43 protein-coding genes and 9 pseudogenes are annotated in these 49,338 nt (G+C 68.4%); 20 read left to right on the top strand and 32 right to left on the bottom strand.

The genetic code is table 11. The features are described 5' to 3' along the window. Nucleotides 1-173: 173 nt before the first annotated feature. Entirely contained in the window at nucleotides 174-806 is a 633-nt protein-coding gene (locus ACFY9S_RS38825) for a hypothetical protein (protein ID WP_391138575.1), read from the bottom strand. Nucleotides 807-1,073: 267 nt separating this feature from the next. On the opposite strand from ACFY9S_RS38825, the gene ACFY9S_RS38820 reads away from it, so the two are divergent. Continuing rightward, complete coding sequence (locus tag ACFY9S_RS38820; RefSeq protein ID WP_391138573.1) at nucleotides 1,074-2,939, top strand: AAA family ATPase; 1,866 nt, start codon at nucleotides 1,074-1,076, stop codon at nucleotides 2,937-2,939. A gap of 176 nt (nucleotides 2,940-3,115) precedes the next feature. Here ACFY9S_RS38820 and ACFY9S_RS38815 read toward each other — a convergent pair whose 3' ends face one another. The 6 genes and pseudogenes from ACFY9S_RS38815 to ACFY9S_RS38790 form a co-directional block, all read right to left on the bottom strand. Beyond that, nucleotides 3,116-3,340 (bottom strand): sulfurtransferase TusA family protein, encoded by a 225-nt coding sequence (locus ACFY9S_RS38815; RefSeq protein ID WP_391138572.1) that lies wholly within the window; start codon nucleotides 3,338-3,340, stop codon nucleotides 3,116-3,118. Between the two features lie 81 nt (nucleotides 3,341-3,421). Further along, a pseudogene (locus ACFY9S_RS38810) lies at nucleotides 3,422-4,006 on the bottom strand (MFS transporter); the annotation flags it as partial. Nucleotides 4,007-4,034: 28 nt separating this feature from the next. Further along, the gene (locus ACFY9S_RS38805; RefSeq protein ID WP_391138570.1) at nucleotides 4,035-4,601 is read right to left on the bottom strand and encodes a carboxymuconolactone decarboxylase family protein; all 567 of its coding nucleotides are present in this window, start codon (nucleotides 4,599-4,601) and stop codon (nucleotides 4,035-4,037) included. An 85-nt stretch (nucleotides 4,602-4,686) separates the two neighbouring features. Next, nucleotides 4,687-5,871: an aminotransferase class V-fold PLP-dependent enzyme gene (locus tag ACFY9S_RS38800; RefSeq protein WP_391138568.1), complete on the bottom strand. Its 1,185-nt coding sequence runs from the start codon at nucleotides 5,869-5,871 to the stop codon at nucleotides 4,687-4,689. Nucleotides 5,872-5,921: 50 nt separating this feature from the next. Beyond that, a complete protein-coding gene (locus ACFY9S_RS38795) occupies nucleotides 5,922-7,103 on the bottom strand; it encodes an aminotransferase class V-fold PLP-dependent enzyme (RefSeq protein ID WP_391138566.1) in 1,182 nt (393 codons plus the stop codon). Then, a complete protein-coding gene (locus ACFY9S_RS38790; RefSeq protein WP_391138564.1) occupies nucleotides 7,100-7,777 on the bottom strand; it encodes a metalloregulator ArsR/SmtB family transcription factor in 678 nt (225 codons plus the stop codon). Before ACFY9S_RS38790 ends, ACFY9S_RS38795 begins: the two co-directional genes overlap by 4 nt. Before the next feature lie 87 nt (nucleotides 7,778-7,864). Here ACFY9S_RS38790 and ACFY9S_RS38785 point away from each other — a divergent pair, with 87 nt between their 5' ends. After that, nucleotides 7,865-9,244: a rhodanese-like domain-containing protein gene (locus ACFY9S_RS38785; RefSeq protein WP_391138562.1), complete on the top strand. Its 1,380-nt coding sequence runs from the start codon at nucleotides 7,865-7,867 to the stop codon at nucleotides 9,242-9,244. Next, nucleotides 9,241-10,539, top strand: coding sequence for an MFS transporter (locus ACFY9S_RS38780; protein WP_391138560.1), 1,299 nt, complete (start codon nucleotides 9,241-9,243; stop codon nucleotides 10,537-10,539). Before ACFY9S_RS38785 ends, ACFY9S_RS38780 begins: the two co-directional genes overlap by 4 nt. An 89-nt stretch (nucleotides 10,540-10,628) precedes the next feature. Here the strand turns inward: ACFY9S_RS38780 and ACFY9S_RS38775 are convergent, their stop codons facing one another. Then, complete coding sequence (locus ACFY9S_RS38775) at nucleotides 10,629-11,429, bottom strand: cytochrome P450 (protein WP_391138558.1); 801 nt, start codon at nucleotides 11,427-11,429, stop codon at nucleotides 10,629-10,631. Between the two features lie 776 nt (nucleotides 11,430-12,205). Then, nucleotides 12,206-12,871 (bottom strand): hypothetical protein, encoded by a 666-nt coding sequence (locus ACFY9S_RS38770; RefSeq protein WP_391138556.1) that lies wholly within the window; start codon nucleotides 12,869-12,871, stop codon nucleotides 12,206-12,208. A gap of 1,247 nt (nucleotides 12,872-14,118) precedes the next feature. Between ACFY9S_RS38770 and ACFY9S_RS38765 the strand changes: the two genes are divergently transcribed. Further along, nucleotides 14,119-14,841: a methyltransferase domain-containing protein gene (locus tag ACFY9S_RS38765; RefSeq protein WP_391138581.1), complete on the top strand. Its 723-nt coding sequence runs from the start codon at nucleotides 14,119-14,121 to the stop codon at nucleotides 14,839-14,841. Nucleotides 14,842-14,904: 63 nt separating this feature from the next. Here ACFY9S_RS38765 and ACFY9S_RS38760 read toward each other — a convergent pair. Continuing rightward, nucleotides 14,905-15,151, bottom strand: a pseudogene (locus ACFY9S_RS38760) (IS5/IS1182 family transposase); the annotation flags it as partial. A 211-nt stretch (nucleotides 15,152-15,362) separates the two neighbouring features. Here ACFY9S_RS38760 and ACFY9S_RS38755 point away from each other — a divergent pair. Then, nucleotides 15,363-15,731 (top strand): annotated as a pseudogene (locus ACFY9S_RS38755) (GH32 C-terminal domain-containing protein); the annotation flags it as partial. A gap of 257 nt (nucleotides 15,732-15,988) precedes the next feature. Beyond that, nucleotides 15,989-16,639: a TetR family transcriptional regulator gene (locus tag ACFY9S_RS38750; RefSeq protein WP_391138554.1), complete on the top strand. Its 651-nt coding sequence runs from the start codon at nucleotides 15,989-15,991 to the stop codon at nucleotides 16,637-16,639. Between the two features lie 135 nt (nucleotides 16,640-16,774). Here the strand turns inward: ACFY9S_RS38750 and ACFY9S_RS38745 are convergent. Together ACFY9S_RS38745 and ACFY9S_RS38740 are read right to left on the bottom strand one after the other, a co-directional pair. Beyond that, nucleotides 16,775-17,089 (bottom strand): annotated as a pseudogene (locus tag ACFY9S_RS38745) (DUF2993 domain-containing protein); the annotation flags it as partial. A 196-nt stretch (nucleotides 17,090-17,285) separates the two neighbouring features. Continuing rightward, entirely contained in the window at nucleotides 17,286-17,870 is a 585-nt protein-coding gene (locus tag ACFY9S_RS38740) for a TetR family transcriptional regulator (protein ID WP_391138579.1), read from the bottom strand. A 300-nt stretch (nucleotides 17,871-18,170) separates the two neighbouring features. On the opposite strand from ACFY9S_RS38740, the gene ACFY9S_RS38735 reads away from it, so the two are divergent. The 4 genes from ACFY9S_RS38735 to ACFY9S_RS38720 all read left to right on the top strand — a co-directional run bounded on the left by ACFY9S_RS38735 (nucleotide 18,171) and on the right by ACFY9S_RS38720 (nucleotide 21,632). After that, nucleotides 18,171-19,802, top strand: coding sequence for a DHA2 family efflux MFS transporter permease subunit (locus ACFY9S_RS38735; protein WP_391138552.1), 1,632 nt, complete (start codon nucleotides 18,171-18,173; stop codon nucleotides 19,800-19,802). Nucleotides 19,803-19,972: 170 nt separating this feature from the next. Further along, the gene (locus tag ACFY9S_RS38730; RefSeq protein ID WP_391138550.1) at nucleotides 19,973-20,116 is read left to right on the top strand and encodes an alpha/beta fold hydrolase; all 144 of its coding nucleotides are present in this window, start codon (nucleotides 19,973-19,975) and stop codon (nucleotides 20,114-20,116) included. A 68-nt stretch (nucleotides 20,117-20,184) separates the two neighbouring features. Next, complete coding sequence (locus ACFY9S_RS38725) at nucleotides 20,185-21,207, top strand: FAD-dependent oxidoreductase (RefSeq protein WP_391138577.1); 1,023 nt, start codon at nucleotides 20,185-20,187, stop codon at nucleotides 21,205-21,207. Between the two features lie 260 nt (nucleotides 21,208-21,467). Then, nucleotides 21,468-21,632, top strand: a complete 165-nt coding sequence (locus tag ACFY9S_RS38720; RefSeq protein WP_391138548.1) for a hypothetical protein — start codon at nucleotides 21,468-21,470, stop codon at nucleotides 21,630-21,632. Nucleotides 21,633-22,049: 417 nt separating this feature from the next. Here ACFY9S_RS38720 and ACFY9S_RS38715 read toward each other — a convergent pair whose 3' ends face one another. The 3 genes from ACFY9S_RS38715 to ACFY9S_RS38705 all read right to left on the bottom strand — a co-directional run bounded on the left by ACFY9S_RS38715 (nucleotide 22,050) and on the right by ACFY9S_RS38705 (nucleotide 25,241). Then, nucleotides 22,050-22,619: a TetR family transcriptional regulator gene (locus tag ACFY9S_RS38715; protein WP_391138547.1), complete on the bottom strand. Its 570-nt coding sequence runs from the start codon at nucleotides 22,617-22,619 to the stop codon at nucleotides 22,050-22,052. A gap of 205 nt (nucleotides 22,620-22,824) precedes the next feature. Next, nucleotides 22,825-24,120: a DUF3533 domain-containing protein gene (locus tag ACFY9S_RS38710; RefSeq protein ID WP_391138545.1), complete on the bottom strand. Its 1,296-nt coding sequence runs from the start codon at nucleotides 24,118-24,120 to the stop codon at nucleotides 22,825-22,827. Next, nucleotides 24,117-25,241 carry a 4Fe-4S binding protein gene (locus tag ACFY9S_RS38705; protein ID WP_391138543.1) on the bottom strand — a complete coding sequence of 375 codons (1,125 nt, stop codon included), beginning with the start codon at nucleotides 25,239-25,241 and terminating at the stop codon, nucleotides 24,117-24,119. The genes ACFY9S_RS38710 and ACFY9S_RS38705 overlap by 4 nt, the downstream gene beginning before the upstream one ends. A 1,208-nt stretch (nucleotides 25,242-26,449) precedes the next feature. Between ACFY9S_RS38705 and ACFY9S_RS38700 the strand changes: the two genes are divergently transcribed. Continuing rightward, nucleotides 26,450-26,848 carry a transposase gene (locus ACFY9S_RS38700; protein ID WP_391138541.1) on the top strand — a complete coding sequence of 133 codons (399 nt, stop codon included), beginning with the start codon at nucleotides 26,450-26,452 and terminating at the stop codon, nucleotides 26,846-26,848. Nucleotides 26,849-27,223: 375 nt separating this feature from the next. Here the strand turns inward: ACFY9S_RS38700 and ACFY9S_RS38695 are convergent. Continuing rightward, a pseudogene (locus tag ACFY9S_RS38695) lies at nucleotides 27,224-27,353 on the bottom strand (transposase); the annotation flags it as partial. 118 nt (nucleotides 27,354-27,471) lie between these two features. Here ACFY9S_RS38695 and ACFY9S_RS38690 point away from each other — a divergent pair. The 4 genes from ACFY9S_RS38690 (at nucleotide 27,472) to ACFY9S_RS38675 (ending at nucleotide 31,789) form a co-directional block, all read left to right on the top strand. Next, complete coding sequence (locus ACFY9S_RS38690; RefSeq protein ID WP_391138539.1) at nucleotides 27,472-28,173, top strand: SDR family oxidoreductase; 702 nt, start codon at nucleotides 27,472-27,474, stop codon at nucleotides 28,171-28,173. A 22-nt stretch (nucleotides 28,174-28,195) separates the two neighbouring features. Then, nucleotides 28,196-29,074: an alpha/beta fold hydrolase gene (locus tag ACFY9S_RS38685; RefSeq protein WP_391138538.1), complete on the top strand. Its 879-nt coding sequence runs from the start codon at nucleotides 28,196-28,198 to the stop codon at nucleotides 29,072-29,074. 107 nt (nucleotides 29,075-29,181) lie between these two features. Further along, a complete protein-coding gene (locus tag ACFY9S_RS38680; RefSeq protein WP_391138536.1) occupies nucleotides 29,182-30,855 on the top strand; it encodes a CocE/NonD family hydrolase in 1,674 nt (557 codons plus the stop codon). 202 nt (nucleotides 30,856-31,057) lie between these two features. Further along, nucleotides 31,058-31,789 carry an alpha/beta fold hydrolase gene (locus tag ACFY9S_RS38675; RefSeq protein WP_391138534.1) on the top strand — a complete coding sequence of 244 codons (732 nt, stop codon included), beginning with the start codon at nucleotides 31,058-31,060 and terminating at the stop codon, nucleotides 31,787-31,789. Between the two features lie 140 nt (nucleotides 31,790-31,929). Here ACFY9S_RS38675 and ACFY9S_RS38670 read toward each other — a convergent pair. Further along, nucleotides 31,930-32,483, bottom strand: a pseudogene (locus tag ACFY9S_RS38670) (enolase C-terminal domain-like protein); the annotation flags it as partial. A gap of 24 nt (nucleotides 32,484-32,507) precedes the next feature. Here ACFY9S_RS38670 and ACFY9S_RS38665 point away from each other — a divergent pair. The 4 genes and pseudogenes from ACFY9S_RS38665 to ACFY9S_RS38650 all read left to right on the top strand — a co-directional run. Next, entirely contained in the window at nucleotides 32,508-32,765 is a 258-nt protein-coding gene (locus ACFY9S_RS38665) for a DoxX family protein (RefSeq protein WP_391138532.1), read from the top strand. 225 nt (nucleotides 32,766-32,990) lie between these two features. Continuing rightward, entirely contained in the window at nucleotides 32,991-33,191 is a 201-nt protein-coding gene (locus ACFY9S_RS38660) for a hypothetical protein (protein ID WP_391138530.1), read from the top strand. 20 nt (nucleotides 33,192-33,211) lie between these two features. Beyond that, a complete protein-coding gene (locus tag ACFY9S_RS38655) occupies nucleotides 33,212-33,583 on the top strand; it encodes a DUF1330 domain-containing protein (protein ID WP_391138528.1) in 372 nt (123 codons plus the stop codon). 354 nt (nucleotides 33,584-33,937) lie between these two features. After that, nucleotides 33,938-34,279 (top strand): annotated as a pseudogene (locus ACFY9S_RS38650) (hypothetical protein); the annotation flags it as partial. 114 nt (nucleotides 34,280-34,393) lie between these two features. On the opposite strand, the gene ACFY9S_RS38645 reads toward ACFY9S_RS38650, so the two are convergent. The 9 genes from ACFY9S_RS38645 to ACFY9S_RS38605 all read right to left on the bottom strand — a co-directional run bounded on the left by ACFY9S_RS38645 (nucleotide 34,394) and on the right by ACFY9S_RS38605 (nucleotide 44,209). Further along, nucleotides 34,394-35,284 (bottom strand): NAD-dependent epimerase/dehydratase family protein, encoded by an 891-nt coding sequence (locus tag ACFY9S_RS38645; RefSeq protein ID WP_391138526.1) that lies wholly within the window; start codon nucleotides 35,282-35,284, stop codon nucleotides 34,394-34,396. 80 nt (nucleotides 35,285-35,364) lie between these two features. Continuing rightward, nucleotides 35,365-36,207 (bottom strand): TIGR03620 family F420-dependent LLM class oxidoreductase, encoded by an 843-nt coding sequence (locus tag ACFY9S_RS38640; protein ID WP_391138524.1) that lies wholly within the window; start codon nucleotides 36,205-36,207, stop codon nucleotides 35,365-35,367. A gap of 122 nt (nucleotides 36,208-36,329) precedes the next feature. Beyond that, nucleotides 36,330-37,427 (bottom strand): NmrA family NAD(P)-binding protein, encoded by a 1,098-nt coding sequence (locus tag ACFY9S_RS38635; RefSeq protein ID WP_391138522.1) that lies wholly within the window; start codon nucleotides 37,425-37,427, stop codon nucleotides 36,330-36,332. Between the two features lie 225 nt (nucleotides 37,428-37,652). Then, nucleotides 37,653-38,615: a 2Fe-2S iron-sulfur cluster-binding protein gene (locus ACFY9S_RS38630; RefSeq protein ID WP_391138520.1), complete on the bottom strand. Its 963-nt coding sequence runs from the start codon at nucleotides 38,613-38,615 to the stop codon at nucleotides 37,653-37,655. A gap of 55 nt (nucleotides 38,616-38,670) precedes the next feature. Then, entirely contained in the window at nucleotides 38,671-40,014 is a 1,344-nt protein-coding gene (locus ACFY9S_RS38625) for an SCP2 sterol-binding domain-containing protein (RefSeq protein ID WP_391138518.1), read from the bottom strand. Nucleotides 40,015-40,838: 824 nt separating this feature from the next. Then, nucleotides 40,839-41,303, bottom strand: a complete 465-nt coding sequence (locus tag ACFY9S_RS38620) for a winged helix-turn-helix transcriptional regulator (RefSeq protein ID WP_391138516.1) — start codon at nucleotides 41,301-41,303, stop codon at nucleotides 40,839-40,841. 323 nt (nucleotides 41,304-41,626) lie between these two features. Then, the gene (locus tag ACFY9S_RS38615) at nucleotides 41,627-42,520 is read right to left on the bottom strand and encodes an alpha/beta fold hydrolase (RefSeq protein WP_391138514.1); all 894 of its coding nucleotides are present in this window, start codon (nucleotides 42,518-42,520) and stop codon (nucleotides 41,627-41,629) included. A gap of 168 nt (nucleotides 42,521-42,688) precedes the next feature. Then, on the bottom strand, nucleotides 42,689-43,162 hold the full coding sequence (locus tag ACFY9S_RS38610; protein WP_391138513.1) for a hypothetical protein: 474 nt from the start codon (nucleotides 43,160-43,162) through the stop codon (nucleotides 42,689-42,691). A gap of 423 nt (nucleotides 43,163-43,585) precedes the next feature. Then, nucleotides 43,586-44,209: a TetR family transcriptional regulator C-terminal domain-containing protein gene (locus ACFY9S_RS38605; protein ID WP_391138511.1), complete on the bottom strand. Its 624-nt coding sequence runs from the start codon at nucleotides 44,207-44,209 to the stop codon at nucleotides 43,586-43,588. 200 nt (nucleotides 44,210-44,409) lie between these two features. On the opposite strand from ACFY9S_RS38605, the pseudogene ACFY9S_RS38600 reads away from it, so the two are divergent. Continuing rightward, nucleotides 44,410-44,913: pseudogene (locus tag ACFY9S_RS38600) on the top strand (SDR family NAD(P)-dependent oxidoreductase); the annotation flags it as partial. Here ACFY9S_RS38600 and ACFY9S_RS38595 read toward each other — a convergent pair. From ACFY9S_RS38595 to ACFY9S_RS38570, 6 genes and pseudogenes are all read right to left on the bottom strand, one after another. Continuing rightward, nucleotides 44,900-45,241, bottom strand: a pseudogene (locus tag ACFY9S_RS38595) (trehalase-like domain-containing protein); the annotation flags it as partial. The pseudogenes ACFY9S_RS38600 and ACFY9S_RS38595 overlap by 14 nt on opposite strands. A 90-nt stretch (nucleotides 45,242-45,331) precedes the next feature. Further along, on the bottom strand, nucleotides 45,332-45,475 hold the full coding sequence (locus ACFY9S_RS38590; protein ID WP_391138509.1) for a hypothetical protein: 144 nt from the start codon (nucleotides 45,473-45,475) through the stop codon (nucleotides 45,332-45,334). Beyond that, nucleotides 45,472-45,894, bottom strand: coding sequence for a DUF6415 family natural product biosynthesis protein (locus ACFY9S_RS38585; RefSeq protein ID WP_391138507.1), 423 nt, complete (start codon nucleotides 45,892-45,894; stop codon nucleotides 45,472-45,474). The genes ACFY9S_RS38590 and ACFY9S_RS38585 overlap by 4 nt, the downstream gene beginning before the upstream one ends. A gap of 168 nt (nucleotides 45,895-46,062) precedes the next feature. Continuing rightward, nucleotides 46,063-46,608, bottom strand: coding sequence for an ATP-binding protein (locus ACFY9S_RS38580; RefSeq protein ID WP_391138505.1), 546 nt, complete (start codon nucleotides 46,606-46,608; stop codon nucleotides 46,063-46,065). Nucleotides 46,609-46,981: 373 nt separating this feature from the next. After that, a complete protein-coding gene (locus ACFY9S_RS38575) occupies nucleotides 46,982-48,169 on the bottom strand; it encodes a helix-turn-helix domain-containing protein (protein WP_391138503.1) in 1,188 nt (395 codons plus the stop codon). A 97-nt stretch (nucleotides 48,170-48,266) separates the two neighbouring features. Beyond that, nucleotides 48,267-48,917, bottom strand: coding sequence for an HAD-IA family hydrolase (locus tag ACFY9S_RS38570; RefSeq protein ID WP_391138502.1), 651 nt, complete (start codon nucleotides 48,915-48,917; stop codon nucleotides 48,267-48,269). Nucleotides 48,918-49,338 lie beyond the last annotated feature (421 nt).

The following is a 49,338-nucleotide window of genomic DNA, read 5'->3' as shown; positions in this document are numbered from 1 at the left end:
CCGACACCCTCCCCAAACACAACGTCGGGCTTCACGACCACAACGGGTCATGAAGCCCGACGTCACGTTCAGCTCCAGGATTCGCCAACAGTGTCTTGAAGCTGCCGGGGACGAGGCGTTCCGCTTCGACTTCGCCGTGATAGCGATCGGGAACCGCGGATCAGGCGAGGTACTCAGGGGCCTGAGATCGCGGGGCCGGTGATGACATGGTCGCCACTGTCGGGGACGTCGGCGGGCAGTCGCCACGGTCTGTGTCCCAGCGCCTCGCACTCAACCCACAGACGCATGGGGAGCGAACCGTAGTCCCGCCGCCAACGCACCTCCCCGTCCTGACCTTCGTACCAGTCCGGCCTGACGGAGGGATCGACGGCAAGCCTCGTATGGTCAGCCGCTTCGAGAAGGATGGTGCCGGACGTGCGTCCGAGCTGGTCCGCTCTGTCGATGCCGGGTCGGAAGCGGTAGGGACCCCAGATGACCTGAGCACGCGTCTCAGCTGTCGGGCCGCCTGCCAGCTCAACGTCCTGGGAGTGGTCGCGGTCGTCCCGCACGACGAACCGCACTTGGAGTCGTCCAAGGGATGCCGGCCCCTCGAACCTGATGTACAGGTGTGAGCCTCTCTGCTGATTCTCGGATCCCATCCATAGCCGGAGCCTGGGCGTCAGGTCGTTGTGCCAGCGGTCGCGTTCAATCTGGGCGACGGACGAAGCGGTGTGGTTGGCCTCCTTCGAAGCACGCCAGGCGGCGAAGGCTGCGACGCCGCTGAGAGCTGCGGAAGCGGCGGCGATGGACGTGTCTGCGATCCCCATAGGGCTTGACAGTAGCCACACTCAACTGCCTTCTGCGCAGCGGTTTTCTGAGTCTCAAACCGCTGCGCCGGTGTGCAGAGGCTTGCACCGCGGCGCCGGTACGGTCCTCTGCCTACGTGCTGCGCCGGACCGGCAGATGGTCAGCGGCACAGTGATCATCTTGCCCATGTCAGGGATATTTTCAGGCCGGTTGTCACCCCTGCGGCGTAGCGTGATCCCGTTCGTCGACGCTGTTGTCGGCGGCATTGTCAGCACAGGAGAAGCTCGATGCGCCTGCAGTCCGCTCACGTCACCAAGTACAAGAGCATCAACGACTCCACTCGGTTCACCCTCGAAGGCGATATCACCGCCTTCGTCGGTAAGAACGAGTCCGGCAAGACCGCCGCTCTGGAGGCGCTCTACCGTGTGAACCCGCTGTCCAGCGGGCATCCGACGACGTTCGAGGAGCTCCGGGACTATCCGCGGCGTCACCGCTCCCGTGACAAGAACCGGATCGCGCAGGCTCGCCCGGTTACGGCGACGTTCGAGCTGGAGCAGGGCGACATCGACGCCGTGACCAAGGAGTTCGGCCCCAAGGCTTTCACCGCGAAGACGATCACGGTGTACCGCCAGTACGACGTCGACACCCGTTGGTATCTCGACCTCGCCACCGACACGCTGGCCGCTGCGCAGCACCTGGTCGCCAAGGCCGGGCTGGACGCCACCCGGTTCGCCAAGGTCAAGGACGTCGACGCATTCATCGAAGCGCTCCGCGCCGACGAGAACGCCGAAGCTGCGGTTCAGCTCGCCGACGAGCTCGCCGAACGTGATCTGAACGCGGAGATCCGTAAGATCCTGCACCTGCGGCTGCCACGGTTTCAGTACTTCGACGAGTACAACGTGCTGCCCGGCAGCGTCTCGATCGCGCGACTGCAGAGTGTCGAAGAGGACGACCTGGAGCCGGAGGAGCGCACGGCCCTGTCCTTGCTGAAGCTCGCCGCCGTAGAATCCGAGGAGTTCACCAGGGACAACTACGAGAGCCGCAAAGCCGCCCTGGAGGCTGCGGCCAACGAGCTGACCGACCAACTCTTCGAGTACTGGACTCAGAATCCGGACCTCTCGGTAGAGCTCGACATCGAGTTCAAGCAGGCCCCCACACCGCACGAACCGCATCGCACCGAGCCGTGGCTCCACATCCGGATCAAGAACCAGCGGCACCGTGTCACCCTCGGGATGGAAGGCCGGTCGAAGGGCTTCATCTGGTTCTTCTCGTTCCTGGCCGCGTTCTCGGAGTACAGCGACGTCACCCGGCGGCGGGTCATCCTCCTGGACGAGCCGGGCCTGAACCTCCACGCCAAGGCTCAGAACGACCTTCTGCGCTACATCGAGGAACGCCTGGTCCCGCAGCACCAGGTCATCTACAGCACCCATTCCCTGTTCATGATCCAGCCCTCGAAACTGGACCGTTGCCGCACGGTGGAAGACGTCGACAACGACGGCACCCAGGTCAGCCAGGAACTGTGGCGAGCCCGTGCCGACACGGTTTTCCCGCTGCTGGGAGCCATCGGCGTCGACATGACCCAGACGCTGGTGATCGGGCCAAACCAGCTGCTGGTCGAAGGCCCGTCCGACGTCGTGTACCTGACCGTGATGAGCGAGGTTGTGCGTGAAGCCGGCGGCACGCCCCTCAACCCCAACTGGACCATCACCCCAGTCGGCGGGCTCGACAAGGTCCCGTCCTTCGTGTCCCTGCTCGGCAGCAGCGACCTGAGCATCGCGGTGCTGATGGATGTCGCGGGCGGCGGCAACCAGCGCATCGCACAGCTCGTCTCGCGCGGCCTGCTCGACAAGGGCCGTCTGGTCTACCTCACCGAGTTCACCAGCACGAGTGAAGCCGACATCGAGGACCTCTTCAGCCCGAGCTGGTACCTCAAGCTCCTGTCCGCCGCGAAGGTGGGGCGGTTCACCAAGGCGCAGCTCAAGGGAGGCGGTCGAATCATCAGGCAGGTGGAGGCGGCCCACGGGGGCCGGTTCGACCACTACCAGCCGGCCAGCCATCTGATGCGCTCGCCTGGCACGCTGCTGGACCAGATCGACGATGAGACCCGGGCCCGCTTTGAGGCCCTCTTCACACGCCTCAACGCCCTCCTCTGAACGATCGCACCAGCTCCGGTGCCGCTGTTGCGACACACTGCGCGGCACCGGAACTGGTGGGGCTGTCGCTGGGCCGAAGGATGTGTCGCTGTGTAGTTGGCAAAGATGCAGCAGGACAGTTGGCAAGGCGTGGTCACGGACTGTGAGCGAATCCCTCTGAACAAGGGGAGAGGCGGTTACCTGTCGGGACTATCCGCATGCCAGGGGGCGCCGGCTCGGGTGGGGCGTGCGCTGGCGGCGATCCGCAGGGCGTACACAGGCCGTTCGTCGTCAGGGACGGGGCCGAGGTAGTGGTGGCCGGTCATGTGGCACCAGGCGGGCAGGTCGAGCGGGGCTGCCGGGTCGGTGGCGATGACGTGGACGACGGTGCCCGGCTTGGCACCGTCGATCTCCTTGCGCATGCGCAGCAGGAGGGTGACGCAGAGCAGGGCCGGTGCCGTCGACGGTGATGTCGGGCGCGGGGGTTTCGTGGTTCGTGGGGTTCATCGGCGGTATGCGGTGGCGGCGACGGCGGGCAGGAGGGCGAGGGAGAGGGCTCCGCCGGTCAGCGCGAGGGCGGGGTAGCTGGTGGCGGCGACCATGATGCCCGAGGTGATGCCGCCGGTGGCACCGGCGAGGGCGATGGAGACGTCGACCAGTCCTTGTGTCTTGGCGCGGGTAGCCAGCGGGACGGTGTCGGTGATGATCGCAGTGCCCGCCACGAGGCCGAAGTTCCAGCCCAGGCCCAGCAGCGCGAGGGCGAGCGCGAGGAGGGCGACGGAGTCGCCGGGGGCCAGCGCGGCGAGGATACCGGCGGCCAGGAGGGTGATGCCGGAGGCGGCGGCGATCTTCATGCGGCCGTAGCGGTCGATGAGCCAGCCGGTGAGCGGGGAGGGCAGGTACATGGCGCCGATGTGGATGCCGATGACGAGGCCGGAGGCGGCGGTGGAGTGGCCGTGGTCGTGCATGTGGACCGGCGTCATCGTCATGACCGCGACCATGACGAGCTGAGTGAGGACCATGACCAGCGCGCCCAGGACCACGCCTCCACGGCCCTCACTGCTGTCGGCGGCATCGGCGGCGGCCGGGTCGGTGCGGCGGTGGGCAGTGGGTGCGTCAGGGGGTTGTGTTTGCTGGCGGCGTCCACTGCTGGTCGTGCCACGCCGGGTCGACGGGTGTGTGGGTGAGGTGGTTGGTGTAGTTGGACAGGGTCTTCATGCCGACGCCCGGGACGATGTCCAGGATCTGGCGGTGGGTGTGTCCGGCGGCGAGGAAGCCGGCGATGTCCTGCTCGTCGGCCCAGCCGCGCTTGTCGACGATGGCCTGGGTGAGGCGGCGTACGGCTTCCAGTGACGGGTCCTGCAACGTGGTGGCGTTGCGTAGGGCGTTGACGTCGTGTGGGGTGAGACCGGCGCGCAGGGCGAGGGTGGAGTGCGCGGCGACGCAGTGCGGGCAGGCGTTGGCGACGCTCGCGGTGAGCAGGACGACCTGCTGCGCGGGCTTCGGCAGGGAGGAAGCGGCGAACTGCTGGGCCAGGGCGGTGTAGCCGGCCAGGAGTTGCGGGGATTCGGCCATGACGGCGTTGAGGGTGGTGAGGAAACCCATGCGTTCGCGGGCCGCGGCGAGGTGCGGGAGGGCCTCGGCGGGTGCGGTGGCCTCGGCGTGGAGGGGGAAGTCGGTCACGGAAATGGACGCCTTTCGTGCAGAGGTCGTACGGGACGCCCACCGGGCCCTCGTACAGGTCCGGTGGGCGGAAGGAAGAGGGCTGTCAGTCGGTGTCGAGGGCCTTGGCGAGATCGGCGATCAGGTCGTCGGCGTCTTCGAGGCCGACGGACAGGCGGACCATGCTGTCGGCGATGCCGCGCTTGGCGCGCTCGGCCGGGTCCAGGCCGTGGTGGGTGGTGGTGATGGGTTGGGTGACCAGAGACTCGACGCCGCCGAGACTGGGCGCGATGGCGAACAGCCGCAGCCGGTCCACCACCGCGGCGGTCTGGTCGGCGTCCGCGTCCAGGACGGCGCTGAGCATGCCGCCCCCGCCGCGCATCTGCGCGTCCACGATGCGCTTCTGCTCGCCGGTGGCCAGCCCCGGGTAGTGGACGTGGGCCACGCGCGGGTGCGTCTGGAGGAACGCGGCGACGGCCTGTGCGGTGTCGTTCTGGGCACGGACCCGGACGGGCAGGGAGCGGATGGAGCGGGCGAGGAGGAAGGCGGTCTCGGGGGCGATGACCTGGCCGAGGTTCTTGCGCCACCCTGCCACCGGGGCGAGGTGTTCGGCGGGGCCGGTCAGGACGCCGGCGGTCAGGTCGGAGTGCCCGCCGAGGTACTTGGTCGCGGAGTGCACGACGAGGTCCGCGCCGTGGGCGAGGGGGTTCTGGTTGACGGGGGTGGCGAAGGTGTTGTCCACCACCGTCAGCGCGCCGACCGCGCGGGCCTGTTCGGCGATGGCGGCGATGTCGAAGACGGTCAGGGTGGGGTTGGCCGGGGTCTCGAAGAACACGATCCGGGTCCGGCCGGTCAGCACCTCGGGCAGCCGGTCGACCTCGTCGGCGCGCAGGAACGTGGTGGTGATGCCGACCTGCGGCAGGTTGTCGCAGAGGAGCTCGAACGTGCCGCCGTAGACCTCGCCGATACACACGATGTGGTCGCCGGTGCGGCAGTGCGCGAGGAACGTGGCGGCTTTGGCGGCCATGCCGGAGGAGAACGCCAGGGCCTGCTCGGCGCCTTCGAGGTCAGCGAGCTTGGCCTCGGTGGAACGGATGGTGGGGTTGAGGCCGTAGCGGGTGTACAGGTTTCCGGCCTTGCGGCCTTCGACGACGTCCAGGAGGTCGGCGGTGGTGTCGAACGCGAACGTGGAGTGGTTGTAGAGCGGGGTGTGGATGGCCCCTTCGGCGTCGCGGCGTTCGCCGGCGTGGACACTGCGGGTGGACAGTCCGTGCGCGGTGGTCTCGGTCATGCCTCTCCTGCGGTTCGTCGATTCCTCATGCTTCGGGCCGGTCGGCCCGGTCACTGCGCGACAGCCGCCTGGGCGAGTGCCGCTGCCGCCGTCTCGATGTCCTCGGCCGTGGTCCAGCGGCCCAGAGACAACCGCAGCGCACCGAGCGCGCGGTCCCGATCGAGGCCCATGGCGGTCAGCACGGGGGAAGGGGTGTGGGTGCCGCTGTGGCAGGCCGAGCCGGTCGAGGCCGCGATCTGACCGACGGCCGAGAGGAGCTCGTGCCCGAAAACACCGTCGACGCTGACGTTCAGGGTGTTCGGCAGGCGGTTCTTCTCCGGGCCGTTCAGGTGCACACGGCCAGGCAGAGTGGTCGTCAGCCGCTGGTGGAGGTCGTCGCGCAGGGCCGCGATGCGGGCTGGGGCGCCGTCGGCGAGCTCGCCGGCCGCGATCTGTGCGGCGGTGCCGAGCGCGACGGCCAGGGCGACGTTCTCCGTACCCGCGCGCAGGCCGCGCTCTTGCCCGCCGCCGTAGACGACCGGCTCCAGCCGTACCGCGTCGCGTACGAAGAGGGCGGCAGCGCCTTTCGGCGCGTACATCTTGTGTCCCACGACCGTGAGCAGGTCCACGCCCAGCTCGCCGACATCGAGGGGAACCTTGCCTACGGCCTGGGCGGCGTCGCAGTGAAACAGCGCCCCGCGCTCGTGGGCGAGCGCGGCGAGTTCCCTGATCGGCTGCAGGGCGCCGGTCTCGTTGTTCGCCGCCATCACCGACACCAACACCGTGTCCTCGGTGAGCGCGGTGGCCAGGGCGGCCGGGGCGACGAGTCCGTCGCCGTCGACCGGCAGCACGGTCACCCGGGCGCCGTGCAGGCGCTCAAGGGCCCGGCAGGTCTCCAGGACGGCAGGGTGCTCGGTGGCCTGGGTGATCACATGCGGGCGCGGGCGATCGGAGGTCAGGACCGCGCCGCGCAGGGCAAGCAGATCAGCCTCGGACCCCGAGCCGGTGAACACGATCTCGCCAGGCCCGGCACCGATCAGACCGGCGACCTGGGCTCGGGCCTCCGCCAGCGCCCGGCGGGGGGTGTCGGCGTAGGGGTGGCTGCTGGAGGGGTTGCCGAAGAAGTCCGTCAGATACGGCCACATGGCCTCGGTGACGCGTGGGTCGACCGGAGTGGTGGCGTTGTAGTCCAGGTAGACCGGCCCGCCGGCCAGTCCCGGATGCAGGGGGAGGTTGCCGCCCGGGCCGGTCACGTCAAGTCCGAGACGTCGACGGGCAGCTCCGACAGGCGCCACTCCAGCATGCCGTCGTTGAGCCGGATCGCCCGGCGTCCGTGGTCGGTCAGCAGCCGGACCGCGTCGTAGGCCAGGACGCAGTACTCGCCACGGCAGTAGACGACGATCTCCAGGTCCTCGGGCAACTCGTCGATCCGGTCGGCGAGCCCATCGACCGGGATGGAGAGGGCGCCGGGAATGTGCCCGGCCTGGTACTCCTCCACCGGCCGCACGTCGAGCACGACGACGTCCCCGGAGGCGATCCGGACCCGCAGTTCCTCACGGCTGAGCTCGGCGGCACTGTCCTCGCCGAGGTAGGCATCGCGTGCGGCGGGCACGGCGGCCTGGTGGGCTTCGGCGACCTTGCGCAGCAGCGCGAACAGCTGGGCGACGTCGTCACCGGCTAGCCGGTAGTGGATGCGCACGCCTTCACGGCGGGTCGTGACGAACCCGGCCTGCTTGAGCGTCTGGAGGTGCGCGGAGGCGGTGGTCAGGTTCAGCCCGGCGGCCTTCGCCAGCGCGTCGACAGTGCGCTCGCCCTGGGCCAGCAGATCCAGCAGTTCCAGGCGCTTCCCGCTGGCCAGCGCCTTGCCGCTTGCTGCGAACGCGTCGTACAGCCGGGCCTTCGTCATGCTCTTCGTGTTCTCCGACATACCATCCTCCATAAATCCATGGATTATTGTAGTTGAGTCCGGTGGGTGTGACCACACGCCCCCGTTCCCGAGATCTTGGAGGACGCCGTGGGCTTCGCGGACGATCACCTCATACCGCTGGTCGACGAAGGGCTGGGCAACAGCGCCTACCTGCTCGACCTCGGCGACGGCCGCGCCCTGGCCATGGACGCCAGCCGTGACCTGCGCGCGCTGCGAGCGGCGGCCGAGCGGCGCGCGCTGCGCATCGCGTTCGCCGCGGACACGCATCTGCACGCCGACTTCCTCTCCGGCGCCGTCCAGCTCGGCCACGACAGCGGCGCCACGATCCTGGCCTCCGCCGCCGGACGGCGCGCCTTCGACCACCACGGCCTGGCCGACGGCGACGAGGTCGACCTCGGGGGACTCACGCTGCGGGCCCTGGCCACCCCCGGCCACACCGACGAGCACCTGTCCTTCCTGCTGCTGGACGGCTCCCGCCAGCTCGGGGTGTTCACCGGCGGATCACTGATCGTGAACTCCGCCGCCCGCACCGACCTCCTCGGCCCGGAGCGCACCGAGGAACTCGCCCGCGCCCAGTACCGGTCCCTGAAGCGGCTGACCGCGCTGCCGGACGAAACCGCAGTGTGGCCCACCCACGGCGCCGGATCCTTCTGCTCCGCCCCGCCCGGCACCGAGCGCACCACCACCATCGGCGCGCAGAAGCAGGCCAACCCGCTGCTCACTGCCCCTGACGAGGACGCCTTCGTGGCCCAGCTGGTCGCGAGCCTGGGCACCTACCCGGCGTACTTCGACCGCCTCGGCGAGATCAACCGCCGCGGGCCGGCGGTCCTGACCGCACAGCCGGCGCTGCCCTCCCTCTCCGCACCCCAGGCGCGGGCCCTGATGGTCAACGGCGACCACGTCGTCGACGTCCGACCGGCCGCCGACTACGCCGCCGGCCACATCCCCGGCTCGCTGTCGATCCCGCTGCGCGAGCAGTTCGCCACCTGGCTCGGCTGGCTCCTGCCCGACACCGCGCCCCTGGCCTTCGTCACCGGTGAGGACCAGGACCTGAGCGAGATCGTCTGGCAGGCGTACAAGATCGGCTATGAGCGTCTCGTCGGCCGCCTCGCGGGCGGCATGGACGCGTGGCTCGCCGACGGCAACGCCAAGGCCACGACCGCGTTCCTCGCCGCCGACCGTGCCGCGGGCCGCCCCTACGTCGATGTCCGGCAGGAAGCCGAGTTCGCCGCCGGGCACGTCCCCGGAGCGGTGCACATCGAGCTCGGCGCTCTGGGCAAGGCCGCCTCCGACGCTCCGGCGGGGCCGGTCGTAGCCTGCGGGCACGGCGAGAGGGCGATGACCGCCGCGAGCCTTCTGGAGCGCGCCGGCCATTCCGACATCGCCGTCCTCGACGGCGGACCGGACGACTACACCGCCGCCCACGGCCAGCGACTCGTCCAGGGCACGGAGGACACCCGCCCGTGAACACCACGCCCACCACCACCCCCACCGACGCCTCCGGCCGGCCCGTACGGCTCGGCCTGCGGGAAAACTGGCTGCAGTTCACCCTGCTGGTCATCGTCAACATCTGCGTCGGCGGCCTGGTCGGCCTCGAGCGCACCACCGTCCCGCTCATCGGCTCCGAGACCTTCGGCCTGACCAGCGACCTGGCCGTCTTCTCCTTCATCATCGCCTTCGGTCTCACCAAGGCGTTCACCAACCTCGCCGCCGGGGCGCTCACCGCCCGCTTCCGCCGCAAGCAGCTGCTGGTGGCCGGCTGGCTGCTCGGCATTCCCGTCCCCTTCGCCCTCGCCTACGCGCCGTCCTGGGGCTGGATCGTCGCGGCCAACGTGCTGCTGGGCCTGAACCAGGGCCTGACCTGGTCGATGACCGTCAATATGAAGATCGACCTCGTTGGCCCCTCCCGCCGCGGCCTGGCCACCGGCCTGAACGAGGCGGCCGGCTACACCGCGGTCGGCGCCACCGCGCTGGTCACCGGCTACCTCGCCACGTCCTATGGTCTGCGCCCGGTCCCCGAACTTATCGGCGTCGTGTTTGTTGTCGCGGGCCTTGCCCTGGCCCTGGCCGTGCGCGACACCGCCGCGCACGTCGCCCTCGAACTGGCCAACCACACCAAGCCGCTGCCCACCGGCGAGGACACCGGCCTGAAGGCCACGTTCACCCGCACCTCGTGGCGCAATCGTTCCCTGCGCGGTGCCAGTCAGGCCGGACTGATCAACAACCTCAACGACGGTCTTACCTGGGGCGTCTTCCCTCTGCTGTTCACTCACCACGGCCTGGGACTTGCCGCCGTCGGCCTCATCAAGGGGCTGTACCCGATCCTGTGGGGCCTGGGGCAGATCCCCACCGGTCACCTCGCCGACCGCATCGGCCGCAAGCCGCTGATCGTCTACGGCATGCTCGTCCAGGCCGTCGGCTTCGTCCTGGCCCTCGCCCTGCTGGAGCGCCCGCTGCTCGCGGGCATCCTGTCCGCGGTCTTCCTCGGCCTGGGCACCGCCATGGTCTACCCGGCCCTCATCGCGTCCATCTCCGACCACGCCCACCCCGCCTGGCGGGCCAACGCCCTCGGCACCTACCGGTTCTGGCGCGACATCGGCTACGCCGCCGGCGCCCTCGTCGCCGGCATCCTCGCCGACGCCTTCGGCCTCAACGCCACCGTCATCGCCGCAGCCGTTCTCACCGCCGCCTCCGGCTTGCTCGCCGCCCGCTGGATCACCGAACACCCCAGCAAATCTCCCGCCAGCAGTCCGGACACGTGAGCAGGGAGCGGTGCCCACACCTCACTCCGGCCCAGAGTGTGCGGGCTTTCGCATCCGCGGCATCAAGGCGGTGAGCCGCTGTTGTCCAGTCACCAGGTCACCGGCAGCTCGATGAGGCCGCCGGTCAGCACGTCACTGCGGACCCGCAGGTCCTCGACCGGCACGGCAAGCCGCATGCCGGGAAAACGGGAAACCAGCTGGCCAAAGGCCACCTGGAGTTCCATGCGGGCCAGGGGGGCGCCGATGCAGTAGCGCACGCCGTGCCCGAAGGTGAGGTGCGCGGTAGCCCGCCGGGTGACATCGAAGCGGTCGGGGTCGGCGAAGACGGCCTCGTCGTGGTTGGCGGCACCGTTGTCCAGCATGACCAGATCCCCGGCCCGGATGGTGACGCCGCCGATCTCGATGTCGGTATGGGCGTAGCGCGGGATGCCTCCCCCGCTCTTGCCCGGGACGCGCATGATCTCCTCGACCGCTCCGGGGATCAGGCCGGGGTCGCCCAGCAGCAGCTGCCACTGGTCCGCACTGGTCAGCAGAAGCAGCGCACCCATGCCGATCTGAACGACCGTGGTCTCGTGTCCCGCGAACAGCAGCGCCATCGACAGCATGGCGATCTCGTCGTCTGCGACTCCGTCCGTGGCGCAGAGCCGGGAGATCACATCGTCGCCGGGCTCGCGACGCTTGCGGGCCACCAGTTCCTGTCCGTAGGCGAAGAGGTCCCCTAGCCCCTGCTCCGATCGGGACCTGTCGAGTACGTCGGCGGCGGCCTGCGTCCACGCGCGGAACTGAGTGCGCTCCTCGTAGGGCACGCCCAGCAGCTCGCAGATCACCAGGATCGGAAGGGGGAGAGCGAGCGCGGCATTGAGGTCGGCCGGGGGCCCCTGCTGCTTCATATCGTCCAGGAGGCGGGCGAGTCTTCTTGTCGGCCTGCTCTGGCTGAACCTGAAACACGTTCCTCTGACCTGCGAAAATAGAGAGCGGCAGACGAATGTGCCACAAGGGCGGCAGACAGAAACGACGATACCCGCAGCTCGGATTCGACTCAGATTCGACCCGGAGGGTTTGTTTAGCCAGTACACACCGAGCGTGCGTCCTCCAGCTGCCGATGTCCCCCGGCGCATCCAGTGTCAAGATCGAACGCTACCGCTACCGCGGAGCCAAGATTCCGACTCCGTGGACCATCGAATCGGCAGCCAACCATGGCTGACCACCGGGCAAGACACGTGGAGAGCCCGTTGGGGGCCAACACGCACGGCGGGTTCGGCGGGCGGGGACGGGAAGACCGACGCCCGCAAGGACGCACGGCGTCCCGTCCGCCGTCTACGCCTGCTGTACCCCGCGCAGGGCCGCGCCGTCGGCGGGCAGTGCCGCTGGAAGAACTCCGCCAGGTTCACGCCGAGTTGCGGCGCGTACTCCAGCAGGTCCCGGACGGTGACCTGCGTGGTCGGCTGCTCGCCATGGCCGACCGACTGGCCCAACCGTCGCCACGCAGGGCCCGCCCCTGGCACCCCGGGAACTCGACGTCCCGGCGCAGGTGGCACTGGCTGCGGCAACGCCGAAGCCAGGCGCAGGCTGTCGCCGCTGCCCGAAACGGTCAAGTCGTTCGAGGCCGTCGGGGCCACCTGATCTCCGCCCGCATTGGTCGACACGCAACCAGCCAGGGCGCTTGTCAGGCTCGTGCGGCCGCGTTCTTGCGGCTCTGCACGATCTCGTTGAGGCGCGCGGTCTGCTCGTCGACGGCATGCGGCCCGTTGCCGGTCAGGACGCCGTGGGTGTCGTCCCAGATGACCAGAACCTCGGCCATGTTCTCGGTCACGTCGACCTTGTAGCCGGCGTCGTTGAGCGCCACGTCGACGAAGAAGGCCAGACGGGTCTCCTCGCCTGGGATCTTGGGGTAGCCGCCGTCGAGGATCTGCAGCTCGCCGTGCTCGGGCACGGTGGTGATGTGGGCGCCCTTGAACGCGTGGTCCTCGTTGATGCTCACCTTGCCGTCGGCGTCGACACGGTACTTGGCAGCCGTCATCGCGACGGGCGCGTGGCAGATCAGCGAGATCGGGACGTCGTTCTCCCGCAGCTGGTGGAGCAGCTCGCCGACCAACGGGTTGTCGTGGAAGTCGATCATCGGTGCGTGGCCGCCCGGCGCGTGCATGAAGTCGAAGCCAGCGAGCGAGAAGTCGTCCGCTGCGTCGCGGTGCCGGGCGAGCAGTTCCTCGATGGAGTACCACTTGTGCTCCGGCAGGGCCTCCAGGCTGACCCCGACGCGGATCCCGACGACCTTGCGTACCTTCTGCTGACCATCATCCGCGGGATCGATGTCGTAGGCGCGTACGGCCACAGTCCCGCCCGCCTGACCTCGATTGCTGAGAGCGCGTTCGCCTTGCTGCCCCGCCCGCGCCACCACTGACAAGGACGCGGCCGGCCTCGTTGCACAGGCATCTGATGCGGTCGGCCCACTTCGACGCCGCGGAGGCACGGCCCGTAGGTTCACGCGCCGCCGGGCGGTCGCCTGGGCGGTTGGCGAAGAACTGCGCCCGCATCCAGTCGAGTTGCTCCACCGCATGCGCGGTGTCGCCGGGCTTGAACTGCACGGTCAGTCGCCGAACGCCTCGCCGCAGCGGACGGTGGTACTTCGGCCGCCGCTGCGCCAACTGGGACCGCGTTTGCAGGAATTCGTGTCAGCGCTCCGCCTCGGTGCCCTCGTAGAGCCGGGTGCCGTCCCCACGGATGCGGGCAGCAGTACGGACTCCCGCTGAACCTCGACGAGTCGGCGACCGGTCCGATCATCGCCATCCTGAGCGAGCGTCAGCCTGACGTCCTGCTCACCCACGTGGCGAACGTCCCCGTACAGCCGGGACCACAACCAGGCACAGGCGACCACCCCGCTGACGCGCAGGATCGCCCAGGCCCACGGCCACCACCGCGCCCCCGGCCGCTCGTCGCCGCCCAGGGGTTCCAGTTCGAGCCGCGCCAGCCACAGGTCTGCGAGGTTCACCCCCGACCTGCTGCTGGACATCACACCCATGTCCGGCGTCGAGACCAAGGCGATGGGCTGCACGAACGCGCAGGACCACATTGGTCCGAGCTCACGGCAATGGGCTTCCCTGCCTGTTCGCCAGGGGTCTCGGCGCAGGGCACGGTGAAGGCCGGCCCCGGCCCGGTGAACGCGCCCGCCGTGGTCGCCGTGGTCGCCGACACCACCGTCCGACATACTTGACAGCTCAGTACAGAACCGCCTAGGTTTCTGACTGTTCAGTACACAACCGTCCTGAGCTCACCGGACAGGCTGCGTGCACGCCTGGCGCCATCACCGTCCGTCGCTCTACCTCCACGGGCCGACGACAACTGCATGTCCCTGGAGGTGAGCGACGGCATGGACGACCTGTTCACCAACGTGCTTCGAACGCATCGTCATACCCGGCACAGGGCACCGGTCGCCAACCACGTCCTGGGCTTCCTGAACGACTGACCCCCCGCCAACCACCCAGAACTCGAAGGGTTGACCGAACCATGACTGACAAGGAAAGGCAGGAGGCCATGGCTGTGACGACTCCTTTCGTGGAAAAACACCGCGGCACCGAGGCTATGCTGGCCCTCCTCGACGCGATGGACCAGATGCCGAGCGCCAGCCTGCTGCGGGCCCACTCCTACGAGCTGCTGTCTCTTGTCCCGGGCTCGTCTGTCGTGGACGTCGGCTGCGGTGCCGGGCGGGCCGTCGCCGAGCTGGCCGAGCGTGGCGTTCACGCGGTGGGCGTGGATCCCGATCCGTGGATGCTGGCCGCGGCCCGGAAACGGTGGCCGGCGGCCGAGTTCCGGGAGGCGGGGGCGGAGGATCTGCCGTTCGCCGACGGAAGTGTGCGCGGCTACCGTGCCGACAAGGTCTTCCACGCACTTCAGGAGCCATGGCGCGCGGTGGCGGAAGCGCGGCGCGTCCTCTGCTCGGGCGGCAGGATCGTCCTGGTCGGGCAGGACTGGGACGCCATCATGGTCGACTCTGATGATGCGGCGCTCACCCGCACGATCGTGCACGCCCGCGCCGACCTCCTGGGCACGCCCCGCGCCGCCCGCCAGTACCGCAACCTGCTCCTGGACGGCGGCTTCAACGACGTCACCGTCGAGGTGCACACCAGCGTATTCACCGATCCCGCGATGTTGTCGCTGCTCACCGGGCTCGCCGAGTCGGCCTGCATGAGCGGTGCCGTCGGCCGTGACCAGGCCGATGAGTGGCTCGCCGAACAGCACCGACGCGCCGAGGCCGACCGCTTCCTCATCGCCATTCCGTTCTTCGTGGCTGCCGCCTCCGCCTAGAGAGCAGATGGAGCACGAGCTGCGGGGATCCGCTTGACCGGGGAACGGTGACCACGCCTGCCAGGCGCTCGTGGCCGATGGGGGTTTCCTTGGCCAGCTGGGGGTGGCCCCCTTCCGTGCGAGACGCCTGGTCATGAGGGCGATGACGGCCCAGACGATCAGGGTCTCAGTACTGGATGAGCCGTTCGTAGTCCCGGGCATGGCGGCGTGCGTGCATCATCCACGCGAGCGACCTCGACGACCCAGCGGCGGGGCAGCACGACGAAGCCAGAGGCGTTCTGGGGCGGCTGACCGGCTTGACGGTCAGGTTGTCACCGGCCCGGTCGAACGGCCGGTCAGCTCGGAGTTCACGGCGGGCCTCCGCCTGGTCGTCGAGTACGACGGCGACGATCCCGATCCGCACGAGCAGTGGCGCGACCTGGCGTCCGCGCCGATCGCCGACGACGTACCGGAGTCGGCGGACGGGCGCCGCGATCATGTTTTCACGACGGCAAGGCGTTCCCCGACAGGGACCAGAAGGACTGATCTGCGACATCACCTGGGACCAACTGACGGGTGCCGGGCTGCAGTTGCGGCGCTCGGCGAACGGCGGGCGGCACGTCGACGTGGGGGTCTACGGCGACTACGCCTTCGTCAACCGCGGTTACACCGCCGGCCCCGGTGCCTCGGACCGCTGGCAGGAGAGCCGGACGCCCTTCGACCTGTCCGCCCGCACGGTCCGCCTGGGCGTCCTCGTCGACCGCACGTCCGTCGAGATGTTCGTCGACGACGGCCGGTAGGCGCACTCGACCGTGGTCTTCCCCGACGTGTCCGACACCGGGCTGGCCCTGTTCACCATCGAAGGGCAGGCGGTGTTCCGGAACATGGTGATCCGGGAGTTCGCGGTCTGATCCGACGGGGGGTGGCCGGTGGGATGGCCGCGACGGACGAGGTCGGCGGCGGCGCCCGGCGCGCCGGGGCTCTCGGCGAGGAACAAGCGCGAGGGCCGCACCGGGCGCGCTCGGTTCCGCGTCGGCCGAGCTTCGGGGCCATGAGGTGGGGCGGGTCCCGCGTGAGGCAGCGGCCGCTGGGGCGTGATACGGGGGCTTCGGCTCGGCGTGACAAAATGGGGGCCGTTCGTCCGTCCTTTGATGCTGCGAGGTTCTCCGTGAGCAAGCACGTGGCCCGCGAGCCGCTGCGCCGTAATTCGCGGTCCAACCGGGCGCGCATCCTGGCCACGGCCCGTGAGGAGCTGGGGCGGAACCCCGATGTCACGCTGGAGGAGGTGGCGCGGGCCGCCGGGGTCGTCCGGCGCACCCTCTTCGGGCACTTCCCGGGGCGGGCGGCGCTGCTGGAGGCGCTCGCCGAGGAAGCCGCCGAGACGTTGCGGAACGCGGTGGAGGCCGGGCCGGAGCCGGGGGAGTCGGCCGAGCGGGCGTTGGCGTGGTTCGTACTCCGGATGTGGCCCGTGGGCGACCGCTACCGCATGCTGCTGGCGCTCACCCGGCGGGACCTCGGCTCCGAGCGCGTCACCGAGGTGCTCGCGCCGGCCCGGGAGGCCGCCATCGGGATCCTGGAGCGCGGGCAGCGGGACGGCGTCTTCCACTCCCATCTGCCGCCGGCCGTGCAGAGCGCAGGCCTGATGGCGTTGATCGTAGCTCTGGTGGAGTCCGTCAACACCGGCGCGCTGGAGGACGACGGGCACCGGATCGCCACGGCCACCCTCATCGCGGCCGGCGTGCCGGAGGATCGGGCGAGCGCGGTGGTCGAGGAGGTTGCGTCGGCGATGGCTACGGCTCCTCCGGCCCACGGCACCTGATTTCTCTCCGGCCGACCCGTTCGACGAGGTGTCCTGGGCGTCGTCGCGGCGGAAGGTGACCGACTTGCCGGAGAAGTGGGCGGTGAGGCCCTGCTCCGTGGTGGTGACCGAGCGCAGGCGGAGGCCGTCGGGGATGTTCCGCGGCGCGATCGGCTCGGCGAAGACCTGGCCGAGCAACTTCTCACCGGTCTCGGGCAGGGCGACGCGGCCCGCGACATTGAAGTCCTTGAAGGTGAAGCGGTTGCCGGAGGCCGATGAGACGGTCGTGGTCGCGGTGACCTCGAAGCCGAGGGTGGTCAGGACGCGGGCGCGGATCCGGTCGGAACCGTAGCCCCGGGTCAGTTCCAGGCCTAGGGCGTCGGACAGGTCCGCGGACGACAGGAAGACGGTCGCCTTCGCCGAGCGGGCCCGGGCCTCGCTGTCGTCGTCCGACTTCGTCAACCCATCCATCCGCAGGGCGAGTTCGGCCACCGGCAGCGGGCGGTCGGAGCCGTCGGCGGGTCCGTGCGAGTACGAGAACTCGCACTCCTGGTCACGGTCGTGCTCGGGGCGGGGGCGGTACATCGGCCCTCCTCCAAAGGGCTTCGGGGGACAGGGAGTTGGGGGCGGACATTTGTGTGAGTGCGAGTGGGTACGGGCACGGGTTTCAGACGGGACTCGGGGGCGACCCGGACTTCCGTACCTGATCGACCTTCGCGATGGCGGTGTCCGGGGCGACTCCGGCGGCGATGAGGGCGGCGGTGGCGGCGCCGGTGCCGTCGTCGGAGCACAGGCCGCGGTCGACGCAGTCGAGCAGGGCCAGCAGTTGGGCCTCGATGGCTCGGCCGAGCGGGTCGGGCGGGACGGTGGTCTGGAAGACGCCCTGTCGGCGGCCGTGGGCGAAGACCCTCGTGGCCATGTCGCGGGCGGGGGTCAGCAGTTCGTCGACGCGTGCGCGTGCGAGGTCCTGGCCGCGGGCCAGCCGGATCAGGGTGCGGTAGCGGTCGCCGACGGGCCACACCATGAGGACGAATCGCGCCAGGTCCGCGACGGCGTCGGGGGTCGGGGCCGGGGCGCCCGCGACGGCGCGCCGGATCGCCTCCGCGGCCTCGGCGGCCAGGCCCTCGACGAGCGCGGCCCGGCCGGCGAAGTGGACGTACACGGTGCGCCGGGCCACACCGGCGGCACCGGCGATGTCCTCCAGGCTGCTGTCGGGGTCGCGGGTCAGTTCCCGCCGAGCCGCGTCGAGGATCCGGGCACGGGTGGCCCGCGCGTCCCGACGCTGCGCCGAAGTCGAGGTCGAAGTCGGCGAGGGGGACGAAGTCGAAGTCGGAGCAGGAGGGGGCGGCGTCTCGTGGGGCCGGGCCGGAGACCGTCTCGGCCTCGTCGTCGGTGTTCGTGCTGGTCGGCTGGTCATGTCGGTACCTCGAGGGCGGGTGGGAGGAGAGAGTCATCGCGATAGTTGCACAGCGAGGGGCAATAAACTAGTGTGCACATCGATGGGCAATTAAGTGCTCCCGCCCGTCCGCCCCGTCCCTCTCAGGAGCTACTGATGCCCTTCCTTGCGAACACCCCCGTGGAGAAAATGACCGGGCCTTACGCGCGGCGCTGGTGGGCGCTGCTCGTGCTGTGCCTGAGCCTGCTGATCACGGTGATGGCGAACACGTCGCTGATCGTCGCCGCCCCCGACATGACCACCGACCTGAGCCTGAGCAGCAGTGATCTGCAGTGGGTCATCGACAGCTACACCGTTCCGTACGCGGCGCTGATGCTGGTGCTGGGCGCGATCGGCGACAAGTACAGCCGGCGCGGCGCGCTGGTGCTGGGTCTGCTGATCTTCGCCGGCGGTTCGGTGATGGGGAGCATGGTCGACGAGACCTCGCTGGTCATCGTGGCCCGCGCGATCATGGGTGTCGGTGCCGCGGTCGTGATGCCGGCCACGCTGTCCCTGCTGGTCGCGACCTTCCCCCGGAGCGAGCGGGCCAAGGCCATCACCGCCTGGGCCGCGACCTCCGGGCTGGCGGTAGCCGTCGGCCCGCTGGTCTCCGGCTGGCTGCTTGAGGACCACGCCTGGGGCTCGACCTTCCTGATCAACGTGCCGATCGCCGTCCTCGCCGTGTTCGGCGCGCTCGCCCTGGTACCGCCGTCCAAGGCGGAGGGCATGGGCCGGATCGACTACGTCGGTGGTCTGCTGTCGATCGTCACCGTCGGCTCCCTGATCTACGCCGCCATCGAGGGCCCGCACTCCGGCTGGGGCGTCGGCCCCGTCACCGCCGCCGTGGTCGCCGGTGCCGGTCTGGCCGCCTTCGTCGCCTGGGAGCTGCGGCACCCGCACCCGATGCTGAACGTCCGAAAGTTCGCGCTGCGGCCCTTCAGCGGCTCGATGCTCGCGGTGCTGTTCTTCTTCTTCGGTATGTTCGCCGTGATCTACTACGCGACGCAGTTCCTGCAGTTCGTCCTCGGCTACGGCTCCCTGGATACGGGTGTACGGCTGCTGCCGCTGGCCGGTGCGGTGTTCCTCGGGTCCGTGGTGACCGGGCAGCTCACCCCGAAGCTGGGAGTGAAGGCGATGGTCGTGACCGGCCTGGCCGTCGGCACGGCGGGCATGTTCCTGCTCACCCAGATCGACAAGGGGTCGACGTACGGGGACCTCCTGGCGCCGATGATGATGCTGGGCCTCGCGCTCGGACTGGCCATCTCCCCGGCGACCGACACGATCATGGGCTCCTTCCCCGAGTCCGAGCTGGGGGTCGGCGGCGGTGCCAACGACACCGCGCTGGAGCTGGGCGGGGCGCTGGGCATCGCGGTGCTGGGCTCGCTGCTGGGCACGGCCTACCGGGACGAGCTGACCGATCTGGTGGGCAACCGGCTCCCGGCGGAGGCGATGGAGACCGCCAAGGACTCGGTCGGCGCCGGCCTGGCCGTCGCGGAGCGGGTCGGGCAGGATCCCTCCGCCGGGCCGCAGCAGGCCCAGGCCGCCGTGGACGCCGTCCACCAGGCCTTCGCCCACGGCGTCGCCCAGACCAGCCTCATCGGCGGGATCATCATGGCCGCCGGAACACTGATCGTCCTCGCCATCCTGCCGGGCCGGCGCGGCTTCGCGAAGCAGAGCGCCGAGCCGGGGGCCGGAACGACGGCGAGCGAGGCGGCGACTGTGCGGGAGCACACCGGGTCCACCCGATAGATCGCCGGCGGGGCGTCCACCGGATCGCCGGGGACGCATCCGCCGGGTCGCCGGGCACCGCCTCCGCCGGATCGCCGCCCGCGGACGAGGCGGCCCAAGCCCTGGAAGCCCGGGCGTTCGGTGCCATCACCGTCCCGTCGCTCTACCTCCACGGGGCCGACGACAACTGCATGTCCGTGGAGTTGAGCGACGGCATGGACGACCTGTTCACCAACAGCTTCGAACGCATCGTCGTACCCGGCGCAGGGCACTTCCTGCACCTTGAACAGCCCAAGACGGTCGCCGACCACATCCTGGGCTTCCTGAACAGCTGACCCCCCTCCGACCACCCAGAACTCGAAGGGCTGACCGAACCATGACTGACAAGGAAACGCAGGAGGCCATGGCTGTGGCCACTCCTTTGTACGCGAGCGATGCACTGGCCGAGGGGACCGTCGACGCGGTGGTGATCGGCGGGGGCGCCGCGGGGCTGAACGGTGCACTGATCCTCGCCCGCTCCCGCCGCTCGGTCGTCGTGATCGACAGCGGCTCCCCGCGCAACGCGCCCGCGAAGGCCGTGCACGGCCTCCTCGCCCTGGACGGCACCCCGCCGTCCGAGATCCTTCGACGGGGCCGGGAGCAGGTGCGCCAGTACGGCGGACGCGTCGTTAACGGCGAGGTGGTCTCGGCCGAGTCCGCCGCCCCGTCGGCGGACGGGGACCTGCGGTTCACCGTCACCCTGGCCGACGGCCGCCGCATCACCGCCCGCCGCATCCTGGTGGCCACCGGCCTGAAGGATGTGCTGCCACAGGTGCCCGGGCTCGCCGAGCACTGGGGGGACAGTGTGGTGCACTGCCCGTACTGCCATGGCTGGGAGGTGCGCGATGAGCCCATCGGCATCCTCGCCACCGGCCCGGCCTCCATCGGCCACGCGTTTTTGTTCCGCCAGCTGACCGAGGACCTGACCTACTTCACCCACGGCACCGACCTGGACGAGGACAGCCGCGCCCGCTTCGCCGCCCGCGGCATCCGCATCATCGACACCCCGGTCACCGAGGTCGTCAACGGCGAGGACGGTGCCCTCGCCGGGGTGCGCCTGGCCGACGGCCAGGTCGTGGCCCGCCGCGTCTTCGCGGTCGCCCCGCAGATGCAGGCCCGCACCCAGGGCCTGGAAGGTCTGGGCCTGCCGGTGCAGGACCTGCCGAACAGCATGGGCCGCGGTTTCGCCTCCGGCACGGCCGGCGCCACCGAGGTGCCGGGTGTGTGGGTGGCCGGCAACGCCACCGATCCGGTCGCCCAGGTCGGGGCCTCCGCAGCGGCCGGCGCACTGGCCGGCGACTACATCAACAGGATGCTGGCCACCGCGGACACCGACGCGGCCCTCCAGAAGATCGCCGAGGCAAGCCCCAAAGCGCCCACACGATGATCTTGAAGCCCTGAGATCTCAGCCCGTCACCCACTCGCCTCACCTTCATCGGTGAGGAAACCAATCAGTTTTCTCAGGTGGAAACCGATCAGTTTCCAGATGGGTTTCAGCCATGCCCGGCAAGCAAGCAGCAGGAGCGTCGCGCCGAGGTCAACGCCACCCTTCGACTTCCTCGCCCGCCTCGACGACTTCACACCCTCGGCTTCCTGAACGGCCGACCCACCCCGAACGAGAAACCATCACGCGCTGAGAGGCAAGCCATGGTGTTCATCGTCTTCGCGCTCCTGCTCCTGGGGCTCTTCCTGGGCTCCATCGCCCACATCCCCATACCCGTCAGCTTGATCGCCGGGGCCCTGATCGCCATCTGGCTGACCATCTTCACGGTGCGCGAACGCCGATCCGGACGCAGCGAAGGAGACGCCTGACATGCAGCTGACCGCACCGGAAAAGACAACTCCGCTCATATGGTCTCGAACGCCAGAAGGTCTTCCTCCTCGGCTTCGCCCTCGCCCAGAACGCCACCAGCAGAAGCGTCTTCCTGGAGCGGTCAGGGGCCCTGCAAGCGGTGAGTGCGGGGCGGAAGCCGGCGTAGTACTGCCGAGAAGATCAGCCGACGGCTCGACGCCTGCCCCGTCGCCTCTTTCCTGAACGGCTTGGCGGCGAAGCCCTGTACGAGAAACGGCCCCGGTCGTGCATGACTGGGCGCCATCCCGCACGGCGGCTTTGGCATTCCCATTCGGCCGCCTCGGCCGAGGCGGCCGGGGCCGTCGCCTCGACGGACACGTTGGTTGACGCTCCCCCGAACGCCGGGCGGTAGGGAAGCGTTCTGGCGGGGCGATGCGTCAGCGCATGCGTGCCGCGTCGAGCAGGGCGATCACTGTGGGCGCGATAAGGCCCGTCAGTTTGTCCGCTCCGATGCCCGCGCGGGCGCTGGCACCGTCGAATACCAGGATGAGCTGCCGGGCCAGCAGACCGGGATCGCTCGCCCCGCCCTGCTCGGCCTCGGCGCGGAAGAAGGCGGTCAGGTTTTCCTTGACCTGATGGGCGACCCGGCTCGCGGGGTGGCTCTGATCCTTGAGCTCGATCTGCACGGCCAGGTAGGGGCAGCCGTAGAACTCGGGTGCGCCCGACTGTGATTCCACCTGCTCGAAGACGTGCAGGATCCGCTCCCTGGGGGAACGGTCGTCGTCCGCCGCGGGCAGGAGTGCCGCCACGTAGGCGGAAGTGCGCCGCTCCAGACTCGCCGCGAGCAGTTCGTCCTTGCTCTGGAACAGCTGGTACATGGAGCGCTTCGACACTCCTGCCGCCTTGCACAGCGCCTCGACGCCGATGCCGACGCCTTCTCGGTAGGTGAGTGTGGCCGCCGCCTCCAGCAGCCGCTCCCTGGGGCTTTGTTTCATTTCGGTGGTCATACCGCGAGGCTAACCCAAAGAGAAGCAAATGAAAACCGATCGGTTTCCATGGTGGTGTCCTCGCGGAAGCTCGGCGACGGCCTGGGGGGAGAGACCGTCGCCGAGCCCTGATGCTGTGCGCGCCTGCCGTCCCCGGCAGGGCGACACACACCGGGGCCACTCCGAGTGACGGCCCCGTCCCGGGGGAGGTGGAGGGTGGCTTTCGCTATGCCGGGGCCGCCGTCTTCTCGGGCGTCTTCACCGGGATGCGGTGCAACCCCTTGCGGTCGTACCACCCCAGTACGCCGAAGCCGAAAAGTGCTGCCGCCACAAGGGCGGCGGCCATCATCACCCAGCCCCTGGTCAGGCCCGCGTCGGCCTGGGCGTCGTAGTAGAGGATCGAGCGGATGCCGCCGGTGATCTGCCGCAGCGGCTCGAACTCCGCGAGGAAGCGGTAGAAGCCGGGCAGCGCCTCGATGGGGGTGGTGGCCCCGGACGTCGGCACCGCCATCCCGATGAAGACCAGCGTGACCATCAGCATGCCGGGCGTGCCGAAGGCCGGGAGAAGGGTGAGCGCGCCGATCCCGGTGACCGCGATGGCGCACACCGAGTACAGCCACAGGAGGGGGAGGTGGGAGGCGTCCATGCCCATGATGCCGACCGCACCCGCCATGACCAGCGTGCCCATCAGCAGGGACAGTCCGGCCATGAGAGTGCCGCTGATGGCGAGGGTCTGCACCCGCGTCGCCCGGATCAGGGGGCGGTGCAGGCGCAGTGGGCCCATGTCGTTGTGGGTGTAGCCGAGGGCGTGGTCGACCTGGCCGCTGATGACGTTGGCGGAGAGCATGCCGACGACCACGAGGGTGAGCGCGTAGTAGAAGGCCGTCAGGCCCAGGCCGCTGTGCGAGTCGAGCGGATGGCCGTCCTCGACCGTGACGGCGGCGGGGTCGGCGAGCAGGACCCGCGCGGCGGCGGGCAACTTCGCTTGCCCGGTCCCGCCCTGGGCGGTCAGCTCCTTGCCCACCTGGAGCGAGGCGCTCTCGGCCGCCTGCGTCGTCGCCGTCCGGGCCAGGCTGGAGCCGATGCTGCCGGCGGACTGGTTGGTCAGCACCGTCAGCGTCGGTCGGGCCGGGGTCCCGGTGGACGCGGTGCCGGTCAGTGCGGTGGTGGCGGAGGTGAAGTCGGCGGGGACGACGAGCGCGCCGAACAGCTTGCCCTTGCCGAGTTCCTCCTTCATCTCCTTCTCGCCCATCACCTTCCAGTCGATCTTGCCTCCGCTCGCGGTGGACTTCTTGACCGACTCGGTGATCTGAGCCCCCAGACTGACCTGCTTGCCGCCGACGACGGCCCCCTTGTCGGCGTTGACCAGGCCTACGGGCAGGTTCTTCATGTGATCGACGGGGTCGATGTTGGCACCGACGTAGAACACGGCGAACAGGACCGCGAGTACGCCCGTGATGACGCCGTTGGCGATCCACAGCGGTTTGGCGCGCAGGACGCGGAAGGGGGGTGTCTCACTCATGACGTACGTATCTCTCGGTCGGTGGTGGTGGAGCGTTTCGCCGGGGGCTGCCAGCCGCCGGTGACTTCCTTGACGGGCTTGTGGGGGAAGCGGCGCTGGGCGTACTCCTGCGCATGCGAGCCCGGCAGGACGTAGAGGGTCTCCTTCTTGTCCTGCAGCGGTCGCAGCACGGTGTCCATGAACCCCTTGCGGTCGTCCAGATACGGGCCCAGGACGTCCTCGCCGGCGGTGCATACGGCCACGCAGTAACCGGACTTGTAGCCGGGGGGTGAGCTCAGGCTCTGCCACATGGAGGCGCTCTCGGAGTCGGTGACCCGGGAGCGGTAGTCGGCGGCGTCCTCGCTGTCGGCCACGGTCTGCGCCCAGTCGGTGAACCCGCTCATGAACTCGCGGTAGTTGTGCGTGGTGCAGGCCAGCGCGTCGAAGGCGCCGTCCTTGGCGATGGCGCCGACCGGGCAGGCGGCGACGCACAACTTGCAGTCGATGCAGGGGTTGTAGTCCAGTGCCTGCCCGTACGCGCTCACCTCCGCGTCCACCAGGACGGTGACGAGCAGGACGAAGCTGCCGAACTTCGGGTGAATGACGTTGCGGTGCAGACCCATCACACCGAGCCCGGCGGCCACCGCGACCGTCTTGTGCGCCACCACCCAGATCCGCTCCTTGGGAAATCGGTCCATCTCCTGGGGGAAGCCGACGGACGGATTGAGTGCGCGGTACCCGGCGTCCTGGAGCGCCTGAGTGACGCTGCGGGCGGCATGGTTGGCCTGCTCGTCGGTCTGGTGGAACTCCTGGTTGGCCACGCTGCGGGCCGGGGAGCGGCAGTTGTCGCGGTTCATCCGGACCGCCATCGCGATCAGGGTGCGGGTGCCGGGCAGCGCGGACTGCGCGTACTCGCGCTCGCCGGCCAGGTCGGGGTGGTCCAGGCTCACCGCGGCCGTGTCGTCCGCACCGGCCGCCAGGCACAGCTCGCGCAGCCAGGCCGCGTCGATCACCGCCGGCGGGCGCACCGCGTGACCGGCTTCCCGTCGGGCGAGTACGGCCTGTACCGACGGGTGGGCGGCCAGCTTCGCCGGAAGCCTGGGACTCGGCAGTTGTCCCTCGGCGTCGCGCGCGGCAGTCATCGGTGCTCCTCGTGACTCGGGTCCGGAACTCGCCCGCCTCCACGACGAGAAACCGATCAGTTTTTGCCACTGTAAACTGATCGGTTTCCACATGCAAGACCGAGGTACGGGCCCGAGTTGCGGACCACCCCGCCGCCCCTCTTCGATGTGCGCCCCAACCGGTACTCACGCCGACCGCGCCGTCAGCGACAGGGCATCGACCAGGCCGGAAGACGGAGGGTGGCGTCCCGCCAGGTGGTGTAGCGGATCAAGGCGCCGAAACCCGCGGTCATCGCCGCATCGCCGCGCTTCGGGGCCGCGCATGGCGCTGACGGCAGGTCAGCCGCTGCGCGACCCGGGAGCCGTGTCCCATGGCGTGGCCAACGCGCGGTTACCGGAAGGCGTCGAGCAAGGTCGCTTACACCACGAAGCCGACCAGACGGAGGAGAGCTCATCGCCCTGGGGGTTCCGGGAACGGAACGCCCCGGTGAAGTCGGCACACGGGACGGTGAGGCGGCGGTGCCGAACAGCCAGGAGATCCGGAGCCGGCCCTGCCGGACCAGCAGTCGACCCTCTGTTCGACGGGGCGAGCCCGCGAGCCGTCGTGCGGGGCCGGCGCCCTGCATGGCCTCGCACGACGCAACCGCCGGCCCTACCCGACCACCCGGGCGTCACCGCGCCCACTGTCCCGGACCAAGGCAAAGCCCAAGCATCGATGGCGAGTGGCTTGTCGGGACTCTCCGGGCCGTTGCTCACGGGCCGAGTACAGAGAAGGCGTGAGATCCTCCGCCGGGTGACCGCCGGTCCGGTAGGCATCGACGGCGGAGGGGCAGGGAACCCCGACGAGCTTGCGTGACCCGCGCCTGACGCCCCATCGAAGTGGCTGCCATCGCATTCGTACCGGATGGTGACGCGGCGGTAGCCGAACAGCCAGGAGGTTGGGTCGGCCGCGCGGCGAGGTGCCTGCCGTGGCAGGTCTTGTTCCGCGTGGCCTCCCGCCGAGTGAAGCAGGCCGCCGACGAGGCGCCTCTGGCACGGCAGCTGTAGTTCGTGAGGCGTAGAGCGTCATCGCTGGTCAGCGTGGTGGGTGGGGTGCCCGCGGGTAGCGGAACGGCCACCGGCATCGTGATCTTGTGTGACGAAGAATCAAGAGGCGGTAGCCGCGCAGGCCCGGTAGCGCACGCGCTGCGGAGCGGGTCCTTCGAAGGGATGATGAGCCGGGTCGCGGGGTGCTTTCCGCGTGGGAGACGCGACTGACCTGCCGGAACATGGTCGAGGGGCTGCTGATGGTGAAAAAGTCGGCGAACTACTGGTCGCTGGGCGAGGCGATCGGGCACGGCGACGGCCCGCACGTTTTGCAGCACTTCCTGTCGAGGGCCCGCTTCGATGACGAGGCGGTCCGCCGGGCGGCGGCCGACTGGACGGTGGAACAACTCGGCACGAGGATCGTGATGTTGGTCGTGGACGAGGCTGGCGACGAGAAGCCCTCCACGGACGCGGTCGGCGCAGCCCGCCAGTACTCCGGGGCGCTGGTGTCGGCGTACACCTGGACATGGCTCCGGCAAGATTTTCGCAGCCGGAGATCATCTTGGTGCGGTGATCGGCCGGTCCGCGAAGCGGCGGCGTAGGTGCGCGATCAGTACGACTCCGTGGCGGAGGAGTGGGACACCGGCGCGGCCTGCCATGGTGCGTTTCTGGAGCTTCCCGTCAGTGATGCGGCCCTCTTATTCCCAGCACTGCCAGTGGTAGCAGTCGAGTGGGGACACGCTGGAACGCTTGACGTCATCCACGTGGGACCTCACCGACTGCGACTGCCCGGCCGCCTGGGCCGGTGCGGTGATCAGCAGTGTGGCCGCTGCCGCACAGAGCACGAGACCGGACGCTATCCGGGTACGAGCTGTCTACAAAACCGCTTCATGCGATGGCGGGACGCGGGCGTCTTCCAGGCCCTGCTGGAAGGGGTGATCGCCGAGGCCGTTCACAGGGGCGAGGTCGAGCGCCTGCCAGGCACCGAACCGCTCGGGCATCTCCCGCCACTGGCTGCCGGTGCGGAATCGCCATCACCCCTTCGAACTGCTCACGCAGCCGCTCGGGGTACGGGCCGAACCTGCCGATCGGCACGAACGGCTCGATGAACGGCTTTGATCACAACCGAAGACAGCCCCTGGTTCCTTCCATGAGCTTGCACCTTGAACCCGATCGGTTTACCGTGAAGGAAACCGATCGGTTTCCGATCTTTGTGGAGGCAGTCATGACCGCTTTGAAGGGCGCAAACGTCTTCGTCACCGGCGGCAGCCGGGGCATCGGCAAGGCGCTGGTGGAGGAGCTGTACGCGCGTGGAGCCGCCAAGGTGTACGCCACGGCCCGCGACCCGCGCACCGTGACGCACCCCGACGCCGTCCCGGTCGCGCTGGAGGTCACCGACCCGGCCTCCGTGGCGGCGGCCGCCGCACAGGCGCAGGACGTCACCGTGCTGATCAACAATGCCGGTGGCTCGGTGGGCGCGTCCTTCCTCGACTCTCCGGTCGAGGACGTACGCCAGGAGTTCGAGACCAACTTCTACGGTCCGCTCCTGGTCGGCCGCGCCTTCGTGCCCGTCATAGAGGGGAACGGCGGCGGCCACATCCTCAACGTGCACTCCGTGCTCTCCTGGATAGCCCTCGGAGGCGCCTACGGTGCCTCCAAGGCCGCCCTGTGGTCGCAGACCAACTCCCTGCGTCTGGAGCTTCAGCCGCGCGGCATCGCCGTCACCGGACTGCACATGGGATACGTCGACACGGACCTGACGGCCGGCGTCGACGCACCCAAGTCCGACCCCCGCGACATCGCCGCACTCGCCCTCGACGGCATCGAGACGGGAGCCTACGAAGTCCTCGCCGACGACATCACCCGTCAGGTCAAGGCAGGCCTCGCCGGCGACCTGGCCGGGCTGTACCCCCAACTGGCCAAGTAAGACAGGAAAGAGAGACAGCGAGATGCCCAGCCACGAGTCACGTCCCACGATTCACATCCCCGGGACCACCAGCCACACCATCACCCCACGTGCAGGACGCCACAGCCGCGAGGGGACGCTGCGCTACCTCAAGGCGGGCACCGGTGCCCCCCTGGTCCTGCTGCACACCGTGCGCACCCAGGCCGAGCACTTCCGCTCCCTCATCCCGCTGATCTCGGACCGGTACACCGTGTACGCCCTCGATCTGCCGGGGATGGGCTACTCCGAGATCGTGCCCGGGGCGTCGTACGACGAGCCGGCCATGCGCGCGGGCGTCGAGCGGCTCCTCACCGAACTCGATCTCCAGGATGTGACGTTGGTCGGGGAGTCCATGGGGGCGGTGCTCGCCCTGACCACCGCGGCCGATCTGCCGGAGCGAGTTCGGCGCGTCGTCGCGGTGAACACCTACGACTTCCGCGGCGGGATCGCCCGCTCCAGCCTCCTCGCCCGCGTGGTGGTCAGCGGTGTCCTCACGCCCGGGGTGGGCCCGGTGATCGCCGGGGTGGAGCCCAAGCCCGCGCTCAGCAAGATCCTTCAGGGCGGCCTGGGCGACAAGAGCGCACTGCGCGAGGACTACGTGGACGAGCTGCTCCGGGTGGGCCAGCGCCCCGGCTACCCGACCGTCGCCCGGGGCGTGTACCAGGCCCTGCCCAGTCTCATCGCGGCCCGCTCGCGCTACCGAGAGGTCAAGGCTCCCATCCACCTCGTCTACGGCGAGAAGGACTGGTCCCGCCCCTCGGACCGGCAGGCCAACAAGCAGCTGCTGCCCGCCGCCGACTTCGCGCAGGTGCCGAAGGCCGGCCACTTCATCGCCCTGGAACGGCCCGACGTACTGGCCGACCTCCTGAACGCGGTGGCGTAAGCGTCCCGAGAGCGCCGCGGGTACCTCATTTCGGGGGGCGCCGCGCGAGTGGAGACCCGATCAATCATCTTCTCGAGAACACGTCGTGGCGGGCAAAGGAGCAGCACATGACGGAGATCCAGGTCGAGTTCGACGTACCCGCCAAGATGCGTGACGGCACGGTGCTGCGCGCGGATGTCTACCGGCCCGGCGGCAGCGGACCGTGGCCGGTCCTGCTGAGCAGGCTGCCGTACGGGAAGCAGATGCCCCTGGCGATCGCCGTTCTCGATCCCCTGGCCGCGGCCCGACGCGGCTTCATGGTGGTCCTCCAGGACACCCGTGGCCGGTTCGCCTCCGAGGGTGAGTGGGAGCCGTGGACGCACGAGGAGAGCGACGGGTACGACACCGTACGGTGGGCTGCCGCCCTTCCCGGCGCGAACGGCTCCGTCGGCATGATCGGCGCCAGCTATTTCGGCCACACGCAGTGGATGGCAGCGCTGTCCAAGCCGCCGGAGCTGAAGGCGATCGCACCGATGGTCACGTGGTCCGACCCGCACGACGGACTGTGGACGCGCGGCGGCGCGATCGAACTCGGTATCACCGCCAACTGGACCCTCATGATGGGTGCCGACGCGCTGATGCGCCGACACAGCGCCGACCCCGCCACGCTCGGCGGCAGCCTCGGCAGACTCGTGCAGGATCTCGACGGCCTGGCCGACGGCGGCTACGGCGAACTGCCCACCGGACACTTCCCCACGTTCGTCCGGCACGATCTTCCCGAACTGGGCTACGAGCGCTCCCGGCGCGAGCCCGAGTGGGCGCGGGCCTGCCGGGTCGCGGGCCGGCACGACGAGATCGACCTGCCCACCTTCCAGGTCGGCGGCTGGTACGACATCTTCACCCAGGGCACCCTCGACAACTTCACCGCCATGCGCCGCGCCGGCCGAGCCGCCACGCTCGTCATGGGCCCGTGGAGCCACGCCAACCAGCAGCACGTCATCGGCGACGTCAACTTCGGCTTCGCCGCGAACTCCGCCTTCATGGGCATGCGCGGACCCCTGCACAGCCTCCAGCTCGACTGGTACGAACGCGCGATCGGCGACGGCGAGGCTCTGGAGCCGGACACGGGCAAGGTGCTGCTGTTCGTCATGGGCGTCAACCAGTGGCGCGAGGAGACGGAATGGCCCCTGTCACGGGCCGTGGAAACGGACTTCCACCTGCGCGCGGACGGGCGTCTGACGCAGGAGCCGCCGCCTGGCGCCGAGCAGGCTGAGGAGTTCGCCTACGACCCGATGGACCCGGTGCCCACAGTCGGCGGAGCCCTGTTGCTGACCGACGATTTCCGTCCCGGGCCGCTCGACCAGACGGCCGTGGAGGCGCGCGAGGACGTCCTCGTCTTCACCACCGAACCGCTCACCGAGGACGTCGAGGTGACCGGCCGGGTCCGGGCGGTGCTCTTCGCCGCCACGGACGGCCCCTCGACCGACTGGGTGGCCCGCCTGTGCGACGTCGACGAGCACGGCGTCTCCCGCAATGTGACCGACGGCATCGTGCGGGTACGGACAGCGACACCGGGTGAGCCTATCGAGCACGTCGTGGACCTGTGGTCGACCAGCATCGTCTTCCGGACAGGGCATCGCATACGGCTTCAGGTCACCTCCAGCAACTTCCCGCGCTGGGACCGCAACCTCAACACGGGCGAGCCCGAGGAGAGCGCGACCACGGCCCGAGTGGCCCGCCAGCAGGTATTCCACGACCCCGCCCGGCCCTCCCGCATCGTCCTGCCGGTGGTCCCGGGCTGACAGGAAGCGGCGGGAGGGCCGACCGATCCGGTGCGCCGGTGAGCAAGGACACCGACCGCGGCCGCGGTGGCTGCGGCGAACGACGGCCGGAGTCCCGCCGGGGGCGATGTTCTCCCGGCAGGCTCCTGGCCGTCGGCGATCTCCGCGGTGAAGCCCGAACCACAGCAACCCATGCACATCATCAGTCGACTGGAGAGATCCTGTGCCCGCCGTATTCGTGCACGGTATCCCGGACACCCACCACGTCTGGGACGACCTCTTTGACCACCTGACCCGGACCGATGTCATCGCACTCGCACTGCCCGGCCTGGGAAATCCCGTGCCGGAAGGCTTCACCGCCACCAAGGAGGAGTACGTCGACTGGATCATCGCCCGGCTGGAGGAAATCGGCACCCCGGTCGACCTCGTGGGCCACGACTGGGGCTCCGCCTTCACCGTGCGCGTCGCCTCGCTGCGTCCCGACCTGGTGAGGACCTGGGCCGGCGGAGACGCGGCGATCAGCCCGGCGTTCGAGTGGAGTCCCCTCTCGAAGATCTGGCAGACACCCGGGGTCGGAGAGCAGTGGATGGCCGAACTCGACCTGGCGGAGTTCGGCGAGGTGGCACTGAAGGCCAACGGCGTGCCCGCCCATCGCGCCGATGAGACCGTGAGCCGGATGGACGCCACGATGAAGGACAGCATGCTTCGCCTTGTCCGCTCGGGAATCCATACGGGGGCGGAGTGGGAGCCGGGTCTGGCGAACGTCACCAGCCCTTCCCTCGTGTTCTGGGGCACAGACGACCAGTACCAGCCGGTGGAGTACGCCGCCCCTCTCGCAAAGAACGTCAGGGCCACGAACGTCGTCCTGCTGGACAGCGGTCACTGGCCGCAGCTCCAGCAACCGCGGGATCTCGCCGCCGCCCTGACACGGCACTGGGAAAGCGTCCCGGGTTAGCCTTTGTTCAACCTCGCCGGGTCACCTGACCTGCGGATCCCGGCTTGTTCGTGAGACAGCAGGACGGGCCGTTTTCACGCTTCGAGGTGTCGAGCAACGTCTGGCCGGCTGGTGGTGCTGGGTGCTGGGTGCTGGTGCGGCTACCAGGCGGCCAGTGAGCCATCGGTGTTCGCCAGAGCGGATTGCGCCAGCGGTGGCCGCGTTCGGCGGCGCCGCGGACTGCGTCCTCGTCGATGGTGATGCCGAGACCGGGTGCTGTCAGGCGGTCGATGTAGCCGTCGCGGAACGTGAAGGGCGTGGTGTCGGCGAGGTAGTCCAGCAGGCCGCTGCTGTCGCCGTAGCCGATGCCCAGTGCCTGTTCCTGGATGAGGAAGTCGCGGATGGCGAAGTCGAGTTGGAGGCCGGCGGCGAGGGCGATCGAGCCGAGCGGGCAGTGCAGCGCCACCAGGACGTCGTAGGTTTCGGCCATCGCGGCGATGCGGCGGGTCTCGGAGATGCCGCCGACGCGGCTGATGTCCGGCTGGGCCACGGCGATGCCGTCGGAGAGCACCGAGCGGAAGTCCCAGCGCGAGTACAGCCGTTCGCCGGTGGTGATGGGGATCGAGGTGGAGCGCACCACGGCGCCGAGGTCCCGGGAGAACTCGGGCAGCACGGGCTCCTCGACGAAGAGAGGCAGGAGCGGCTCCAGGAAGGGGGCTCCGCCAGTCTCCAGTCGCACATGGGACTGGGCGCCGGGCTGGTCCGCTTCATCGGGGCCGAGGTCGCTGCCGCCGCCGGCTTGATCATCGGTCTCTTCTGGCAGCCCCTGGGGATCGCCGCGGCCACCGGCTTCGCGGTCCTGATGGTCGGTGCGGCCGTCTTCCACAGCAGAGCCGGCGACTTCGCCAACCCCGACACCCGCGCGAACGCCATGGGCCCCATGGTTCTCTGCCTGATCTCCGTCACCACAGCCGTAGTCCTGACCCTGGCCATGTGACTCCTCGCCCGGGAGGGAGGGCAGGGGGCGGCAGCACGGCCCGACGCCGCCGGAATGTCGGCCACAACCAGCCACGAACAGGCATTCCGCGCGGACATCGGGATGCGCTGAACGGCACCCCTCCGCTCAGACTTGCGAGAGAAAACCGATCGGTTTACGATGAGGAACCGATCGGTTTACGATGAGGAGGCGGGCAAGTCCCGAACCCCATCACCAGGAGTACGGATGGCTTCTTCGCGCGACACCGAAGGGCAGCACACTCGGATTCTGGCGACCTCGGTCTTCACCCGAGCGCTGGAAGTGCGTTCTTCACAGTCAGTCTCTGGCGTGGCCCAAATCGCGACCGACGTCAACATCATCAACAATGCCGGCGCCCTGCTGCCGGTGCCCCGCGCCCGCCTGGAGCAGCAAACACCAGTTTCCTGAGACCGAAGTGGGTATTGGCAATGAGTGCAAATTCGCAGAAGAAGAAGTTTTACGCCCTGAATATGTTTGACGTGGTCGACGTGGAGAAGTACCTTGCGTATTTCAGCCGTCTGCCCGAAGTGGCCCCGCAATATGGTGGTCGAATGGTGGCGTTCGGCCGTTTCCGGGACAGCGTAACCGGTGACCTCGCGCCACGGCAGGTTCTGTTTCTCGTTGAATGGGAGTCCGAAGAGGCGTTCAACAGCTTCCGGGACGATCCGGACTTGGCGGACTTGCATCCGCTGCGGGAGAACGGGACGGCCTCCTATATCTGGCAGACGTTCGATGGTTCCGACATGAGTGACCCCGCCGACGTTTCCCTCGACGATGTACTGGCGGTGCTCAAGCCTTAACCTCGATCTTTCTTGACGGCCCACCGACTCCGTCGGTGGGCCGTCAAGAAAGATCGAGGCTAGCCCCCGCGTATACCGCACTTACAGCCTTCACCCATGGCGGACACGCTCGCGTTAACGATCAGCTCGCGGCGTCAGCCCTGACGGGCTGACGCCGCGACACGGCGTTCCCACCGACATTGATCGACGCGGCCATTCGTCAACATGCCGACTCCGGGGCGGCCACAAACGGATGAACTCACCCTTCCTACTTTGAAACACACCACCCGATGATCAGCACGCGCCCGTCCGCAGAACGGCGAATGTCCTGAGACTCCACCCGCCATGAGACAGCCCAGTTGTTCGTAACCTCCGGACTCCACCATCGTGCGTGCGCACCAGCACGCGGCCGGTGCTCGCACCGACCCGCCGCCGGCTCCCGCGTCAAAGGGGACGAAGCGGCAGAACACCCGGCCGAGACGCCGTGGCAGAGCCTGCTCGCCCGGCTGGTGGAGGCAGTGCAGATAGTGAGGGCCTGGGCCGCTCGCGCGGCGGGTTCACCAGCAAGCTCCACCTGAGCGCGGACGGATGCTGCCGACCGCTGTCCCTGCTCGTCACCAGCGGGCAGCGAGCGGACTGCACTCAGTTCGAGGCCGTCCTGGCGAAGATCCGTGTCCCCGTGCCGGGCCGGGCAGGCCCCCCACCAAGCCCGACAAGTCGTCTGTCTGTTTCACTCACCGGCGAGGTCAGGCCGTCGTGAAGCAGTCGCCTGCCTTGATGAAGTGGTGCAGCCGCCGGATCTCCCCATCTCGTGGCTGACCTCCGGCGTGTTCAGGGTTGGTCGTAGTGGCCCGCGGCGATGTCGTCCAGCAGGGTGGGGCCGGCGGGCCCCCAGCCGAGCAGGTCGCGGGTCCTGGTGCTGGTGGCCGGAAAGTCGCCGGCCAGGTACCGGCCGACGAACGGGATCTCGTCGGCGATCTGTTCCGCCGGGGCCGACTTCGCCGGCACGCCGAGGCGGTCGGCGAGTGCTCCGGCGATCTGCCGGACGGGCACGCCCTCTTCGGCGACGGCGTGCAGGATCGTGCCGGCGGGGGCGTTCTCGAGCCCGAGCCGGACGAGGCGTGCGGCGTCGGAACGGTGCACGGCGGGCCACCGGTTGTTGCCTTCGCCCGTGTAGACGGAGGTTCCGCGCCGCCGGGCGGCTTGGGCGACGATGGAGATGAAGCCGGCGTCCCCCTCGCCGTGGACGGTCGGGGCGAAGCGGGCGGCGATCACCCGTACGCCCTTCTCGGCATAGCTGAGGGCGAGGTTCTCGGAGCCGCCGCGCACTGGGTCGGACCCAGTGGGGATGCGGTCGTGCTCGGTCACGGTCCGGTCCAGGCCGAACGCCACGCCCGAGGCGAGCACGAAGGGCCGGTCCGAGCCAACGAGGGTGTCGCTGATCGTCTGGACCGCGGCCCGCTCGGTGCGGCTGGACTCCTCGAGGTGGGCCCAGTTGTGCGTGTTCGCCAGATGGACCACGCCGTCGGCCGCTGCCGCGGCCCGGCGGATTCCGTCGAGGTCGTGGAGATCACCGAGGTGGACAGCCGCACCGAGGTCCTTGACGAGGGAGGCCGATGCCTCCGAGCGGGCCAGGCCGGTCACCTCGTGGCCGGCGGCGACGAGGTCGGCGACGACGGCGCGGCCGATGAATCCGGAGCCTCCGGTGACGAAGACGTGCATAGGATGCTCATTCTCCTCGGTGATGTCATTTACGGGAAGTCATCAGGTCCCGTCGAGCCCCAGATGATTGGGTCGGCCTTTCACCGCAGGCCGAGTGGCCCGGCCAGTTCGGCGAGTGCGGGCACGAGCTTGTCGGGTGACGTCAGCACCTGCAGCGGAACGTGATCCGCGCCGGCATCGAGGTGCTGCTTCACCCTCGCTGCGATGGCATCGGCGGTGCCGTGGGCGACGACGGCGTCCACGAGGCGGTCGCTGCCGGGCTTGGCAAGATCTTCGTCGGTGAACCCCATCCGTTTCCAGTTGTTGAGGGCGTTCTTCAGGTTGAGGTACAGGTCGAGCGTCTCGCGACCGACGGCGCGCGCCTCGTCGGTGTCGCTGATCGGCACCACCTTGTGCTCCGGTGCGAGGATCGCTTCGGGCCCGATCAACTCGCGTGCCTGGGCGGTGTGTTCCGGTGTCGTCGAATACGGATGCGCGCCCACGCTGCGGCGTGCGGACAGCTTGAGCATCTGCGGCCCGATCGAGGCGACGACACGGCGACTCTTCGGCACGCCGTACTCGTCCAGCTTGTCGAGGTAGTCGTTGAGCGCGTCGATCGGCTTGCGGTACAGCTGATTGGCTTCGGGGTGGCCGGCGCCGATACCCAGCAGGAAGCGGCCGGGGTAGGCCCTTTCGATGCGGTGAAAGGACTCCGCGACCGGCCCGGGGGCCGCCGTCCAGATGTTCACGATGCCGCTGGCCACCTTCAGCGTGGTGGTCTTCTCGAGGATCGGTTCGGCCCACTCCAACTCGGCAGGCGGCGAACCGCCGACCCATACGGCGCCATACCCCAGCGCCTCGATGTCCTTCGCCTGATCGGGAGTCACCGCGTATCCGAACGATCCGAACCGGCCGAGGTCGGGTTTCCGGGCAGCGTTGGTCATGGTTGGTCAACCCTTCGAGCTCTGGAGGTCAGTTCATCTCACCGACTGAGAACGCATCAGCCCCGCCCCCGCACCGGCTCGTTCCGCGTCGGAGATAGCGTCCGGCCGTGCGATGGGGCCGTCTACAACTTGCCAGTCCTGAAGTCCGCGCTGCTCTTGAGGACCGCGGAGTCCATGCTCCAGTTCTCCGGCTGGACCCTCTCCCAGAGACTTCCCTTGCCGAGTTCCCGGCCCAACTGATCCTCCCGGCGGAACCACTCCTCAGCGCTTCTGATCCTGTTGGGGTGGATTTCGTCGAGCAGAGCGTAGTCCCGGGTGATGATCCCGTACTTCCACACATTCCAGAAGCCGGTGAAATTATCACGGAAGCTCATGGTGCTCTTGTCGTTGGGATCGGCGTTGTATCCGGCAGGGTGATCGGCAATCCCCTTCAGGTCCGGGCTGTTCCAATATGTTTCCAGATCGGTGTCGATGTACTGTGCCGGGTGCCCGGTGACCTTCTCGAATGCTGCGGCCATGTCGGCGTAGGTCATGTGCTCGATGGCGACTTCGAGGTCCATGCCGTTGGCCCGTTCCGGATGGTCGAAGAGCCAGCGGACATAGAATCCGCAGTCTTCGAGGGCCACATGCGGAACGGCTCCCTCGCCGAGCGGGACTCGCCAGGTGACGACGCCGTCCTCGATGGCGGGCTGCATGGGCGTGAGCGGCGAGATCACCATCTCGATGTAGGGACCTGACGTGAAGACCGCCGCTCCCATCCGGTCCCTGTTCTTTTCGTTCTGGAACAGTACCCATTCGGCCATGCGACCCTTGCCGTCATAGTGGCCGGTGCGGAACCTGGAGTCGTAGCCTGACTTCTTGAGGGCGTAGTCGAGGTTTCCGTATACGAAGAACTTGATCCCTTCTTCGATCGCTATCTCGTAAGTGCGGATGGCCCAGTAGGTCTCCGTTTTCTCGCCGGTGTTGAACCCGTCGATGTTGATGAACGCCCCATCGCAGCCGCGAAATCCTTCGCGCAGTACGTCCTCGTCGGCGAATGACCCTTCGAGGAGGGAGACGTTGCCGAGCGCGAGGAGAGCCTGGGCCCGGGGGGAGGCGGCATCCCGCGTGAGGACTTTGACGGAGTACTTCTTGTCGGCGACAAGAGCGCGGACAATAGGTATCCCTTGGGCCCCTGTGCCGCCGATGACGAAGATGGTGGAGGTGGCATGAGTAGTCATGTTCTCGACTCCAAAGCAGAAACCGATCGGTTTCTTACACGGTACACCGATCGGTTTCCAGGAAGCAAGTGTCCAGGCGTCCGGATCTTCACTGTGGCGGAGGGGCCTGCGGGCTCGTGGCGTCGCGACGGCGAGTCTGTTCGTGCGATCCGATCTGAAGCGAACCGTCAGCGCCCAACTACCCGCGGGACGGGCTGCGGCCCGGTCATCGGCTCCCGAAGTGGATCAGGTGTCGAGGACCAAGCGGTCGCCCCTGGCTCGGGAGACGCAGATCATCATGGTGTCGCCCGCGGCGCGCTCCTGGTCGTTCAGGACCGAGTCGCGGTGGTCGATCTCTCCGGACAACACCTTCGTCTCGCAAGTCCCGCAGATTCCCTCTTCGCAAGAGGTCATCACCGGCACACCGGCAGCTTCGACGGCCTCGAGAATGGACATGTCCTCAGAGACCAACAACTTCTTCCCGGACTGGGCCAGCTCGACCTCGAAGCTGCTCCGCGGCCCGGCGGTGAGGTCCTGCTTCGGGGCGAAGCGCTCCAGGTGCAGAGATCCGCTCGGCCACTTCTCGCAGCCGGCCTCGACCGCCGCGAGCAGCGGTTCCGGACCGCAGCTGTAGACGGCTGTCTTCCGTTGCGGCTTGCCGAGTAGCGAAGGCAGGTCCAGCAGCCCGTACTCATCCTGCGGCCGCAGGCTCACCCGATCTCCGTAGGCCCGCTGCAGAGTCTCGCCGAACGCCATCGACGCTCGGGTGCGGCCCCCGTAGACGAGGCGCCAGTCGGCGCGGGTCGCGTTGACGGCTGCCACCATGGGCAGGATGGGGGTGATCCCGATTCCGCCTGCGATGAACAGGTAGTTTTTGGCCTTCACGAGCGGAAATTGGTTGCGTGGCCCGCGGATGCGCACCGACTCACCTTCCGTGAGCATGTCGTGCACGTGGCTCGACCCGCCGCGGCTTTCCGGTTCACGCAGCACCGCGACCTGAAAGCGGGACGGATCTCCCGGGTCCCCGCACAGCGAATACTGCCGGATCAGGTCGGCTCGCAGTATCAGATCGATGTGGGCTCCCGGCTGCCATTCCGGCAGGGGACGGCCTTCCGGGTGGCGCAGCGTCAGCAGCACGACACCTTCGGCCATCGTTTCCTTGCGTTCCAACACGAGGTCGAGCTCGACTTCGGTGCCGAGAGTGCTCATGACCGGCCTTTCATTTCTCACAGTGACGATTGGGTGATGGGTCTTTTCTGACCGATCAGGAAGGGAAGCAACGGCCGAAGTCGCGCAGCAGTCGAGGGGAGCCCTGCAGCTTGATCTGCCGACGCACCAGTGCCCACGCCAGCATTGACGGCTTGGCGAGGAAACGCAGCCAGGTGCGCGTGTCGGCGGTGATCCTGAGATCCGGCTCACCGTGATGTCCGTCGGCGACATCGAGTTCACGGTCGCGGATGGTCACGGTGATCTGCCGGGACTCGTCGCCGGTGAAGGTGAAATGGTAGGTGGCGGACATGTCCTTGGCCTGTTCGCGCTGAAAGATCAGCGGCAGGCCTTCCACCAGACCGTCGATGCTGTTCGCTCGCAAGCTCATCGCCACATGCTTTGTGCGCTTGTTCGGGAACCGGTCGGTCACGTGCTGCTCGGCGTCGGAACCGGGGACGACGTAGACGGTCTCTTCCTTGTCCATCAGCGGGCGCACGACCTGGGTCAGGTGCGCCTTGCGATTGTCCAGCCAGGGGCCGATGACGTCCTCGCCGGCCGGGCAGACCGACATGCAGTAGGCCGCTTTGTAGTTGGCGCCGAAGGACAGGCTCTGCCACATCGAGGCGCTTTCGCTGTCGCTCACTCGCGATCGGTAGTCGTGGGCGTTTCGGCTTTCGGCGACCTGTTCGGCCCAGTCGCCGAAGCCACCCATGAACTCGCGGTAGTTGTGCGTGTAGCAGGCGGAGAAGTTGAAGTGACCGTCGGAGGCGATCGCCCCGGTCGGGCAGGCTGTTACGCACAGCTTGCATTCCAGGCACGGGTTGTACTCGATGGGCCGGGTGTATTCGCTGACCTCGGCGTCGATGAGGATGGTGCCCAGCAGGATGAAGTTGCCGAATTTCGGGTGGATGACGTTGCGGTGGATTCCCATCTTGCCGAGCCCGGCCGCCACGGCGACCGGCTTGTGCGAGACGACCCACGCCTTCCTGGGGAACTTGTCCATCTCCATCGGAAAACCCATCGCGGGGTTGATGGCGCGCACGTCCATCGCTTCCAGCTCGCCCACCACGTGCCGGCCGATCTCGTTGGTGTGGTCGCCGGTGTGATGGAACTCCAGGTTGGCGACCGAGCGCGCGGGAGTGCGGATGTTCTCCCGGTTCATTCGGGACACGAAGCTGATCAGCGTCCGGACGCCCGGCAGCGCGGCGTTCAGGTCCTCTCGCTGGTCGGCGATGTCCGGCCGGTCGATTTCGACGAAGCCGACGTCGTCCGCACCTGCGTCGAGACACAGCTGGCGCAGCCACGACGCATCCAACGGCTCGGCGGGCCGGTCGGCGGTGCGGTCGCGCCGACGGGCTTGGACGACGGTGGGATGGTCTTCGAGCCTGTTCCTGGCCATCGAGCGTCACCTCACGGGGCGGGATGCGTACGAGTTTCATGAAGCAACTCGAACCCTAGCCGCGCGAGTTGCGTGAAGCAACTTGCGATCGAGCTGTGATCGTTGTGTGGGTCTTCTGCTGGATGTGAGTGCAACTGACTGGCACGGAAGGGGAGTACGGCGGGCTGTATTCGCCGAACCGCAGGAACGGCCCGCACTCCGAGCAGCGAGGGCAGCGGTAACAGGGTGTGCTCTGACAGTTCACGCCGGGCCGGGGTGGCAGATGCCGCAGGAGCTCGTCATCTGGTCGGCCGTCCACCACCGCTTCCGCTGCGGAGGACGGAAGAGAGGCCGGCTATCGCGGCGTCGAGAAAGTGGTCGGGCGGGATGTCGAAGCGGATCTCCGGCGAGAGGGTGACGATGCATACGGCGTCGGCGTGAACTCCGATTGCGGGCCGATCCTCGCGCGTGCTCCAGCGGCGAACTGACCGGCAAGGTCCGCCTCGCCGCCGCCGGGAAGTGCCGCCCGCCGGGATGGCGTTCTTCCTGACTGGAGAGACAGGTCACCGGCAGTGAGCAGTCCAACCCTGCCTGAGCAACGAGCGGGTCAGCCGGCCCGTCGGCCCCCTTGCTCCGGTCCGGACGACGGCCGAACCGGTGATGACGCGTACCCAACGGGGAGACAGCGCGGGTGATCCGCCCGTCAGTCGCGATGCAGATCTCTCCAAGAAAAGAAGCATCGTTGAGCGTCTGATGGAACAGGCCTCACGCGGGCTACCCGCTGATCGCGACTCGGTACGCGCCCCAGTTGGTGGCGGCGAGTCCGTTGAGGAACATTTCGGATGTCAGGCTGGCGAGTCGGTGAGCGCTGAGCCGGGAAGCAGGTGAACGGCGTCCGGGCCCACCACTTGTCCGCAGTGGGTGCACACAAGCTGTTCCCGAACGTTGCCTCCACATCCCGCATGGCTCGTGATCCGCGGAGGGCCGGCCGGATCCTCGGCGTGCTCATCGCCCCAGTGCATCAGACCAAGCAACGCGGTGAGCAAGTCCTTGGCCTTGCTCGTCGGCCGGTACTCATAGCGGGCGGGCCGCTCCTGGTAACAGACCCGATCCAGCAGCCCGTCGTCGACCAGCTTGGAAAGGCGGTTGGTGAGTACATTGCGGGCGATCCCGAGACTGTCTTGAAATTCCTCGAACCGGCGCAGGCCAAGCTGCGCGTCGCGAATGATCAGCAAGGTCCAGCGCTCGCCCACAACCTCCAGAGTCCTGGCGATAGAGCACACTTGACTGTCGTATGTTCGGCCCAGCATGCTGCGAATTTAACACGTTGCGTCAAGCAACTGACAGCTTCGAAGGTGAGGCCGTTCGCCCTCGGGGCGGGCGGCGAGCGCAGCGGCTCGGTCTGGGACGTTCGTGATCCGCGGAAGGTCCGGCCCGCGTCGAATCACCAGTGCCGGTTTCCCCGCATCCGGTGCGTCACGCAGCTGAGCCGGAACATCGCCCACTCGATCGGCATCACCGCCGAGTACTGGTCCGTCGCCCACCACGACGCCGTTGCGCGACATCATGGAGTCGAACTTCATCCCGCTCCACCCCCGAACGGGACGAGGGTGGAGTGGCACCGTGAGGGCGGTCACGCCACCCCGTTCAACAGGTCGGCCACCACCTCCGGCCTCTCCAGTGCGATGAAGTGGTCCGCTCCCGGCGCCTGTGTGAAGTCGGCGGCGGGCAGCAGCTTCTTGTTGGCCTCGCGGTCCGAGGGCTGGGACCAGTCGTTCTCCTCGTTGACGAGGTGGACGGGGGCCTTGACCTCGGGGTAGCGCGAGCGGGCCGCGATGAGGCTGGGCATGTTCCGGTACAGGGCGCGGGCGACAGTGGGGAAGCCTGGACGCCTGCCTGACTGGAGGAGCTCGTCCAGGTAGTCCTCCCGGAAAGCGGTCTTGTCACCCACGCCGCCCTGCAGGATTCTGCGCAGGACGGGCTTGGGCTCCTGCTGGGCGATCACCGGACCCAGCCCCGGAGCGATGATCCCGCCGACCACCACGCGAGCGAGGAGGCTGGAGCGGGCGATCCCGTCACGGTAGTCGTACGGGTTGACCGCGACGACGCGCCGAACCCGCTCCGGAAGGTCGGCCGCGGTGGTCAGGGCGAGCACCCCGCCCAACGACTCCCCGACCAATGTCACGTCGTGGAGGTCGAGTTCGGTCAGGAGTCGCTTGACGCCCGCGCGCAGCGCCGGCTCGTCGTACGACGAGCCGGGCACGATCTCGGAGTAGCCCATCCCCGGCAGGTCGAGGGCGTACACGGTGTACCGGTCCGCGATCATCGGCATGAGGAAGCGGAAGTGCTCGGCCTGCGTGCGCAGAGTGTGCAGCAGGACCAGGGGTGCACCGGTGCCCGCCTTGAGGTAGCGCAGCGTCCCCTCGTGACTGTGACGTCCTGCACGTGGGGCGATGGTATGGCTGGTGGTCCCCGGGATGTGGATCGTGGGACGTGACTCCACGGTGGTTCCTTTGGTTGTGGGCATGACTTTGTCGTGCGCTGTGCGGGGTCGCCTGTGCTCAGGTCGACACGGTCCGCATCGGTCCTGCAAGCCCGGACCAAGCCTCTCCGGTGAGCTCAGGACGGTTGTGGACTGAACAGTCAGAAACCTGCCGCAGTTCTGTACTGGGTTGTCAAGTACGGCGGGTCGGCTTTACCTTTCTCCGTGGTCGCGACGGCGGTGGCCGAGTGTGTGCGAGCGGCGCAGCAGGGGAACGCACAGCACTCCGTCGTCGTCGGCCACGATCGCGTCACCGCGTTGGACGGTGGTGCCGGCGACCACGGCGGGCGCGTTCACCGGGCCGGGGCCGGCCTTCACCGTGCCCTGCGCCGAGACCCCTGGCGAACAGGCAGGGGAGCCCATTGCCGTGAGCTCGGACCAATGTGGTCCTGCGCGTTCGTGCAGCCCATCGCCTTGGTCTCGACGCCGGACATGGGTGTGATGTCCAGCAGCAGGTCGGGGGTGAACCTCGCAGACCTGTGGCTGGCGCGGCTCGAACTGGAACCCCTGGGCGGCGACGAGCGGCCGGGGGCGCGGTGGTGGCCGTGGGCCTGGGCGATCCTGCGCGTCAGCGGGGTGGTCGCCTGTGCCTGGTTGTGGTCCCGGCTGTACGGGGACGTTCGCCACGTGGGTGAGCAGGACGTCAGGCTGACGCTCGCTCAGGATGGCGATGATCGGACCGGTCGCCGACTCGTCGAGGTTCAGTGGGAGTCCGTACTGCTGCCCGCATCCGTGGGGACGGCACCCGGCTCTACGAGGGCACCGAGGCGGAGCACTGACACGAATTCCTGCAAACGCGGTCCCAGTTGGCGCAGCGGCGGCCGAAGTACCACCGTCCGCTGCGGCGAGGCGTTCGGCGACTGACCGTGCAGTTCAAGCCCGGCGACACCGCGCATGCGGTGGAGCAACTCGACTGGATGCGGGCGCAGTTCTTCGCCAACCGCCCAGGCGACCGCCCGGCGGCGCGTGAACCTACGGGCCGTGCCTCCGCGGCGTCGAAGTGGGCCGACCGCATCAGATGCCTGTGCAACGAGGCCGGCCGCGTCCTTGTCAGTGGTGGCGCGGGCGGGGCAGCAAGGCGAACGCGCTCTCAGCAATCGAGGTCAGGCGGGCGGGACTGTGGCCGTACGCGCCTACGACATCGATCCCGCGGATGATGGTCAGCAGAAGGTACGCAAGGTCGTCGGGATCCGCGTCCGGGTCGATGTCGCCGTTGCGCTGCGCCGCTCGCAAACACTCGGCCACCGCCGTCCGGACCACGGAGAAGCATTCGTTGGCCAGGCGTTTCACCTCGGGGTCGGAGGCGCCGATCTCCAGGGCCATCTTGGCGGCGAAGCAGGCCGCGGCCGCCCGGTCGGGGGCGGGGGGTACGTCGGCGGCGAGTGGCACCCCGTGGACGGCGCGGAGCAAGTATCCGTGCAGTCGTTCCAGGGCGCCCTCGTCCGGTCCGGCGAGCATCTTCCGCGGACCCTGCGCCAGCCGGGCGAAGTAGCCGGTCATCGCCTGCAGCAGCACGCCGTGCTTGCCGTCGAACGCGGCGTAGAGGCTGCCGCGGCCCAGGCCGGTGGCGGCGCTGATGTCGTCGACGCTCGTGCCGTTGTAGCCCGAGGCGCGGAACTGCCGCTCGGCGGCGTGGAGGACGTGGTCGGGGTCGAAGCTTCGTGGTCTCGCCATACATCGAAGGTAAAGCCGACCCATCCTTCTTGACAACCCGGTACAGAACCGCCTAGATTTCCGACTGTTCAGTCCACAACCCTCCTGAGCTCACCGGACCGGCTTGGTCCGGGCCTGCAGGACCAGTGCGGACCTGTCGGCCAGCACAGGCGACCCCGCGCAGCGCACGACGAAGTCATGCCACAACCGAAGGAACCGACATGCAGTCAGCTCACCGAGTGGCCCTCGTGACGGGCGCCTCCTCCGGGATCGGGCGGGCGGCGGCGCTCGCCCTCGTGGGCGCCGGCTTCGCGGTGGTCGGCACGAGCCGCAACGCGGCGAAGGCCGAGCCGCTCGCCGGGGTGACGTTCCTCGATCTCGACGTGGCCAGCGACGAGTCGGTCCGCTCCCTGGTCGGGGAGGTGATCGATCGGTTCGGCCGGATCGACGTCCTGGTCAACAACGCAGGCGTGGGCGCGGTCGGCGCCGGCGAGGAAAGCTCGATCCACCAGGCCAAGGAGGTCTTCGACATCAACGTCTTCGGCCTGATTCGGATGACAAACGCAGTGCTGCCCCACATGCGCGCCCAGCGCAGTGGCCGCGTGGTCAACGTCTCCTCGGTCCTCGGTCTGATCCCAGCCCCCTTCATGGCCGTCTACGCCGCCACCAAGCATGCGGTCGAGGGCTACTCCGAGTCCGTCGACCACGAGCTTCGCGAGCACGGATCACTTGGGGTGCCCCGTCGCGTGGCGGCATGAAATCCAGGACGCGGACCGAGCCGGTCGGGGTGCGCCACACCGATTCGAGGACGAGTGAGTCACCGCAGTACCGGCGTTTGGCTTCCGCTTCGGAGCCGGACCGGCCAGGAGGCGGCGAGGCCGGAGCGATCTGCCAGGTGCCGTGTTTCTGCGTGCCGAGCAGGCTGGCGAAAATGGCCGGCGAGTCGAAGCGGGGCAGGCACAGCCAGTCGATCGAACCGTCGTCGCAGACGTGGGCACTGGTCTGCATGTCACCGATCAGGCCGTACTGCTCGATACGCGGAAGACGTTTCATCGTTTTGTGAATCTCCATTGACCCCGCAGGCCGGGGGGATCAGGGGCCGCTACGGCGGCCGGGAACACTGAGAAGGAGGGGCACCTGTGGTCACCGGGGTGAGGTCGGGTCGTTCAGGGTCGGCGGGGAGTCCTCGTCGGCCGCGACAGGACTGGTTGCGCGCTCGCCGCGGAGGACCAGCCAGGCCATCGGCCCGAGAATCAGCCCGATGACGACGACCCCGATTACTGTCACGTCCGTGGCACCGAAGCGGCCCAGACAAAACAGGCAAGGGCGACTGCGAAAACCGCCCCGCGCAGCATGTTGATCCGGGGCTTCCACGAACTCCGCCTGCGCTCCGGGCGCAGCGACCCGGGATCACCGCGCTCCACATGCGTGACGAGTTCCTGCGTCGCTTCGGCGAGCTCGACCAGGTACACCCGGCTGGGCATGTAGCCCTCGGGGACGCTGTCCGAGCAGAGCCGCTGCGCGCGCAGCAGGACGGGGGTGCCCGAAGCGGTTCGTGCGCCCAACTGGGCAACGTGACCGCGCAGACGGCGAACGAGGTCTTCCACATCAGCAGCGCTCTCGGGCAGCGGCGAATCCTCGCCCAGCACGAGCGTCACCGTCTCCGATGCGGCCACCACGTGATCATGCTGCGGCGCCTGCTTCACGGTGACGGACCCTGGCTCTCCGCCCCGTCCGCGCTCTGGATGATTCCCTCCGCGACGAACCAGCGAAAGGCACACGACACGCGGTCAGACACGGGAGTCCTCAAGAGTCGCGACGCAGCAAGAGAAGGAAGGGGGGAGGCGGGGCGCATGGCTTCTGTCTGCCACATGTCACGGGGCAGATGCCCGCATCCGTACCTGGACGGTCTTTCCACGTTCGACGTCCGGCGTCCCCCAGGTGATCTCGCCCCCGAGGGCCTGGATTAGGCTGAGCCCCGACTTCGTCTGTATGGCCATGGTTGCAGCGAATCCCTCGAATTTCGGGTTCGGATCCGACACGCCGATCACCAGGTTGTCGTCTTCATCAATGAGCAGAGCGAGTTCGACATGGTCCTGTGCGTGAGCAGTGCCGCCGTGTTTCACGGCGTTGGCCATTAGCGTGTCAATGACGATCAATGCCTCGTCTTGGTCTCCGGCCCAGCGCCAAGTCGTCAGCCACGTGCGGGCGTGAATCCGAGCGAGTCTCACGGCCGTGGGCCGTAGCGGCCATCGGCGCGTGAAGCGTTGCGGGCGTCGAGGGTACGCCTTGGCCGCGACAGTCTGCGCTACCGCTTCGAGCTCTTGGGCGGGAATGTGTTCGCCGTCAAACCTCGAGGGCTGAGCGGTGCGTGAGCTCTCCGAGGAGAAGGCCAGAGCGGCGCTTACCATCTGCGTCATGGAAACTCCCTGTTCGCTCTGTGGTCCAGTCCCGGTGCAGTCGCGAACGCTCGCCGGTGTTCTGGATCTCGTGGTTGCAGCTTTCACGCGGCAGCCACACTGCTCCGGCAACCGCACGTGACGATCTGCCACACGCGACCGCCGTCACGGACCACCACGCTTCCAGCCGCGCGCAGCGTCTTGTTGACAGCACCGCAGTCGAAGCAGGCCTCACCGTGAAGTCGGGCGACGCTCACGCGTCCGACAAGGACAGGCGGGGTCGTAGGAACGTTCGACATCCCGCCTCCCATCTGCTGGTTCCTGCGCGTGGAACAGATGGTGGCGGGCAGCGCGTGCCACAAGTACCCCTACATGGGGTAGTCGCCAAGTTCGCTCAGGTCGCAGCGCACCACTCGGCGAAGTTCGTGAGGGTTTCAGAGTCAGCACGCTTCAGACGACGCAGAGTGGCAGCGTCTTCACGGACCCAGGGGTGTTCGCGGGTGTGCTGGGGCGCGATGTGACGGGCGACCTTGAGTGATTCGAAAGAATCATCAGTGAGCCCGGACCACAGCTGCGCACGGGCGAGTTCGATGTAAAATCCGGAGCGTCGTTCGGCAGGAAGGTCGCGAGGCGGTTTCCACTCATCGGCGACGTCGAGTGCGCGGGCAACGTGTTCGTCCCCGAGGCTCACGGCCACCGATACCTCGTGAATGCGTACGGAGTCGGGTCCGAAGGCCGTGCCGTAGTACACCTGCTCGTGTACTCGGTCGGCCAAAACCCGGGCCTCGTCCAGGTGGATTAGCGCCGCTTCCATGTTGCGTGCGCGGCCGGCGATGACAGCGGCTCGCATGTGGAGCGCCCCCCGTGCTGCGGCTTGGTCTTCGCTGTCCGGGGGAGGGGCCGAGTCCAGGGCCTGCTCCAATGCACGGAGCCCGGTCGCATAACGGTGGGAGGCGAAGAACGTCTCGGTGCGTACGTAGGCAACCGATGCCGTCAGCAGGGGATCGTCGGCTTCAGGAACAGCCCACCGCATGAGTTCGACAAGGCGGGCGGACAGATCGTGGGCCCCGAACTTGAAGGCGACGGCGTCCGCGGAGCGGTAAGCCATGATCAGAAGCTCGGCCATCGCAGACCGTTGCTCCCGCGGCGCCAGATGGAAGGCCCGCGAAAGTTCCATGAGCAACTCGGGAACCTCGCGGGCGATACGTGTGTACTGAGCTGCCAGTCGACAGCGAGCAATCTCGTTGACAGCTGAGTGCAACTCCCGGGTGGGACGAACTGGACCGTCGTCGGGAAGGTCGTATGCCGCAATAGCGGCCGAGAGCGCCGGAAGCGCATCGTGGACCCGTGTGTGGGCCGAGCTACGGTCGCTGCGTAGACGAACAGGGTCGATGCCGAGGGCATCCGCGATGGAGTCGAGCGTGGCGTCGCTGACGCCACGCTCCCCACGCTCGATCTTCCGGATGGTGCCTAACGCGACGCAGGATGCATCCGCCAGCTGCTGCTGTGTCATCTTCGGACGCATGACGCTGCGGTAGTAAGCGATTCGTGCGCCGACTCCGCCCTGGCTACGCATGGGCATACCGACTCCAGTTCCCCGTATCCCTTGCGAACCGTACCCGAGCAGATGCACTGGGTGCACATGCCCGGTTACTGCCTCTATGGCACGCCCAGACGTTTCAGCCTCTGCTGTCGTGGACGACAGCGGCGAGCTGAGTGAGGCTGTCGATCCGCCAGTCCGACGCCTCTGCGACGTCCGGAGAATCGGCCCACAGACAGCCCCAAGGGCCTCGTCGGATGTGTGCCGTGCGGAGCCCCGCCTTCTTCGCCGGGAAGATGTCGTTCGCCGGGTGGTCACCGACATACAGGGTGACGTCCGGAGCGACCTGAGCCGCCGACAGCACTTGGTCGAAGAACTCGAGTTGCGGCTTGGCCACACCCAACTCTCCTGAGGTGAGGATGAGGTCCGCTGGTAGTCGCAGTGAGCGCAACAGCTCGCCCGCGCGAGTCGTCTGGTTGCCCGCGATGATCACGCGTGTACCCAGCTCTCGGAGTGAGGACAGCGCAGGACGGACATCCTCGTAAAGATCTGTCTCGTCCAAGTGTTCACCGCGACCGGCGGCTTCTCGGGCGTGGTACTCAGCGCCCACATCAATGCCTGGCCGTGCGAGGCGGATGGCATCGGCGTTGTCGCGGCCCTGGGCGACGACTGCTCCGACGAGCGCAGACAAGGTGTGTCGGGGAATGTCCAGCCAGTCTGCCCAGGACGCCCAGTAGCGATCGTCGCGAGTGATCGTCTCGCCGACGTCGAACACAATGTTCTCAATCACCCCTGGAGCGTACGATGATGCCCGGCTCGAAGCGTAGGTGCCGCTGGCATCCCCTGATCGCGCGCCGGACGAACGGCAGATAAGGGTGGACGATGGGATCCCACCGAGACAGGGCGTCCTGCCGCAGACGGTCGGATACACGCCCGTCGTCGCGGACGGTGAAGACCCGCGATGGGCGGCCGGCGCCGAAGTAGGGCAGTGCTGGGCTTGGAGAGAGTACGACGGCCGCATCCCGCCATCAAGTCTCAGCTGCTAGTGAATTCTCTGCTGTTCCAGCCACCTGAAGATCTCACTCCTCTTGTACAGCACCTTGGCGTTCCTTCCTCTGGGCTTGATCCGCTTTGGCGGACATCCGAGATCAGGGGTTCTGCCCCGGGAGGATGTCCATCATGGAGAGCATGGGGAAGAAGAAGCCTCGCCC

Origin of the sequence: Streptomyces sp. NPDC012474 (assembly GCF_042955185.1) — a bacterium.
GTDB classification, from domain to species: Bacteria; Actinomycetota; Actinomycetes; order Streptomycetales; family Streptomycetaceae; genus Streptomyces; species Streptomyces cahuitamycinicus.
The sequence above is the reverse complement of the archived record's forward strand: the minus strand, read 5'-3'. Positions and strand labels throughout refer to the sequence as shown.

Coding starts and splice junctions, on each gene's coding strand:
- ACFY9S_RS38825 (WP_391138575.1), bottom strand. CDS start 806: ATGGGGATCGCAGACACGTCCATCGCCGCCGCTTCCGCAGCTCTCAGC.
- ACFY9S_RS38820 (WP_391138573.1), top strand. CDS start 1,074: ATGCGCCTGCAGTCCGCTCACGTCACCAAGTACAAGAGCATCAACGAC.
- ACFY9S_RS38815 (WP_391138572.1), bottom strand. CDS start 3,340: ATGCGCAAGGAGATCGACGGTGCCAAGCCGGGCACCGTCGTCCACGTC.
- ACFY9S_RS38800 (WP_391138568.1), bottom strand. CDS start 5,871: ATGACCGAGACCACCGCGCACGGACTGTCCACCCGCAGTGTCCACGCC.
- ACFY9S_RS38790 (WP_391138564.1), bottom strand. CDS start 7,777: ATGTCGGAGAACACGAAGAGCATGACGAAGGCCCGGCTGTACGACGCG.
- ACFY9S_RS38775 (WP_391138558.1), bottom strand. CDS start 11,429: ATGAAGCAGCAGGGGCCCCCGGCCGACCTCAATGCCGCGCTCGCTCTC.
- ACFY9S_RS38765 (WP_391138581.1), top strand. CDS start 14,119: ATGCTGGCCCTCCTCGACGCGATGGACCAGATGCCGAGCGCCAGCCTG.
- ACFY9S_RS38735 (WP_391138552.1), top strand. CDS start 18,171: ATGCCCTTCCTTGCGAACACCCCCGTGGAGAAAATGACCGGGCCTTAC.
- ACFY9S_RS38730 (WP_391138550.1), top strand. CDS start 19,973: ATGTCCGTGGAGTTGAGCGACGGCATGGACGACCTGTTCACCAACAGC.
- ACFY9S_RS38725 (WP_391138577.1), top strand. CDS start 20,185: ATGGCTGTGGCCACTCCTTTGTACGCGAGCGATGCACTGGCCGAGGGG.
- ACFY9S_RS38720 (WP_391138548.1), top strand. CDS start 21,468: ATGGTGTTCATCGTCTTCGCGCTCCTGCTCCTGGGGCTCTTCCTGGGC.
- ACFY9S_RS38715 (WP_391138547.1), bottom strand. CDS start 22,619: ATGACCACCGAAATGAAACAAAGCCCCAGGGAGCGGCTGCTGGAGGCG.
- ACFY9S_RS38710 (WP_391138545.1), bottom strand. CDS start 24,120: ATGAGTGAGACACCCCCCTTCCGCGTCCTGCGCGCCAAACCGCTGTGG.
- ACFY9S_RS38705 (WP_391138543.1), bottom strand. CDS start 25,241: ATGACTGCCGCGCGCGACGCCGAGGGACAACTGCCGAGTCCCAGGCTT.
- ACFY9S_RS38690 (WP_391138539.1), top strand. CDS start 27,472: ATGACCGCTTTGAAGGGCGCAAACGTCTTCGTCACCGGCGGCAGCCGG.
- ACFY9S_RS38685 (WP_391138538.1), top strand. CDS start 28,196: ATGCCCAGCCACGAGTCACGTCCCACGATTCACATCCCCGGGACCACC.
- ACFY9S_RS38680 (WP_391138536.1), top strand. CDS start 29,182: ATGACGGAGATCCAGGTCGAGTTCGACGTACCCGCCAAGATGCGTGAC.
- ACFY9S_RS38665 (WP_391138532.1), top strand. CDS start 32,508: ATGGGACTGGGCGCCGGGCTGGTCCGCTTCATCGGGGCCGAGGTCGCT.
- ACFY9S_RS38660 (WP_391138530.1), top strand. CDS start 32,991: ATGGCTTCTTCGCGCGACACCGAAGGGCAGCACACTCGGATTCTGGCG.
- ACFY9S_RS38655 (WP_391138528.1), top strand. CDS start 33,212: ATGAGTGCAAATTCGCAGAAGAAGAAGTTTTACGCCCTGAATATGTTT.
- ACFY9S_RS38645 (WP_391138526.1), bottom strand. CDS start 35,284: ATGCACGTCTTCGTCACCGGAGGCTCCGGATTCATCGGCCGCGCCGTC.
- ACFY9S_RS38640 (WP_391138524.1), bottom strand. CDS start 36,207: ATGACCAACGCTGCCCGGAAACCCGACCTCGGCCGGTTCGGATCGTTC.
- ACFY9S_RS38635 (WP_391138522.1), bottom strand. CDS start 37,427: ATGACTACTCATGCCACCTCCACCATCTTCGTCATCGGCGGCACAGGG.
- ACFY9S_RS38630 (WP_391138520.1), bottom strand. CDS start 38,615: ATGAGCACTCTCGGCACCGAAGTCGAGCTCGACCTCGTGTTGGAACGC.
- ACFY9S_RS38625 (WP_391138518.1), bottom strand. CDS start 40,014: ATGGCCAGGAACAGGCTCGAAGACCATCCCACCGTCGTCCAAGCCCGT.
- ACFY9S_RS38620 (WP_391138516.1), bottom strand. CDS start 41,303: ATGCTGGGCCGAACATACGACAGTCAAGTGTGCTCTATCGCCAGGACT.
- ACFY9S_RS38615 (WP_391138514.1), bottom strand. CDS start 42,520: ATGCCCACAACCAAAGGAACCACCGTGGAGTCACGTCCCACGATCCAC.
- ACFY9S_RS38605 (WP_391138511.1), bottom strand. CDS start 44,209: ATGGCGAGACCACGAAGCTTCGACCCCGACCACGTCCTCCACGCCGCC.
- ACFY9S_RS38580 (WP_391138505.1), bottom strand. CDS start 46,608: ATGACGCAGATGGTAAGCGCCGCTCTGGCCTTCTCCTCGGAGAGCTCA.
- ACFY9S_RS38575 (WP_391138503.1), bottom strand. CDS start 48,169: ATGCCCATGCGTAGCCAGGGCGGAGTCGGCGCACGAATCGCTTACTAC.